Raw genomic sequence first — 57671 nt, forward strand, 5'->3', positions numbered from 1 at the left:
AGAGGTTGTAGGGCGTGGTGCCCAACGTATGCTCTCCCTCCAGGATCGTGGCGCCCGGGGGTTCCGTCGTCAGTCGCAGGATGATCGTATCGTTGACGGCCACCACCGTCGGTTCGGTGACTTCGGGTTCGGCAGGCTCCTCGGCGATCGGAACCACGTGCTCGGCGGGAATCGCGATGAGCTCGGGGGAGGGCTGGGGCGCGTTCTGCTCCTGACCCCGCAACACCATTACGCCCAGCAGAAGAACGAGGATCAGCGCGAGCACGACCGCGGCGATAAGTCCCTTGTTCGCACCGCTCTTCGACGGAGCCTGGGCGGCCGATGCGCCGGGAGGCATCGCTTGGCCTGTGCCGGTAAACTGACCGTTCCCTGTGAAGTTGCCGGTGCCGGTGAACTGGCCGTTCCCTGTGAAGTTGCCGGTGCCACCAAAACCTCCGACTGCTGCGCCGGGCATGGAGGGGGCAAAGTGGTTGCCGGTCGAGGTCGGCGAGGCGATGCCTGCGGCCAGAGCTGCGTGATGTTTGCTCAGCGCGCTCTCAAGCTCTTCGCGCAACTCCTCGGTGGTCTGCGGTCGGGCACCCGGATCTTTGGACATCGTGCGGCGCACGACGTGCTCGAGCGCCAGCGGGATCATATCCAGCGCCTGCTCCGAGAGGCGCTCCGCGAAGGGAGGCGGCGGATCCTGGGCATGGCTGATCATCAGCGCGGTGGTCGTCGGCCCCTGGAAGGGGGGCTCGCCACAGAGCATCTCAAAGATGATGCAGCCCAGGCTGTAGATGTCGCTGCGATGGTCGACGCTCTGCGAGAGGATCTGCTCGGGCGACATATAACGCGGCGTGCCCACAATGCGGCCATCGCCGGTGAGCTGAACGTCATCTTCGCCACCGACGGCTTTGGCGATACCGAAGTCGAGAACTTTGACCACGTCCGGGTCGCCGTCGACTTCGATCAGGAAGATGTTGTCGGGTTTGACATCGCGGTGGACGATGCCGTTTTTATGCGCCTCGGCCAGCGAGCGGCAGATCTGCGAGGCGATATGCACCGCGCGTTTTGGCGAGAAGGGTGCCTCGGTCTTGATGGCCTCGGTCAGTGTGCGCCCGGCGAGCATCTCCATGGTCAGGTAGAGAAACCCGTCGTCGGTCTGGCCGTAGTCGAAGACGGTGACCGTGTTGGGGTGGCGCAGCTGACTGACGGTCAGGGCCTCGCGCTCAAAACGCGCGGCCGTCACCGGGTTGTGGGAGGGAATGTACTTGAGGGCGATGCGCCGGTTCATATTGCGCTGAATCGCCTCATAGACCGCCCCCATGCCCCCGAAGCCCATCAGGCTGACGATCTCGTAGCGATCGGCCACGGTCTGGCCCACGAGCTTTTCGTAGAGCGCTCGGCGTTGGTCGCGAGAAGAGGACATAGGTTCGGTCTTGGGGAGCAGGTGCGCGCCGTCATCTGGCGGCGCGTCCGAGGGTTCAGAAGCCGAGGGTCAGGCCAACGCCCGCGCTGCCTTTGCCCACCCAGGGGGTGAGCACGGAGCGGGAAGCCCGGGGGGAATCTTCGACGCTGTCAGCGCTGACAATCAGGTAGATGCCCAGAGCTGTGACAGCCGCGCCGGAGATGTAGAAGACGTCGGCCACCAGCGCCTGAGTGCGCGCGCTGTCGCGCGCGCCCAGGCGATCGTCGTAGCTGAGCTGCGTGTCGGCGATGCTGTCCGCGTTACCGCTGGCCATCAGCCCCATCACAACTCCTCCGCCGATCAGGGCCACGCCGCCGGCGGTGGTCAGGATGCCCGGGGTGCGGTTGGGCGGCGCCGGCTCAGGAGTCGCAATGGGCGCGCTCTGAGGCTCTTCCGGTGTTGCCGCGCCATCTTCGCGGGCCTGCATCGACTGAATCTCGCGCAGCGACTGCACCCGCTCCATGGCGTGGGAGCGTGCCTCGCTCTCCACATCAGGGGCGACCATAAAGCGCTCGTACTGCGCGATCGCCTCATCCCACTGCTCCATCTGCTCGTAGCAACGGCCGATGTTGTAGAGCAGGTTCGGTACCGGGTCGAGCGCGTAGGCCTGCTCAAAGAGCTCAATGGCTTTGTCGTAGTCGCCGGTGCGGAAACTCTGCGCGCCTTCGGCCGAGAGGCTCTCGACCTGTCGCGCGATGTCGGCCGCATCCGCGTCCGACTGCGCCATCACCTGGGTGGGAACTCCGGTGGACATCAGGGCCACCAACAGCCCGACTCCGATAAACTTTCGCATGGCCATCATCTTTAGGAGGGTCGAAGTAGTTGAGAGTGGCGGTGCTCGCCGGCGATGATAGCCCCACAGCCGAGGTGATGTCTAGCGCCGGGGTAGGACTTCGCCTTTCTGGACAGCGTTGGACTGCGCGCCGACAATCGCGCCAGTGGCGGCCACCGCGTTCGTGGGGGACGTCCGCACGGTAGAATCACGCTGATACGATGGAGACGAGCATGGATGGTGATAACCCCGAAGAGCAGGGCGATCGGACCCGTGCGATCGCCGAGCAGAAGACCGAGCCTCTCGGCGCGCTCGATGACCCATCGACCACGATCGATCCGCCGGTAGAGAGCGCCTCGCCGATCTTCTCGGTGCGCCAGGGGCTGGGGACCTTTGCCGGGGTGTTTCGCCCTACGGTGCTCACGATCTGCGGTGTGATGATGTACCTGCGCGAGGGCTGGTTGGTGGGGCAGGCCGGGCTTCTGGGCGCACTGGGCTTGATCCTTTTGACCTTCGCGATCACCGGGACGGCGGCGATGTCGCTCTCGTCGATCACCACCAACATCCGGGTGGGGGCCGGCGGGGTGTTCTCGATCATCAGTCAGTCGCTGGGGCTGGAGCCAGGCGGGGCTATCGGAATTCCGCTCTATGTGGGACAGGCGCTCTCGGCGGCGCTTTATATCTACGGGTTCACGGAGGCCTGGGGCTACATCTTCCCGGAGCATCCGCCGGTGGCGGTGGCCTACGCCGTTTTCGTGCTGGCCTTTGCTGCGACACTCATCTCGACCAGGCTGGCGTTTCGGCTTCAGGGATTGGTGATGATCGTCATCATCGCCTCCTTGATGTCGATCGCGCTGGGGCTCACCGGGATGGGGCAGGGCGGTCATGCGGAGCTGCGCAATCCGGAGCTCTTTGGCAGCTTTGAGGCCGGCGGGTTCTGGATCCTCTTCGCGATCTTCTTTCCGGCCGGAACCGGGGTCAATGTAGGGGCGAGCATGTCCGGGGCGCTGGCCAACCCTCGGCGAAGTATCCCGCGGGGAACGATGGCAGCAGTGCTCGCCGCGCTGTGCATCTACGTCTTTCTGGCGTTCTGGTACTCGATGGTGGCCAGCCCGCAGGAGCTCCGGGAGAACGCGCTTGTGGTCGTGGACTACGCCGCCTTCGGGGAGCTTGTGTTGGTGGGGATTCTTGCCTCGACCTTTACCGCCACCCTGAGTTCGCTGGTGGCCGCACCCCGGGTGCTTCAGGCGTTGGGGTCGCATAGCATTTTGCCCAGAAGTGCATTTTTCTCGCATGTCACCGGGGGCGGGGAGCCGCGCAACGCCGCGCTCTTTACAGGTGGGTTGGTGGCCATCGCGCTGATGCTCGGGAGCCTCGATCGCATCGCGGTGCTCATAACGATGTTCTTTTTGTTGACCTACCTGACGATCAACCTGGTGGTGCTGGTCGAGCAGAGCCTGGGGATGATCTCGTTTCGCCCCACCTTCCGCGTGCCCCGGGCGGTGCCGGTGGTCGGGGCGGCTCTGGCGTTGCTGGCGGTCTTTGTGATCAGTCCGGCCTTTGCGCTGGTCGCCCTCTCGGTGATCGGCGGAATCTATGTGGTGCTGGTGGGACGACGGCTGGAGACGCCCTGGGAGACGGTACGAAGTTCGATCTTTGTGTCGCTGGCCGACTGGGCCGCCAAACGTATTGCCCGCGGACCCCAGGAGGCCAACGAGCGTAGCTGGAAGCCCGATCTGCTCGTGCCGGTGGAGAGCCGCACCCAACTCGATGGGCAGTTTCGATTCTTAAGGCTGCTCACCGCGCCGAAGGGCTCATTGCAGGTCGTCGGTGTGCTCAGTCGGGAAACCTATCCCGAGAGTCAGGAGACGACGGCATCGGTGGCGCATGAGGCTGGCGAGGCGGTCGAAGAAGATGCGCACGCGCGTTATCGGCCCCGGCGGCGCAGCGGCGAGCATAAGACCATCCCGGGGATGGGCGCGGGACGGCTCCCGACTGCGGCGATGGCCGCGATCCGCCAGCGCGCGCTGGGCGATCTGGGGGCGGTTGCCGCCGACTTTCAGCGTGAGGGGCTCTTTGCGACGGCCGTTACCATTGAGGCCAGCACCTACCCGGCGGGCGTTGATATGGCCTCGGCGGTGATGCAGGGGAGCTACTTCCGGCCGAACATCCTCTTTATCAACGCCGATATGTATGACCAGCCCACGCTGCAGGAACTTCTGGATGTGGCAATCACCCGGAAGATGGGAGCGGCTTTTCTCTTTGAGCACCCGGAGTCGTCGCTGGGCCATGAGCGTCGCATCAACGTCTGGGTTCGTGATCAGAGCCCGAGCTGGCCGGTGGGGCTGCGCCTGGCCAACCTCGATCTTTCGCTCTTGCTCGGCTACCAGGCCCATCGCAACTGGCAGGGCTCGTTGCGTCTGCTGACGGTATGCCCCGACCCCGAAGAGACCGACAACGCGCAGCGCTACCTCCAGCTTCTCATTGATGATGCTCGCCTTCCCCGGAGCACCGAGTCGTGGGTGGAGAGCGGTAGCTTCATGACATGGATCGCCGAATCGCCTCGCGCCGACCTCCAGATCATGGGGCTGGCCGATACCATCGACCGCGGTTTTATGGAGCGGATGGTGCAGCTCACGGGCAGCTCGGTGCTTTTTGTACGCGATTCCGGCAACGAGAGCGCCCTGGCCTGACCCCGCGCCGCCCCTCGCGGGGGAGGGGCGGCGGACGACCAGGAACGCTCCTTCCTCTCAGCGAGGTTATTTGGAGCGGGTCAGCGCGAGCCAGCTCAGCTCGGTCTGGCCGCTCAGGCGGATGCGGCGTAACGCCAGATCCAGCACCATGATCGCCAGGGCAACCAGCAGTGCCCAGGGCCAGAGCTGGCGCCGGTAGCGGACTTCCTCGCCATCGGCGTCGAAGATCGCCTCCGGGCTCGGGTCCATCTCCCCCTTACCCATGGCAACGATCTGGGCGATGAGCGCCTCGTTGGGCTCCAGGTAGGTCATCTCGCGAGGATAGGGGTAGGCCAGGCTGGCCTGGCTCACTGCGAAGGTGTCGCCCGCGCGATCGTGCTGCGCGGCCAGCTGGTACGCGCCGAACTGAGGCAGCGGGAAGCTGGCCTCATACCGCCCCGGTGCGCGTTGGTGCAGCGTGACCTGGGAGTCGTTGCCCTCGGGGTCAGTGACGCGCAGCACGCTGTCGAGATCGTTGATGAAGCGGTCATCTTCACCGATGGCGTCAACCATCACCCGGGCGCGCTCCCCGTCGAGCACGACACGCATCGGAAGGCGATCGCGATCGTCGGTGCGCATCGTATCGCGGATAAGCTGTGCCCAGAGCTGCGCGTAGCCGGGCCAGCGCACCCACTCGGCGCCCCAGCGGTTTTTCAAGTCCGAGGTGAACGCGGCGGTTTTGCCCAGCCCCACCCGCCAGCGTGCAAGGAGCGGGTCGCCGCCCTCAACCGTGAGCAGCACCTCGGACTGGGGTTTGGGCCTGGTCGTCACATAGCCCAGAAGGTAGGGCGCGGCGTTCCAGGCGATGCCCTCAAGAAGTTGCGCTCGCCCGGCGACCTGCGCGCGAATCGGTTCCTCGGCCAGCGCCGAGCGTGCCACGGTGCGTGTCTCCTGGGTAAAGATCTGCGGGACGTTGTAGGGGTTGTTGGTGAAGTGGTAGCGCCCCGAGCCCCGCTCGGCGATGCGACGCAGCATCGAGGTCTCCGCTCCGTCGCCCACCGCGACGGTGGTCACCGTGATGTTCTCGATGCGCATCGCCGGCATAATGCGCGTGAAGATCGTGCCCGGCTCCGACATCCCGTCGGTCAGCAGGATGATGTGCTTGACCCGCGCCGAGGCAAAGGCCAGCTGCTCGTAGGCTTCGTTGAGCGCAAGCTCAATATCGGTGCCCCCGCGGACCTGAAGGCGGTTGATCGCGCTGAGGATGCGGGAGCGGTTGGCGGCAGGCTGCAAGCGCACAATGGGATCGATGTCGTTATCAAAGGCCAATACCCCGACCTGATCGCCGGGCTGCAGTACTTCCACGGCGGCGCGCGCGGCGTCTTTGGCCAGCGCGATGCGGTCACCGGACATCGAGCCCGAGCGGTCGATGACCATCAATAGCGCCAGCGACGGCGTTTCGCGCTGACGTTCGCCCTCAAAGCTTACCGGCATCAGGCGTTCTACCGCGCTGTCTTCCCATTTGCCGGGGCCAAAGGAGTCCTGCCCCCCGGCCATGATCAGGCCGCCGCCCAGGTCGCGCACGTAGCGGGTAAGAAGATCCTGCTGCGCGTCGCTGACGTGACGTGAGTGCACATCGGAGAGGAGCACAAGATCGAAACGATCGAGTTCTTCTTCGGTGCGAGGAAGTCCGGCCGGGCTGCGCGTCTCCACATCGAAGTTCTCATTGCGCAGGGCGCGCTCCAGGTGATGGCGCGAGCGCATCTCGCCCTCCACGTAGAGCACCCGCGCTTTGCCGCGGATATGCGCGCTGTACATAAAGCTGTTGTTGGCCGCGTAACCGTCCGGGCCGTTGACGCTCATCTGGAGGCGAAACTGCCGAAAGCCCGGTTCGTAGACTTCCGTTTGAAAGCGAATCTCGGTGACGCCGCGCTGCAATTCGACCTCTTGCTCACCGTCGCGGTACTCGTTCTGCCAGAGCGTCAGTCGGGCGGTGGTGGCGTAGGTCGAGAAGACGCGCGCTACCAGGTAGAAGGGGGCGCCCAGCTCGATGTTTTCGGGCACGTCGACCGCCTCAATGAGCACCTCCGCAGGCTGTTCGTAGTCGAGGGTTGCGGCGTAGAGACGGATGCCAAAATCGGCGGCGCGGTTGGCCTCGGCCAGCACATCGCCACGGGTCTGGTTGCCATCGCTGATCACGACCAGACGTTTGAGATGATCGTCGGGGAAGAGACCGTACGCCATGCGCAGCGCGGCGCTGATATCGGTCTGCAGGGTGGGGTCGTCGGAGAGCTCCTGCAGGTTGGCCGAATCCTGGTCGCCTTTGTCGGCTTCGCCGCCATCTTCTGCGGGCTCGGCGTTGGCCTGGCGTGCGGGGCGAGGGAGCTCGGCGTAGGTTCCGTCGGCCCCGGGATCGATCTGGTAGGGGCGATCGGCAAACCCGATGACGCGAACCTGATCGTCGTCGGTGGCTGCTTTGACATAGGTGTTGATGCGCTGGCGGGCCTGCTCCAGCGCTTCGTCCGGGAAGGAAGCGGAGGTGTCGACGACGATGATCGTGGCGATCTTGGAGTCGAAACTCGTGACGACCGGTTGCATCAGCGCCAGCGTCAGCCCGGCCAGCACCAGCGCGCGAAGGGCGGCGTTGAGCACGCGCTGGTAGAGGGGAAAGTCCGAGAGGGTGTAGCGCGCCACAATCGCCAAAAGAGGCAGCACGAGGAGCAGCCCGACATAATCGGGCGCCATAATTTCAAAGGTGCGCTCCCCGTAGACCAGGCTCCAGGTCTCGGCGGGCGCCCACACCACGGTGGTGAGGTACGCCCACAGGCCAGCCAGCCAGACCACGCTCAGGGCTGCCCAGAAGAAAATTTTGGAGAGTAAAGATCGTGAGCCGATCATTCTGTCCACCTGCGGTTGTAGGTGAGCCACTCCAAAAGCAGCAGGCTCATGGCCAGCAAGACCAGCCAGATCCAGATCTCGCGCCGTTCAAAGACAAGGCCCTCCGCGTCACGGCCAACCTCGCGCTCACCAAGCTGGAGCTCCGCCGGGGCGATGCGGCTCTCCTCGGGGCTTGCAAGGTTGGCGGCGACGGCCACAGGCTCCTCCCCTCCGGGGGTGAGCACGTAGAAGCCGGGCTGGTCGGTGTAGAAGACCGCCTCGCCACGATGAATCGCCGCGCTGCGAACCTCGCCATCGGGGGCGGTGACCCGCGCCTCCCCGGTGTTGCGGGGCACCGGAATGTGCACCGAGCGGCCGGTCTCAAAGGCGTACATCAGATCGACGTCGTCCTGAGCCAGGTAGTCGATGATGTTGAGAATGAAGATCGGAAAGGCCACACGCAGCGGGAAGTCGCTCTCCCGAAGATCAAACCCCACCGCGATCAGGCGTCGATCGTCGAGCTTACGATCCACGATGACGGCCTGCCCGAACGAGCTGGCAACGGCGGTGTCGCTGGCCTCGCGTCGAAAGGTGGAGGTCCGCGCGATGTTGAGATCCTGGAGGTTGATCCAGCGCATCAAAGGATGACTTGACGCCACATCGGTGAGGATCGGTTTGTCATCCACGCCACGGATTGCGATGGGGGAGCTTTCGGCCGGAGGATGAAAGAAGACCAGATCGCCGGAGGCGGGAAGTGGGGGGGCGACGTTATCGAAGAAGGTCACGTCAAACTCGGCCTGCGGGTCGTAGCGCTCCGGGTTGATGCGGGTTACCTCGATGTGTGTGTTGAGCAGAAGCGGCCCCTCTAAAAAGAGGTTGCCGGTGGAGACGACCTGCACCCGAAGTTTACGAGCCTGCGGCAGCACTGCGTAGGCGCGATCATCAAGCGGGAAGACGTCTTCGGCGTCGGCCGTGGTCACACGCACACGCGCTTCAAGCCGCTCACCGGCAAAGGCCTGTCCCGGGTAGAACTGCCGATGAATCTCACCGGCGGCCAGCTCCAGGGGCAGCGTCTCGATGATGCGCCCCTCGCTCATCAGCTCCAGGCGCGCCTCGACCGGGCGATCAAAGGTGCTGGTGATTTCGACAAAGACCTCGTGATCGAGGCGGTTGGAGGGGTAGCGCCGCGCGTTAAATCCGGTGATCGCCAGGTTCTCGGAGCGCTCGCCAGGGGCGATGTGGCGCACCCGCACCGCCTCGCCAGGGTCAAACTCGGAGAGGTCGAGGTTTTGCAGGCCGGCACCGTCGCTGAGCACGATAAGCTCGGCGTCACCGCGGTCGCGAAGGCTGTCGCGCGCAAAGCTCAGGGCCTGGCCGAAGTCGGTAGCGTTGGCGCTGAGTGTGGCCGCGCGCAGCGCGGCTTCCAGTGGCTGCGTCTCACGTACAAAAGGGCCAAGCGGCTGCACCCGGTTGTTAAAGAGCGCGACCATCACCCGGTCGTCGCCTCCCACACTCCCCAGCAGCTCCAGGGCCTGCGTACGCGCGACTTCAAAGCGGTTAAGCCCACCGGTCACGTCCGTCGCCCCCATGCTCGCCGAAGTATCGAGCATGATCAGAAGATGGCGTCCTTCCACAACCTCGTCGGCCGAGCGGGGGCCCAGGGCGGCCACGCCGATCAGCGCGGCGATGATCATAAAGAGCAGCCAGGAGAGCAGGCGCTTAAAGCGTCGCCACCAGTCGGTCTGGCGCTTCTTCTCGGCCAGCACTCGGCCCCACAGGGCGGAGTAGGGCACTTGCACCCGGCGCTTTCGCAGGCGCAGCAGGTAGAGCAGCGTGATGAACACCGCCACAAACCCTGCCACTCCGAGCACGGTCTCTATGGGCAGACCGGTCCACTGCATCAACAACTCCCCTTCATTTCAGAAAACCTCCAGCCCGGAAGACCCGCAAAATCAGCTCATCGAAAGGTTGCTGAATCGGGGCTCGGAAGTAGAGGATCTGCCGGCTCTTACAGTAGCCCTCAAGTTCGGTGCAGAAGTCTTCAAAGACCTCGCGGTAGGCCTTGAGCATCGCCGGGGTTACCGTGATGTCGCGGGCTTCATCGGTCTCACAGTCCACAATCTGGACTTCTCCATGGAAGTCCAGGTTGAGTTCACGCTCGTCAAAGAGCTGAATGACCATCGGTTCAAAGCGGTGGTAGCGCAGGGCATTGAGCCCTTCTTCGACGCCGTCGGGGTCGTAGAAGTCGGAGATGACCACGGCCAGGCCGCGGCGCTTGTTCTGGCTGACAAAGGTCTTAAAGGCCTGGCGCAGCGAGGTGTGTTCGCCGGCCTCACAGGCATCGAGGAAGTTGAAGATCTTAAAGATCTGCGCTTTGCCCTTGGCCGGTGGAAGGCGCCCCTCAACCTTCGAGGAGAAGGGGATGATGCTGACCCGGTCCAGGTTACTGAGCCCGATGTAGGCCAGGGCTGCGGCCACCTGACGGGCGTAGTTCCACTTGTTGGGCCGGCCCAGGTGCATGGAGCGGCTGGCGTCGACCAGAAAGTAGATATGCAGATCCTCTTCTTCTTCGTAGAGCTTCAGGAAGAGGCGCTCGGTGCGACTGTAGACGCGCCAGTCCAGGCTTTTGACGTCGTCGCCCGGGGAGTAGACGCGGTAGTCGGCGAAATCGAGACCCGATCCCACGATCTTCTTCTGACGTTTGGCACGCTGGCCGCTGGCGGCCATCTTGCGCGAGACGATGTAGAGGTAATCGAGTTTCTTGAGAAATTCGTCGTCGAAGCGCGCGTCGTCGGGATGTTGGCGAGATGGCTTGGCCACGGGGACTCACAGCTGGGGCGAGGGGGGACAACGAAGAGCATGCGGCGGAGCGCGGGCGGGTCAGGTCAACCGATGTGTCAGGTCGACTCCGGGGTCGCCTCGATGATCTTCTGCACGATGGTGTCGGTGGAGACGCCCTCGGCTTCGCCCTCGAAGTTGAGGATGACGCGGTGGCGAAGGGCGTTCTGGGCGCTGCGACGCACGTCTTCGCAGCTGACGTTGAAGCGCCCCTCAATCAGCGCGCGCACCCGGGCGGTGGTCATGATGGCCTGTGCGCCACGGGGGGACGACCCGAAACGCACATACTTGCGGGTGATCTCCGGCGCGCCCGGATGTTCGGGGTGGGTGCCCTGGAGGATGCGAAGGGCATAATCCTGGACGTGGCGCGCCACCGGCACCTCGCGGGCAAAGCGCTTCATCTCCAGCAGGCGCGCCTTGTCGATCACCGGATTGACCTCGGGATGCGAGACCTGGGTGGTGCGCTCCATGATGCTGTGCAGCTCGTCGAGGTCGGGGAACTTCACCACCAGCTTAAAGAGAAAGCGGTCAAGCTGGGCCTCGGGCAGCGGGTAGGTGCCCTCCATCTCCAGCGGGTTTTGCGTGGCCAGGACGAAGAAGGGATCATCGAGCTTGTACGTCTCCTTACCCACGGTGACGCTGCGCTCCTGCATCGCCTCCAGCATAGCGGACTGGGTTTTGGGCGTGGCGCGGTTGACCTCGTCGGCGAGCACGATGTTCGAGAAGATGGGGCCACGCTCAAATTTGAAGTGCTTCTGGCGATCTTCGCCCTCGACGATGATGGTAGCGCCGACGATGTCGGTGGGCATCAGGTCCGGGGTGAACTGAATGCGCGAGAAGTTCAGGCCCAGCGCCTCCGAGAGGGTACGCACGAGCATCGTTTTTCCCAGCCCGGGCACGCCTTCGAGCAGCACGTTGCCTCCGGCCAACATGACCTGGATGACCCCGTTAATAATGTCGCGCTGGCCCACGATCATCTTGCCGATTTCTTCGCGGATGCGGCCGGCGTCTTTCTGAAACGCCTGAACTTTTGCCTGCACCGAGGCGTCGGGGGTGGTGTTTTCACTGGACATAAGTGGAAGTCTCCAGAGACGTGGAAAGGCTCAAAGCGACCGATTAAGGCTGCTGGGGCCGGATCAGTTGAAAGTAGCGTTTGATGAAGAAGCGGTAGCCGTCGGGCACGTTTTCGCGCTCCATGACCTCTTCGGCCACGGACTCATAATCGGCGAAGACTTCCTGGTACTCGGCCGAGGCGAATCCTTCTTCGCTGGCACCGCGGATGATCTCGGCGCGGGACTTGCCGGAGGAGCTCTCCTGGCCCCGGGCCTGCTCCTGGACGCGCTCGCCATCAAGCTCCCCCTCGCCGGAGCCCTGAGCCTGCTCGTCGGGGCCGTCGCCGCCGGGGGCATCGCTTTCACCCGGGCGGTACTCGCCACCGCCGGTTTCCCCCTCGGTGTTGGGCTCGCCGCTCTCACCGCCGGGGGCCGGCTCCGCGCCGGGTTGCCCCGCGTTTTGAGATTGGCCTTCTTCGCCTTGAGCTTGCTCGCCCTCGACACCGGGCTTTTCTTGCCCCTCCTGGCCCGACTCTCCTTGCTGGCGAGCGCGTTCTTCGTCGAGCTGCGCGTCGTCGCGAGCTTCGGACTCCCCGCGGGCGCGATCCATAAAGTCCTCGACCTGATCGCCGCGGCGCTGCTCTTCTTCGCTGGCTTCGCCGGAGCCGCGTGACATGCTCTCGCGCATCTCCTGCATCTGTTGGCGGATCTCCTCGCGTTGCTGCTGTGAGGATTGTTGCTCATCGGCCTCGGAGAGCTGCTCGGCGGCGTCCTCCATCTTACGGCCAACTTCGTTGCGGTAATCGGGACGGTCGCCGGTTTTTTCTTCAGCCTGACCGGCGATGCCTTCGTCGCCATCCTCGCTGCCTTTGGCTTCGTTCAGGTACTCGTTGACGACTTCGTCGAGGTCGCGGGAGAGGCGCTCAAGCTGGTTTTTGGCCTCGGAGTTGTCGAACTCCTCGCGGGCGTTCTCAGCGTTGGAGAGCATCTCTTCAGCCTCATTGAGAAGCGCCTGCTGCTCCTCGCTGAGGTTGCCCTCATCGCCAAACTGTTCGGCGAGCTTCTCGAGCGCGTCGCGGTGTTTTTCAACGAGCTCTTGCAGACGTTCGTCTTCGGCGTTGAGCTTGTCGGAGAACGTCTCAAAGAGCTCCGCCAGACGTTCGGCGCGCTCCGGCGAGATGCCCTCCTCCTTGATGGACTCTGCGAGCTGCTCAAGCGCCTCGCTGGCCGTGGCGAGGTCGTTGTTGGCCAGGGCGTCGACCGCTTCTTTGAGGGCCGGTTCTGCGGCCAATGCCTCGGCGTTTTCGCTGGCGAGCTCCTGCGCGGCGTCGGCCAGGGTGCGGCTTATCGTCTCCAGTTCTTGTGCGATGGTTTCGTCGGCGCCTTCAAACTGCGTCTCGATCTTCTCAAGCTCTTCGAGAAACTCCCGCTGAGAGATGGTGCGGGCTTCGGCGCGATCGAGGAGCTTCTCCATGGCGTCGAGCATCGCCTCGGCCTGCGGATCGGGGCTATCGCCGAGGGCCTGGCGAAGTGCGGCGATGCGGTCGCGCTCCAGGGCGAGCGTGGCGTCGTCGACAAAGGCCTCGTAGCGCACCTCAAAAGGAGGTGGGAGTGTGCCGCGATGGTCGGGCAGGGGCACAAGTCCAACGCCGATGGTCAAAAGGGCGCAGGCGGCCAGAAGAGTGGTATCGGCGGGGCGCTGCCAGGGCGTGGCCTCGCGAAGATCGATACGGTCGAGGTAGGTGAGCGCGTCGGCGGCTTGTGCCCGCGCAAATGCCTGTCCTGCCGCATCACTCGGGGGAGTCATCGAAAGACTCAGCGCCGTGGAGATGCGATCGTGAAGGTCGTAATGACGATCGATGTGCTGGGCGATGGCGATGCGGTCCACAGTGCGGCGCCAACCCCACAGCGCTGCAGCCAGGATAAGCAGTCCGGCCGCCGCCGGGATCGTCCACCAGAGAGCCTGGTCGAGCCATTGCGTGCGCAACGCCGCAATGCCTACAGCGCTGAGCATCAGCGCCAGGCATGCGCCAGCAGCCGACGCCGCGACGGCGCGCTGCAAGCGAACGCGGCGTTCGAGTCGATCGAGAAGCGCCAGGAGCGCGGGAGGCTGGTTTGAGTTGGGCGATAACGTCGGTGCCATGGACTCAGCTTAGCAAAAGGGGGGGAGGCGACAACCGCCAGATGGAGCAAGGCGCTGATTCCGAGGTGCTATTCCGCCGGATCAATCGAAAAGTTGCATAAACCCGCGGTCTTCCGTGGGCCCAGGCGTAGGCTCGGCGCCGAGCTCCTCTGCCCCTTCACCGGTGCCTTCGGGGACCTCCGGCGGAGGCGGAGGGTTCTCACGCTCGTAGTCGGCACGGAAGATCGGTTCACCGTCCTGCGGAATGTGGAAGGCGGGGGGCTCAGCCAGCGCCAGCTCCATCTCTTCGGGGGTGATGCGCTCGCGCGCCTCCATGGCACGAATATAACGTCCCATGCGACGGAACCACGACGACGAGATCTCGCCGCGCTCGTAGTAGGAGTGGTAGCGCTTGGGCCCGGGGATGATGCTCACAAGCCAGGCTACCTCGCCAATGCTCAGCTCATCGGGGCGTTTGCCAAAGTAGTGCACCGCGGCCTCATGGATGCCAAAGACGCCCGGGCCGTATTCGATGATGTTGAGGTAGATCTCCAGCAGTCGCTCTTTGGGGATGTCGGCGACGCTCTCCATCAGCCAGACCAGTGTGGCCTCCTGGAACTTGCGGGCGAGTACTTTTTCGCGGTCCAAAAAGAGGTTTTTGGCCAGCTGCATCGAGATGGTGCTCGCCCCGCGCACAAAACGTCCGGCCCGCAGGTTGGCGGCGACCGATTGTTTGATGGCGTAGAAGTTGAAGCCGGGGTGATCGAAAAAGGAGTTGTCTTCGGTCGTCAGGATCGCCCGCACCATATAGGGCGAGATGTGATGAAGAGGAACGTAGACGTAGTCGCCGTAGCGCTCGGCGTCGATCGTCACTTCGAGCCGGTTGCGGTACGACGCCGAAGGCGCCTCCCAGCGTGGAACGTCGGGAGAAGGCTGCGGAGTCCACTCGCCAAAGAACGACTCGAGCGCACTGACCGGTTTGGCACGGCGTGTCCAGGGCAGCGGGGCGGCCTGCGAGGTGGCGTGTTGGGTAAGCCAGTACTCAGGGGAGCTGATGGCGTGGCGGGGAATGCCCAGCCCCGGGAACCACTGCGGGACTTCAGGCCAGCCGCGATTGCGACGGCGATGGTCGAGTTTTGCGAGCGGGATGCCGGCGTTTTCGACAAGCCAGGGGGCCGGGGTAGGGCGCATCTTCGGGATGATAACGTCGCGTCGGTAGGTCAACGTGCGCCTGCGGCGATACTCCTTCACCTCCCAGGTGTCCTCGATGGTGTGCCTGAAGCGATCGAAGAGTTTGTAGACGTCGACGTCTTCCGGCAGATGTTTGACCTCCAGGTTGAGCAACTCGGGGGTCGCTTCCCACTGCATGCTTCCGGCGTCGTAGAGCGGGACTTCCATGGCAAAGTTCCAGCCGAAGGTGCCCGATAGGCGCATTCCGGCCAGCGGTCCGAGGATAGCGGAGGGGATCGCGTCCACGAGGTTCTGTACCGGCGTGGGCTCCATCTCGATGGTTAGATCGAGGCGGTTGGGACGGCGCTCCAGGCCGTCAAAACCGTAGATCGCCAGCTGGAAGTTTGCGCTTGCTTCGCGGTGGCGGGCCTTGCCCTCCTCAATGACGAAGGCTCCGCGTTCAGGCGGGGCGGCAAGGTCATCTTCTGACGCTGCTTCCCCGTCATCCGGCAGCTCGGGATCGTTCGGTTCAGCAGACGCTTTGAGCAGACGCGCTGCCGGGATGGCGGCCTTCGGATCGTGGTAGCCCTTGAGCGCAAGGCTGGCTTCGCCAAGCTCGATGGGGGCTGCGGCTACGGGGCTTAAAAAGGCACGAAACCCGTCCAGCGCAAACATACCTTCAAAGGAGGTGTGACCGCGGTGATCACCCTCGCCGAGATCGAGGGTGGCGTTAACCCGACCTCCGAAAAGTCGGCTGGCGACGCGTTGACCTCCGAGCTGCGCGAGCTGGGAGAGTTCCAGTTCTTCGACGTCGATTTTAGCCTCCCAGCCTCCCTTCCGGTAAGGAAGGTTGAGCGCAACATCGACGCGCGCGGGAGGATCAGCGCCCTCGATGCGAGCGATGGCCTTGAGCTCAATCTGCCCCTGGATAGGCCGGTGATCGACATCAAGCTGACCTTCTCGTAACGCGAAGCGCTGCAGCGGAGCGTTGAGCCCGGGGTGGGGCCTGGGGTCAACCACCTCGATGGTCACGTCGCTTACGTTGACGCGCTGGGGCAACCTCTCGGTGAGCCATTCACGCATCGAGGGTCCGGTGCGTACTTCGGCACTGCGAGTACGCGCCGAGCCCGCCATCTCTTCTGAATCCATGGGGTCAGCGGGAAGCTCGGCGGTGTCATCGCCCTCGGAGTTTGCCGTGGCGCGCTCGGCAAGTTCCTCGGCCACCTCCCGGGCGGTGCGCACGCTATGCTTCGCGACACCGCGGCGTAAGAGGGCGTCGAGATCGCCCAGGTTTGAAGCCCCATGAGCGGCGTAGTTCAGGCGCAGATGCGGGCGCTCCACGCGAAGCTCCTGCAGCGCGACGTCGCTCGGGCGAGCCGGCCATCCCTCCAGCGCCAGGCTGGCCAGCGCCGCTTCAAACATCGGTTCATCGCCAGGTTCAAGTCGATTGCGCACCGTCACATCGCGCAGCGCCACACCGAAGTCATCGGTGATCGCCACACCGTTAAGGCTCACGTCGATAAAGTCGTAGGGGGCGGGGGCCCGGGCCCGAAGTGCCTCGGAGAAGCTTATGTCTACCGAGCTTCGGGTCAGCGGCAGCGCCAGTGCACCGCTGAGACTGATTGTGTTTGGCAGGTCCAGCGCATGGTCGGCGTTCGGAGTCAGGTGGAACTCAGCCTCAAAGGGGGCTTGCGTCTCACCGCTCTCCAGGGTGGCCAGCTCGGTTTGAAGCCGTGTCAGTGGCCAGCGCGATGGCGTCTTGCGATCGCTGAACCCGATGTGCAGGTCGCGTACTTCGACCTGCGGAAAGCGTCCGCCAAAGTGGCGCAACACGTTGTCCTGAATGCGCGCAGCCAGCGCCTCAAGATCGCGGGGCGTCTCGGCAGCGACGCTCTCTTCGCCGGAGCTATCTTCGCCTCCTAACGCCAGAATGCGTGTCAGTGTATGGCGGTCTTCTTCATCGTAGCTCAGCTCCATGCGGACCCCGCTGAGGGTCATCGCGCTGATGGCGCGATCCCCTTTGAGGGCTGCGAGCAGCCCCAGGGACACGTCCGCCTGGTCGATGGCAACCACCGGCACGTCCTCTCCGGGAATCACCACCTTAAGATCGCGCAAGGTCACGCCGCTCAGGCCGCGCGTCTCCAGGGTGCCGCTGGTGATCGCCAGGCCGCTGCGTGCTTCCACCCGTTCCAGCTGGGAATCGAGCACGCGCCTTGCCATCTTCGGGGCCATCAGCCAGGCGCCCACCCCCAGGAGGAGCAGTGCGATGAGCGCGCCCCCCACGATTTTCGGAAGCCTGCCGGCGCTGCTCCGGCCGCCGGCGCCGCCAGCAGTATCGTTGCTCATAATGTCCGAGATGCTCAGGAGAGTTGCTTTGCAGCGCGGCGATACACCCGCTGCCCGCCCCCGTTGGCTTATCCGAATCAACGCACAAAATCAAAGCGCCAGAGGCCCGATGACCAGCCAGCGCGCCGACTTTTACTGACAGTTGTTGCTCCCGCCGTTGGAGCAGCACGGTCCCGGGGCGCTTGCAATGCAATTATGGCTGCAGGCCGAACAATTGATCCTTACAGGTCGAGTCTCCCCGGTCGCGCTTAATTCGCACTCCGCTTCGCCACAGATCCAGATGTGACGCACCTCCATTCCACATTCGCACAGGCTGTTGTTGTCGCAGCAGGCCTCAAAGCTGGTGGGGTCTTCAATCCATTGCTCCGGGCGCTCGGTACAGTCCTCGCAACTCTCGCAGCCGCAGCTGGTGTCGGTGTTTTCGCAGGTGGTGGCGGAGACGCAGACCCCACCTTCGCAGCTTGCCTCATCGCAGCCCGGGAAGGCCTCAAGGGCGCACTCGTCGCCATCGGTGTCGACGGTACAGGCCTCACTCTCTTGTTCGAACTCCACGTCGCATAGACTGGTGTCGGGGTTGCACACGGCGACCTCGCAGCTGCGCGTACGTGTGCCTTCCGTCGCGCAGATTTGAGCGGTCTGGCATTGAGCAAAATCGCCGCAGGGCGCAGCCGCGCAGGTCTCACAGCCGGTGCGCCGAACCTCGGACTCGAGCACGCTGTAGGCGCAGGAGGTGCCATCGCAGCGGTAGACGCGACGCTCGTGCTCCTGGCACGTGCAGCTCGCCGCGCCATTTGTATCGTCGCAGCAGCGCGAGGACGACCCGATGGGATACCAACCATCGAGCTCCGAGCAATTCTGGCAGCTATCGCATCCGCAGCTGGCCGTTGTGCCATCACAAACCGGTGTGCTGGCGCACGCGCCGGCCTCGCAGCTGCCCACCGAGCAGGCGTCGGCCGGGGTGCAGCTCTCACCCTGGGTGCTGCGATCGCAGACTTGCGTACGTTCAAAGGGCGTGTCGCTCTCCACGCAGGCGCCATCGACACAGGCGTGGCCGACGCAGACCTGGGTTTGTTCCCCGGTCAGGCTGCATTCCGTTTCGTAAGTGCATTCGCCAGGATCGTCACACTGCGCCTCGCAGGCTTCGCATCCGCTTGTGCGTGTCTCGATCCCCAGGGAGACGACCTCGCAAACGCCATCCTGGCAGCGCGATTCAAAACGTTCGACATCCTGACACAGGCAGCTCTCTCCGCTTTCGCAGCAGTGGTACGCCTCCCCGACCTCCTCTTCGAAAGGCGCGCCCGCGCAGCCGCCGCAATCGACGGAGCGGGAGACGCCGCATGCGTCTTCGATGGTCAGCGGGCCGCAGGCCACCCGGGCAAGCTCACAGAGCTCTTCGTCTGATGGCGAGGTGCAGCTGTCAGGCGTGTCGGGAAGTCCGCCGTCGTCCAGCAGGGGGTCGGATACCCAGAAGCCACCCTCACACCGCCTCGCCCCCTCGACCTCTCCTTCCTTCTCGCAACGCACTTCCGCCAGCTGGGAGGACTCGAACGCGCAGCTGGCAAGCCACGTCGTCAGCGCCGCGAGGACCACGGCGCGCCACGCCTGTGTAACGAGGGAGTGCGGCGTCGGAAGAAAGAGTTGCGTTCGCATTGAAACTCCGAGGCGTGGTGAGCGAGCCAACGTCCGTTGGGTCCCGTCAAAGCATCATCAAGGGTATCCTGTGCATTGACTCTAGCGGGCCCTGCCACGCTCGCCAAGCTCGACGCACCATTGCCGACATCAGGCCTGATGCTGACCCGGGCATATATACGGTGAGTTCGCGCCCCGCCTCCTTGACTTTTAGGGGGCTCAGGGCAATGTTCAGCGCCGAATACGCTGCCCCGCGCGGCAGACTTTCGGGTACCCGACGACCTCCCAGGAGCGAGACCATGGCCAGCTGGAAAGACGATCTCGTCAACAACGCGCTTAAGGCATTGCAGAGCCCCACAGCGCAAAAGATCATGAATAACGAGAAGGTGCAAAAGGGCGTGAGCAAGGCCTTTCGCGCCTCCTTCGAGATTAAAAACGGCCTCGATGAGAAGCGTGACGAGTTCGCCAAACGCTTCAACCTGGCCACCCGCGACGATCTGCGTACGATGAAGCGCGAGCTCGACCGCCTCAACCGTCAGGTCGACTCGCTTAAGCGCGCGCAAAAAAAGAACACCGATAACGAGGGCTGAACCAGCCCCGGGTTGATGTGATGGGATACCTCTCCACGATGATGCGTCTGGTTGCTGGCACTGTGCTCGGCGGCGCGTTGCTGCTGGCCGAGCCTCCACCGGCGCAGGCCCACCTGGCGACCTTCGGAAGCTGGGAGATCACCCGGGGATACCTCCAGGAGATCTTTCCCGACGCCACCGACTTTTTGCGCCGACGCGACAGCTACACCGACGCGGAGGTCGCACAGATTGAGGCAGAGCTCGGCTTTGAACTCTACCCCGAAGATCGCAACCCGGAGTTCTACATCGCCGTCGATGAGTCTTCCGGAAAGCGTCGCTTTCTCGGTGTAGCGATCTTTATCGACCCCCGCGTCGAGTCGCGCCTGCTGGAGGGCAATGTCGTGCGCATTGAGGTGGGTATCGGTGTCGATGCGCGCGGGCGAGTCAAGCGTGTGCGTCTCTTCGACTACCGAGGCTCCCGCGCGCTCACTCGCCCGGCCTTTCTGGATCAGCTGGTCGGTCTGAGCCTGGGCGACTCGTTTGAGGTCGGATCCGACAAGGCCATCAAGCCCGTCGACGACGAGCCGGTGGAGAGTCAGCTTGTGGCCAATGCCGCACGCGAGGCGCTCTATCTTATGAAAGTTTCCCTGGGGCAGGGCGGCTGAGTCGCCTGCGCTCCCCGCAGGTGCCAGGGCATGACCCGAGACTCCCCCATTTCGTAAGGACGCCTGTGACGCGCCCCCTGATTCTCGTCTCCAACGACGACGGCATTGATGCCCCCGGCATCGCCATACTCGCCGATGCGATGCGCGCGCTCGGGGAGGTCTGGGTAGTGGCCCCGGCCACCGAGCAGAGCGCGGTGAGTGGGGCGATTAGCCTGCGCCAGCCACTGCGCATCGACGAGCGTGCGCCTCAGCAACTGGCCGTCAGCGGTACGCCTACCGACTGTGTCTATATCGCGCTCAACCATGCGTTGCCACGCAGGCCTGCATTATGTGTCAGCGGCATCAATCACGGGGCCAACCTGGGTGATGACGTCCTCTACAGCGGAACCGTGGCTGCCGCCATCGAGGCGACGCTCTCCGATGTGCCTTCCATTGCGTTTAGCCAGGCCGGTCGCGGCGGAATGAAGGCCGAGTTGCTCGCACGCTGGGTACAACGCATCGCCGCCGCTGCCCTGCGAGAAGGCATGCCCCGCGCATCCTTTCTCAACGTGAACTTTCCCCCCGAGCTGAACGCCGCCTCCAGCGTACGTGTGAGCAAGCTGGGCCGACGCAACTACGGGCGTCAGGTCGTTGCCAAAGAAGATCCGCGTCACCTCCCCTATTTCTGGCTGGGTGGCTCCGAGCTGGGGTTTGATGATATGCCCGGCAGCGATTGCAATGCGGTGGCCGAGGGACATATCAGCTTAAGCCCTGTCGACCTCGATCTGACCCATTACCGATTCCTCAACGAGCTGCGTCAGTGGGACGAGCTCCAACCTCACGCCGAGCCCCGGCCCGAAGACTCCCCTGGAGATAGTGATGTCTGATCTCGCCAGCAAAGTTAGCAGCACACTGCGCGATGTGCCCGACTTCCCCAAAGAGGGAATCATCTTTAAAGACATCACCCCGGTCCTGGCCGACGGCATGCTCTTTCGAGAAATCATCGAGGCCTGGCGGCAGCGTTACGCGTCCCAGAACATCAGTGCCATTGTCGGCATTGAGAGCCGCGGCTTTATCTTCGGAGCAGCCCTGGCTCATGCCCTTGGCGTGGGGCTGACCCTGGTGCGTAAGCCCGGGAAACTTCCCTACAGCCGCATCGGCGTCGACTACACCCTGGAGTACGGCACGGACCGGGTGGAGATGCACACCGATGCGCTGGCACCGGGTGAGCGCGTGGTGGTGGTCGATGATTTGTTGGCCACCGGAGGCACCTGTGGTGCCACCGTCGCCCTGGTGCAGCAGCTGGGCGGGGTGGTCGTCGAGTGCGCCTTCCTGGTGGAGCTGGGCTTTCTGGAAGGCGCGAAGCGCCTTCATGGTGTGCCTCATCACGCGCTGACCGTCTTCTGATCGATGCGTCCGGAAGGGCTCGACGCAGAGCCGCCCGCAGGAGCTTCATGGCCCGCCTTGCAATCGCAGGGCGGGCTTTTTCAGGAACTCCGTTCGTTCCTATTGTAAAGGGTTGTATCAAGGGGCAAAAGTGCCCGTACGTTCTCGATAACAGAGAAGATGGTTGCCCGGTGGTCGGGCGGTGAAAGTCGATCTGTGGTCGGGAGGAGCAATGCGATCCGATGTGAAGTGGGGTGTAGGGGCAGGCGTGATGGCGGTGACACAACTTCTGGTGAGCCTGGCATGGGCGCAGCCCCTGATCTGGGAGCCCGCCCCCGATGGGCCGGCACGGGTCGCGGTGCTTCCGATCGATTCGTACGATGAAGATGTCGCGGCGGCAGCGACGGCAGCCGAATTGCTGAGTGACTGGTCTTCTGTCCAGGTTGTTGAGGTAAGAGGGGGGCTGGCGCCGATGTCACCGCAGCGCCAGGAGGAGCTCGTCACGTGGGCCCGAGAGGCCGAGCAGGCCTACTTTTATGAAGGAGCACCGGCCGCAGCAGCGCTTCTGGATGGCGCGGTGCAGCGGCTGCTCGACACGCCGGAAGAGTGGGGCGGAGACCCGCCGGCGGCCAGCGCGGTACATGACGCGGGGCTCTATATGGTGCGGGCGCTGCTGGACATGGGGGAGGATGAGCGTGCCTCCGCGCTTGTGGATCGCCTGGCTTCTCTCTTCGTCGCGCGTTCGGTGTTGGGACGGCGCTGGCCCCCGGAAGTCGCCGAACAATGGCAACAGGCACGCCAGAACCTCGCTCACTATGAGACGACGCTTACGGTGCGCGCGCAGGATGGGTGGGACTGCCCGATCGTCATCTACGGGCAGGAAGTGCATGTGGACCGCCTGCGCGTCAAACCGGGCCAGCGCTACATACTGGCATCGTTGTGCGAGGGGGAATCGCGCATCGATGAGGCCGCGTGGAGTGTCGGAGGGCTTACCCCGGGGGAGAACCTCGTGGGCTACTGGCCCTCCATCGTTCCGGGACGCAGGGTGGACGGAGACGAGCTGCATGCGATGGCCATGACGCTCGGCGTCGATGACATTGTGATGATCGGGTCGGGGGACTACTGCGACGCCACACAATCCATCAAAGAAGGGCAGGCCTGTATCTCGAGCAGTCGGGTTGGAGACGAGGAGCATGCGGAGCTCATCGACCTCAGTGATCCGTTAGCCGCGCATCGCTCCCTGGGGGCGGTGCTTCCCCGGCTCTACGAGCGAGCAGGCGCGCCGGGCAGGCCGAAGACGCTTGCGGCGGCGCCCACGCCTCCCTCCCGAAGTCCGGTGGTCTGGGCAGCTCCCACCACCCTGATGGTGGCAGGCGGCGCGTGGCTGGGATACGCCCTGGCGTCGCAACATCGCTACGATTGCTCGGCGCAGACCGGGGGAGAGTCCTGGCTAAGCTGTGAGTCGACCCAGGCGATGACATTCACGAGCGACGAGGCGCGCCAGTCACAGGCCCGTTCGATACATCTGCACCGTCTGGGCGCGAGCATCACATTGGGGCTGGGAGCAGCGATTCTGGGAGCTTTGATCCTCGACCGGGTCGGGGCTGACGAGCCCGCAAGGATACCGTCGACCGCGCCGGGCTTCGATGTCAGCCTCTCCTCGACGGGAGCGACCCTGAGCTGGGAAGGACAGTTCTAGCGCGAGGCGTGTTGAGGAGGGTTAAACGCGGGTCACGCGTCGGAGTGATCCGTTCAGGACCTGGTTTCAATCCGGCCGTCTTCGCGTGGTGCCATCGGACTCGCCCTGAGCAGTCCAAACCCTGCGGCAAGGTAAATCGCGATCAGGGCGACCGCCAGGCTGTACCAGGTAAGCGCGTAACCAAAGTGTTTCTCTGCGCTGAGGTAGGGTTCAGTGATGTGCGCGTAGCTGGCGAACGGGTATGGGGCGCCGGAGTGCTCCTCAGCCAGAGTAACAATGACCGCGCGCGTGGGAGTCGGCGCGTCAATAGCGCGGCGCATACCTTCCGTGTCGTAGGAGTCCCACAGGATGATCGAGCCCTCACGTTCACCGCTCTCAACCGCCTGCCGCGTCGCATCATCGGCCACCACACGGTCGAGGAAGTGGACCAGCCCGTGAAGGGTTTCTTCTTCGCTGCTGGCGATGATCGAAGATGCAATGGTTTCGCCCTCTTCATACGGAACCCACCCGCGGTTCACCAGCACGGCGTCTCCGCTCTGCAGTATCAGCGGGCTGACAAGCCAGTAGCCGGGTTTACCCTCGAACACCCGGTGCTTGATCAGAAACGCCGGCTCCGGTGCAAACACACCCTGGAGCGTCACCGGGTGAAAATCCAACTCGCCGCTGTTGAGGCCGTCCAGAGATGTGATGTGATGCGGCTCGGCGTCGGCCAACGCGTCGCGTTGAGTCTCGGCCGCTGACTTCTCCTGGTAACGGATGCTCTGCCAGGTTCCGAGCCATAGCAGGAGTGCCAGCCCCAAAAGGGCGAAGAGCGTGGCGACGACCCCCGGAGCTTTAAATCGACGGGATGACATCAGGGTCCAAAGAGCTGATGGCGAGTGCCCACAAGAATCATGGTCAGAACTAGCATCGTGATGATGATCGCGGTGAGTCGGTTGCGACGACGCGTTGCCTCATCGACCTGAAATGCGCCGGGGCGAGGAAGGGGAGAGTCCGAAGAATCTACGGGGTGCTCATCGCTCATCAATACTCTCGACTCGCGCGGGTCATCGAGCTGTCTGCGCTGAAGAAGGTATACGCCAGCGTCACCTCGGTGACGTGCTCGGGCAACTCCGGGTCAAACCAGAAGAGGAGCGGCATGTCGTATTTCGACTCGCCATCGATGGTCTGCTCGACGAAGCAGAAGCACTCGATCTTCTTGAAGTAGGGTGCCGCCTCGGGGGGATTGATGTCGTAGACGGCCTTTCCTTTGATCGGGAAGGGGGCCTCATTGAAGGCAGTAAAGCTGACAAGGCGCTTTTCGCCGGGATGCACCGTGACGTGCTTCTCGCCAACGTCAAAGGACCAGGGCAGTTGGCGTTCGACGTTGGTGGCAAAGCGAACCCGGACCTGACGGCTCTCATCGACAACGACGCCCTCGTAGGAATCTGCCTCACCGTTGAAGTAGGCCGACCCACCCGGGTCAGTCTGCGCACAGACCCAGCGATAGAGCGGGATCGAGGCAAAGCCGAGAAGAAACATTCCGACGATGACGCCGATAAACCATTTGCCGAGTCTGGCGTTTCGTTCGGCCATCTCCGCGGTAGCAACGTTATGCGGTGAACTCGCCATACGAGGCGCTCCGGGCTCAGGGGGTCGAGGTCAGTACGGGGGCTGACGCCGCGTTATGCAGGCGTCGAATCTCATCGATATCCTGCTCCGCGCGGATACGATCGGCATCGCGCTCGATCGCCGCCAGGTAATGACGCTCGGTGAAGTAGTGGGTCTGCAGGCTGTCGAAGGACATCGCCGCGAAAAGCAGTCCCAGGTAGATGATGGAGAACGCGAAGGTGCGTTTGGCCCAGTAATCCGAGGTATCAAACGCAGCGCGAATGCAGCAGTAGGTGAACCCGGCGCCAAGCACCACGGCGGCAACCAGGTAAATCAGCCCGAGATCTCCGGTCAGGCTCAAAGCCAGCGAAGTACCCAGGAGAAGCAGCATGTAGACGAGCATCTGCAACTTGGTGGTGTGATGGCCCCGCACATTGGGCATCATCGGCACATTGGCTTTGCCGTATTCGACGTCTTTGTAGAGCGCCAGCGCCCAGAAGTGGGGCGGGGTCCAGAAGAAGACAATCGCGAAGATAAGCCAGGCCGTTACGCTCAATTCACCGGTAACCGCTGCCCAGCCGATCAGCGCGGGGAAGGCGCCTGCGGCTCCACCGATGACGATGTTCTGCGGCGTGCTACGCTTGAGCCACATCGTGTAGATGACTGCATAATAAGCGTGGCCGGCGATCCCCATGAGCGCAGCGAGCGGGTTGACCAGGAAGGTCAGAATCAAGACCGCGCTCAACCCTAAGGCACCCGAGAAGATCAGCGCATGCACCGGTTTGATGCTTCCCACCACCAGGGGGCGGTGGGCGGTGCGTCCCATCAGGCCATCGATGTCCTGGTCCCAGACCATGTTGATGGTGTTGGCGCTACCGCAAATCATAACGGTACCCACCGTGGCCCAGATCGCAGTCCACACATCGGGGACGCCGCCTGCGGCGACAAGCATCGTGCAGAACTGGGTGATCACCAGCAGGCGAAGAATGCCCGGCTTGGTCAGCTGCGCAAACTCGCGCGCCAGAAATAGAAAACGTTGAACGCCTTGCATCGCCAGACTCATCGAAGGGGGTGGTGCGGGAGGGGCCAGGGCTCATATGCCAGAGCCCGGAGCGCCGCAAACTAATCATGAGCGGCACACACTTTCAAGCCAAGAGGGCAAATTGTCGCGACTTCCATCCCGAAAACAAATACCCCGTCACCCTGTTAAGGGTGGCGGGGTACGGAATGTTCGGGGCTCGCTAAGCGAGGACGTCGTCCTCTTCGCTCAGCCTCCGTTCCACGGGAAGATGCCAATGGTCAGGAAGAGCGAGAACATAAAGGGCGCGCAGGCGATCAGAATGATCGAGGGGCGCTCGGCGATCAGGTGCATGTAGTACCAGGCGACCATCCAAGTTTTTACCAGCGCCAGGCCGATAAGGGAGATCACTACAAAGGGACGCGAGAACTGAAAGCTCAGGCCGATGATCTCCGGCTCAGGGATCACCACCTCAACCAGCGTCAGGATGAGCAGCGCCAGCCAAACCCACATGTACTGGCTGTAGAGGAAGTCAAATCCCCAGCCCCAGCCCTCGTTCGGATCACTCGTTGCGTCGTGAGAAGCCATGTCAAAGTCCTGTGAAAGCGTTGATTCGTATCACAAGGCGCCGGGGCACCTTTAAATCAGGTAGACGAAGGTGAAGACCAGAATCCACACCAGGTCAACGAAGTGCCAGTAGAGCCCGGCGATCTCAACAACAGAGGTGTCGTCTTTGGTGATCTTTCCGCTGCGAAGACCCAGGTAGATGATCACGTTGTAGATCACACCGACCGAGACGTGCAGGCCGTGGAAGCCGGTCAGGATGAAGAAGGTCGCCGCGAAGTTCACGCTGTAGGCGGCCTCGTAGCCCTCATCGAAGAGGTAGGGCCACATATCCATGATCAGGTGGGTCCACTCAAAGCCCTGGATGCCCAGGAAGATAAGCCCGCCGACGATCGTGAAGAGCATCCACTTCCGGGCACGCTCCATGTTGCCACGCATCTGCTCGGCGAGGACGTGGACCATCGAGACGCTGGAGCAAATCAGGATGAAGGTGTTGAGCGCGGTGAGCTGGATGCCTGTGAATCCGAACGCTTCGATAGGAAGCGGCCAGTCACTGCCCGGAGTCCAGCGCAGGCGGGCGTAGCCGGCCAGCAGGCCGGCAAAGGTCATGGCGTCCATGACCAGAAATGCCCACATGCCCAGCTTGCCGTTGGTTACACCCAACGACTCTTCACCGACCATGGAGTCTGCCGCAAGGGAGGCGTTTTGTGATGCCATTTCAAGGACCTCTTAAGTCAATAGCTTAAATCAGGTGAGACCGAGGTGAGAGGCGCCGCGCGGTTGAGCGGCGCCACCCCCTGCGAAGATCAGTCGTCGTAGCGATGCCACAGGCCGCCGGGCTGGTCGGGGCCGACGTGCTGGCGGACAAGCGGCTTCCAGTAGGGCTCGTGATGGAAGTTGTGATGGTCGGGCGGCGAGGTGATCTGCCACTCCAGGGTGAAGCCGTCCTTCCAGGCGTTGTCTTCGGCCACCTTACCCTTGCGCCAGCTCCAGAGCATGTTGGCGATGAAGATGAACTGAGCCAGGAAGAGCACCACCGAACCGACCGAGGAGATCAGGTTGGCGAGCTCAAACGCCGGGTCGTAGTCGTAGTAGCGGCGCGGCATCCCCTTCATGCCCAGCCAGTGCTGGATGAAGAAGGTCACGTTGATGAAGATCGCGGTGAGCCAGAAGTGCACCTTGCCGAGGAGCTCGTTGTAGAAGCGGCCCGTCATCTTGGGGAACCAGAAATAGACGCCGGCGAAGGCGGTCATCAGCGAACCGGCCACGAGTACGTAGTGAATGTGGGCGACAACGTAGTAGGTGTCGTGGAGCTGGATATCAACGGGAACTGCGGCAACAACGACGCCGGAGAGACCGCCGATGGTGAACATCGCCAGGAAAGCCGCGGCGAAGAGCATCGGAGTGTCAAACTTGATCGAGCCGCCCCACATTGTGGCCAGCCAGCTGAAGATCTTGATACCCGTGGGCACGGCGATCAGCATCGTCAGGAACATAAAGCCGACACGAATCTCAAGCGCGATGCCCGTGGCGAACATGTGGTGGGCCCAGACCAGGAAGCCGAGCACGGCGATGGCGATCATCGACCAGACCATCAGGACGTAACCGAAGATGTGCTTGCGGCTGAAGACCTGGATGACCTCACTGACCATGCCGAAGCCGGGCAGAATCATGATGTAGACGGCCGGGTGGGAGTAGAACCAGAAGAGGTGCTGGTAGAGGATCGGGTCACCGCCACCGGCCGGGTTGAAGAAGTAGAACACGCCCGGGAACATGCGCTCAAAGGTCAGCATCAGCAGCGCGCTGGTAAGCACCGGAGTAGCCGCCAGAATCAGGAAGCTGGTGACCGTCATCGCCCAGGTGAAGAGCGGCAGTTGGAACATCTTCATGCCCTTGCAGCGCATGTTGAAGACGGTCGCAAGGAAGTTCACCGCACCCAGGGTCGAGCTCACCCCGACCAGAATCAGGCCTACAACCCAGAAGTCCGCACCCCAGATCGGCGAGTACACCGAGTTGGAGAGGGGCGGGTAGGCCGTCCAGCCGAACTCCGGGAGGCTGTTCATGAAAAAGCCGGCGAAGGTCAGAATCGCAGCCGGAGGCAGGATCCAGAACGCGGCCAGGTTGAGCTTGGGGAAGGCCATGTCAGGCGCACCGATCTGAATCGGTACAATGAAGTTGGCCACGCCGGTAAACGCCGGGATGATAAAGAAGAAGATCATCGCCGTGGCGTGCATCCCCGGCAGCGCATTGTAGAACGCCGCGTCGGTGATGATGTCCGGGCCGGCCTGGGCGAGCTCCAAACGGATGATGACTGAGAGGATGCCGCCCCAGATCGCCATAAAGGTGGCGAAGATAAGATAGAGCACCCCGATACGCTTGGCGTCCGTCGTGCACATCCATTCCTTGAGGTAGACCCACAGGGAGGTCTTGGCCTCTTCGGAGAGAGGAGACAGGTAACCTTTGGCCTTGATTTCCATGATGCGATGCCTCGCCGCTTATTTAGCCTGCATGGGGAGCTGAAAGCTGCCCCAAGTGTAAGTCTTGTCGGTAGAGCACCCCGTGTGGGGTGCCGTGCTCAAACGTCTCAGTTCATGTCGCGTCGGATGCGCTCGATGTCGCCAGGCTGCACCGGTTCGCCTTCGTTGCCGAAGGAGCCTCGCAGGTAGGTCAGCAAGGAGGCCAGCTGGAAGTCGGTCATGGAGCGAGCGACCGGGGTCTTCTCACCGGGCCACTGGTCGCTGTCGGCACCCTTGATGAGAAGTTCAGCCAGGGCTGCGACATCACCGTTGACTTTGCTGCTCCCGGCAAGCGACGGGATGTAGTCCGGGCCCTGTCCTTGACGACCGTGGCAGCTGACGCAGCTCTCGTAGACGCGCTCACCGGCGGCCATCAGGTCGGGCGTAGGAGTCGGTTCAACGCCACCGGCGGGGAAGGGCGGAAGGCCCAGCGATTCGCGAACGCGCGCGACGTCTTCATCGGTGACTTCGCCGCCGCTGTTGCCCCAGCTGAGACGCTCGTGGTTGACGACTGCGGTGACTTCCGCGTCGTTAAGAATCTGGCCGAAGGCCGGCATCACGCCTTTGCCCTGCAGCACGAGCTGGATGTGCGAGTCTTTCTGGCCTTCTTCGACCACGCGTGCAGCGCCAACGAGGGTGGGGAACTGCTCGCCCTGACCCTGACCGCTGTCGCCGTGGCAGGTGGCGCAGCGCGCGGCGAAGACGTCGGGGCCGTTGGCCTCGGTCACGGCGTTCTGCATATCGAAGACCCACTGGCGGAAGCTCGACGGGGTCATGACCACCGCGCGGAAGTACATGTCCCAGTGACCCAGGCCGCAGAGTTCAGTACAGGTGCCCTGGTACTCAATCGCGTTGTATCCGGCATAGGGCGAGACTTCTTCGACGGTACGGGAGCGGCCCAGGTAAGAGACGCGCTGCTCCAGGCCGGAGATGGTCCTGGCGGTGGCGTCATCGCGGGTCTGCATGAAGTCAGGGCGCGTGGTCACGTACTCACGCTCCTGGCGTTCCACCGTGGCGAAGCCATCGACGCGAACCTGGTTGACCGGGCCGTCGGCGCGGAACCACCAGTAGTTGAATCGACCGGGGACGGCATCCATCTTGATGCCCAGGTCGGGCACGAAGATCGAGTGGATGACGTCGCGAGAGGTCACCTCAAGTTTGACGTTGGTGTTGGCCGGAACCACCAGGTCTCCATGCACCAGTCCGCCATGATCCGGGTACACAAACTGCCAGTCCCACTGATAGGCCACGGCTTCCACGGTCATGTCGATGTCATCGGGGATGACCTCGGTGGCGAACATCACGTTGATGGTGGCCACACCGATCCAGATCTGAAAGACCACCGCCGCGGAGGTCCAACCTGCTTCGAGCATCAGGTTGCCGTGGTTCTGCACGGGACGCTCATCATCGCTGCGACGGCGGAACTTGATGATCGCCGACACAAGCACCACCTCAACGATGATCAACACCCCGAGACAAATCTTGGCGATCATGTTGTAGAGCCCGGTCATCTGACGACCGTTCTCACTGTAGTGGGCGATGAAGTCCCCGGAGCCGGGTACCGCGAAGGCGGTCGCCGGAATCAGCAGCGCCAGAGTGATCGCGAGGAGCAGCGCGGCGCGCTTGAGGTGACGAGGGTTGAAAGAGCCGCTCATGGTTTTTTTACTCATAAGGTTGCCGTTCGTCGGAGGCGCGAGGCCCAGCATCTGCGACGTTTGACTGGAGGTTGAATCGTTCATAACGCAGAGCGTGGAGTCAATGAGCTCGCCGCCTCAGAGGCGACGAACGTATCAGTATCAGGGCTGCGTGGCCGGAGCTTCCTCAGCGGGAGCGCCTTCAGCAGGAGCCACGGTTGCATCGCCATCGGCCGGAACAGTGACGTCTTCGATGGCCTGCTGCGTACGTACGCGGTCACTACCTTCGCCTTCAAAGCCTGCGATATACGCCTGGAGATCCTTCCAGTTCTGCTCGGAGAGCGAAGCTGCCGGGCTCATGTTCGGAAGCGTGGAGTGCACACCACCGATGGTTCGCGCCGCGACATCCTGGTAGGTACCACCGACGGAGGCCGGTACGAGACGCCCCACGTTGATGTAGAGGAAGGGCGGGAACGCGCCATAGGGGCCAACGTTGCGGGCGCCCGCGCCCTGGCTGCCGTGGCAGCTGGCGCAGGTCTGACCGTAAATCTGCTGACCGGCCGCGGCGTCGGCGTCGGTGGCGAGCACCGGATCGCCGTACTGCCCGAGACGAATCAGGCGGCTTTCGGAAGCGTCGGCGGCCAGGAAGCGCATCGCGTCGTTGACCGGGATGGCGTCGGGACGCGGCGGAGCACTGAGCGAACGGCAGACTTCATCAACCTGTTCGTCGGTGGCCGGTTCCTGGTTCTGTGCCGGGATGAAGGACTCACGCACATAGTGAGTGAGTGCCCAGAGCTCCTCTTCCGGGAGGTGGCCGTAGGCCGGCATCGAGGTTCCGGAGATGCCCGCGAAAAGGGTGTTGTAAACGGCCAGCGCGCTGGTGCCGTTGGTCCAGTCGGCGGGAGGGGCCTCGAAGTTACGCGGCGGCGGGTTGAGCGCACCGCCGGCAGGGCCATCGCCCTTGCCCTGGGCGCCGTGGCAGGAGGCACATTGCTGGGCGAAGACTTCTTCTCCCTTGGCCAGCTGCTCGTCACCCGAGGGCTCGACCAGGTCGGCGATACCCACGCGAATCTCCGGATCGCATACGCCGAATTCGGCTTCGCGACGGATGCGCTCAGCGAGCTCGGCCGGAACCGGGTTCGGGGTGTCAATCAGGCTGTGAACGTAGTGCGACACGGCCCATTGATCCTGGAAGAACAGGTTATTGAAGGGCGTATGCTCGAAGTTCTCAGTGGCGTAGCCGTGGGCGACGACGCTGTAGATCGACTCCAGACCTGAGCGTTCCACCGCAGTGCCGACAAAACCCTGGGCACCGTTGCGCTCGGCAAGCTCGGCACCACCGCGGCCTTGGTCACCGTGGCAGGTAGCACACTGTTCGGCGAAGACCTTCTCCCCGCGTTCGATCTTCTGGGGGGTCGGCACCAGCATGCGGTCGAGGGTCTGCAACCCGATGCCCTGTCCGTAGACAGTCGGGATCAGGGCGACCATGCCGCCGGTGACCAGCGCGATTTTAAGACCATTTTTAAGCGTAGCGTTTTTCATGACGTCACTGCGAAGAGCGTGGATGCCAGAACCTCAAGAGCGTTCGGATAAAGTAGCACTTACTCCGGCTTGCCATTGGGGTAGATGAGGTGGTCGTGGGAGTGCGGGATGCTCTCAGCCAGGAAGGGATCTTTGAGAGGCACCAGGTTGTGCTTGGCCAGGGCGCGACCGACAACCACGATGAAGAGGCCGACAAAGCCCAGGGCGATCGGAAGTTCAAAGACCGGCCACAGCGGCGAGTAGCTACCCTTGATCGAGGGGTAGGGGGCCACCCAGAGCCACACTTCGTAGAGCTGGGTAAGAATCAGCCAACCGCACACGTACTGCAGGATGTTGTTCTTGTTCTTCTTATGCTCCTGAGGAAGCAGAAGAAGGAAGGGGATGATGAACTTGATGAAGGGCAGAATGAGCAGGAAGAAGCCCCATCCGTTGGTCGTACGGTGGACGTACCACTCGGCGGCCTCAGGGATGTTTGCGTACCAGATCAGCAGGAACTGGCTAAACGCGATGTAGGCGTAGAAGACGGTGAAGGCGAAGACCAGCTTGCCCATGTCGTGGATGTGCTGGGTTCCCACGGTATCACCGAAGAAGCCGCGGCGCTTGAGGTAGAGGATGATCAGAACCATCACGCTCAGGCCCGACTGGAAGAGGCCGGCGAACGCGTAGACCGAGAACATCGTCGAGTACCAGTGCGCGTTGAACGACATGATCCAGTACCAGGTCATAAAGGAGAACCCGATAACAAAGACCAGCAGGAAGCCCGCGCTTACCCAGATGTTGGTGTGGGTAAGTTTGTAGCCGCCGACTTCATCCTGCTTAAGGCTGTTGCGACGCATCCAGGTGTAGAAGCCAAACCAGGCCAGGGTCGAAGCGATGGTCGTGAGCGCGATGCCGGTGAAGTTGAGGAAACCACTCTTCGCGGCGACGACAGCGTCGATGTAGCTGTTTTCAGCCGGATCGGCCGGGAGCCACTTAAAGAGGGATTCAGCACCGAGAAGTGCGATGGCACCGAAGACGATGACCGGCAGCAGGAACGCGCCGAAGGCTTCGGGTACACGGCGAATCGCGACGCTCCAACCGGCCTTGGCCAGGTACTGCGTGGCGATAAAGAAGGGGCCGGAGAGTCCCAGGCTCAAGGTAAACCAGAACCCGATGATGTAGCCGCGCCAGGCGCGCACCGCGTTGTACTCTCCCATAAGGAGACCGACCACAAAGACCACAAGGCCCAGCACAAAGAGCGCGAGTCCGGCTGTCTGGAAGCCCCCGGGGAGCTCGAAGCGCTTAGGCGGCGCGATGTCGTGGTGGTGAGATGAGTGAGCCATTGGAGTTTGCCTCTATGCTAATTCAACGGTCGTTCAAAGAGCGCTGTGCGCGTCCGTGAGTCAAATGGGGTTACTGGTCGCGCATCCGATCCAGGTCGATGGGCTCGGGGAAGTCGGCTCGTTGCAGGGCTCGCACGTAGTTAACAACCGCCCAGCGTTCCATATCGGTGAGGTTGTTCTTGTAGGCCCACATCGCGCCCTGGCCGTAGGAGACCACGTGGTAGATGCGTCCGTCTTCGTAGCCGCGCAGCTTGTCGGTCAGAAGGCTCGGCGGTGCGCCGTAGGCTCCCGAGACGACAATTGTGCCATCGGCGGCACCTTCGCTGCCGTGACACACCGAGCAGTTGGTGCGGTAGAGGAAACGGCCGTAGTCCAGGCTCTGTGCGTTGACCGGCACCGGGTTGACCAGCTGCGCGCTGGCGTCGGGGCTGGGTTGGTCGGGGCGAAGCAGGCCGTTGACCGCAACGGTGGCCGGAGGCGGTGTACGCATCCCGGCGATTTGATCATCGCGGAAGACCGGCTGGGCCTCCTGATCTTTGTAGCTCGTCTGGTTATGCATGCCTTCGATGGGGTTCATCTCACCAAAGGGTTTGCTGCCGTCGGCCGGGATCCCTACCTCATAGATGCAGCCCACGAACGAGGCGCCCAGGAGGGCCAGCGCGGTCACAGCGACGCGAGTTTTTAGCGTGCTTGGAATGCTCATGAGATTAAGCGCCTTTCGTGATGGTTCGAATTTCAACCGGATTGAGCGTCTCGAGAAAGCCTCGGACTTCATCGGCATCAAAAGCGTCGTCGTCGGCGGAGATCCACAGCACGAAGCGGTCCTTGGAGATCTCCGGGTCGATGATGAAGGGCTTGCGGAAGCAACCGGCCGCGATGAGCATCACCAGCGCGGTGGTGACACCGGCAAAGAGCACGGTGAGCTCAAACATGATCGGCACAAAGGAAGGCCAGGGCGCGTAGGGCTTGCCGCCGACGATCATCGGCCAGTCAAGGGTCATCATGAAGAACTGGAGCGCGTTGGCGGTCAGGAAACCCGCCGAGCCGGCACCGAAGGTCACCCAGGGAATCCAGGAGCGGCCCAGACCCATCGCGTCGTCCATCCCGTGAATGGGGAAGGGCGAGTAGGCCTCAAAGGCATCGTACTTGGAGTCACGCGTGTGCGCGGCGGCAAGCATCAGGTCGTCGGGCAGATCGAAGTAGGCAGCAATACCCTTCATGCCTTCTTCGTCGGTGACATCACCCGCGCTCGGCGGGACGTCTCCGTCACCGGCGCCGTTGAGGCTTTCATCCGAAGGCTCATCGGCCTCGTCGCCCTCGTCGGCACCGGACGCCTCCACAGCCGCTTCGCTTTCGTCAGAAGCCGAGGCTTCGTCAGAGCTGGCGCTTTCTTCGGCCACGTCTTCTTCTTTTTTGTCGTCTGCGTCGTTCACAGTCGTGCTCTCGTCGGCCTTCGCTTCGGCTGCGGGGGCCTCAGCGGCGGTCTCTTCGCTGGTTTCTTCCAGCGTCTCTTTGGTCTCTTTGTCCTTAGCCACCGACGACCTCCTTACGGTTCTTGCGCGAAGCTTCTTCAGGCGACATGACAGCCTTAACTTCGAACATGGTGATGGTGGGCAGCACGCGGGCGAAGAGCAGGAAGAGGGTAAAGAACATCCCGAACGACCCGATGGTCAGCAGCCAGTCCATCGCCTTGAAGTTGTACATGCCCCAGGAGCTGGGAACGAAGTCGCGGTGGAGCGCGGTCACGACGATGACGAAGCGCTCAAACCACATACCCAGGTTCACAAAGAGCGAGAGGATGAAGAGCACCGGGATGGAGCGACGCAGCTTCTTGAACCACAGCAGCTGCGGGAGCACCATGTTGCAGCCGTACATGATGAAGGCCGACCAGGCATAGGGGCCAAACATACGGTTGGCGAAGTGGAAGCGCTCCGCGGGCACAGCCGAGTAGTAGGCGATGATGAACTCGGTGAGGTACGCGATGCCGACCACGCCACTGGTAAGCAGCACGACCTTGGCCATGGCTTCCAGGTGGTTGATGGTGATGTAGCTCTTCAGGTCGAAGACGTGACGCAGGATGATCGTGAGCGTGATGACCATCGCGAAGCCACTGAAGATCGCGCCCGCAACGAAGTAGGGCGGGAAGATCGTCGTGTGCCAACCCGGAATCACGGAAACCGCGAAGTCGAAGGACACGATGGTGTGCACGGAGAGGACCAGAGGCGTGGCCAGACCGGCCAGCATCAGGTAGGCGGCCTCATAGTGGCGCCAGGAGCGGTTTCCACCGGTCCAGCCCAGGCTCAAGATGCCGTAGATCTTCTTGCGCAGCGGGTGCTTCGCACGGTCGCGAATGGTGGCCAGGTCAGGCACCAGACCGACGTACCAGAAGACCACCGAGATCGTCGCGTAGGTCGAGACGGCGAAGACGTCCCACAGAAGCGGCGAGTTGAAGTTGACCCACAGCGGTCCGCGTCCGTTGGGAAGCGGGAAGAGCCAGTAGGCAAACCAGGGGCGGCCGGTGTGCAAAAGCGGGAAGAGACCGGCGACCATAACGGCGAAGATCGTCATCGCCTCGGCCGAGCGGTTAATGGCCGTACGCCAGTTCTGCCGGAAGAGGAAAAGGATGGCCGAGATCAGCGTCCCGGCGTGTCCAATACCAATCCAGAAGACGAAGTTGATGATGAACACACCCCAGCCGACCGGGTGGCTGATGCCGCTGGTACCGATACCGGTACCGATGGCAACACCCAGCGAGCTGAGGAAGACAAGCATCAGCAACACCGAGGGTACAAACACCGCCCACCATCGGGCCGTGGGCATCACCTCGGTATGGCGAGCGATGTCATCATCGACCTGCGCCCAGGTCTTATTATCGGCGACGAGGGGCTCTCGCCGGGCCAACGGGCCGCCAAAAGGCCCTTCGGCTTCGGCAGCCCGGGGGCGTCCCTGTAGTTCACTCTGTTTCATGCCGGAACTCTTTGGAGCGTCAGTGGATCAAAACATCGGGGAACCGGGGCACCCTAAGAGGGGGCCCCGACAACAATAGGTGCTTAGACGAGCTCGTCGTCGGTGTTCCAGATGCTGGTCATATAGGCGATCGCCGGGCGGGTGTTGATATCGCTCAGCGCGAAGGTCGCCCGCGGTGACTTGTGCATCTTCGAGACGGTCTGGGTGTCGTCGAGGACGTTGCCAAAGTCGATGGCACCGGCCGGACAGGCCTGCTGACAGGCGGTAACGACTTCACCCTCGCGGAAGGAGCGGCGACCTTCTTTCATGATCTCCCACTTACCGCGGCGGATGCGCTGGACGCAGAAGGTACACTTCTCCATGACCCCGCGGGTACGCACGGTGACGTCGGGGTTAAGCCCCAGCTGAAGCGGCTCGGTCTGGTTGAGACGACCGTGCTCTTTGAGCTCGGGGTAGAGGCGCGCAAAGAAGGTGTCTCCGCGGTTCTCCGAGTAGTTGAACCAGTTGTAGCGGCGCACTTTGTAGGGGCAGTTGTTGGAGCAATAGCGGGTACCGACACAGCGCTGGTAGCTCATCTGGTTGAGGCCGTCGCTGCTCTGCATGGTTGCAAGCACCGGGCAGACCGTCTCGCAGGGAGCACGGTCACAGTGCTGACAGAGCATCGGGTGCATCAGAACGCGGGGGTTCGCAAGGTACTCACCGAAGGCGACCTCGGGCTCGGAGCTGTACATCGGATCGTCAATGACCGAGGAGCGGATCTTCACCGCTTCTTCAGGAAGCTGGTAGTAGCGATCGATGCGAAGCCAGTGCATCTCGCGACCTTCCAGGACCCCCTGGCGGCCGACGACCGGGATGTTGTTCTCTTCCTGGCAGGCGATCACACAGGCCGAGCATCCGGTGCACTTGGACATGTCGATGGACATGCCCCACTTGAGGTTGCCGAAGTCGTGATCTTCCCAGAGGTTCTTGGTGGCAACCGGGTGGTGGATGCCGGCGTCGGGCTTCTCGCGGTACTCCTTGAGCTCGGCGGTTGCCATGATGCGGTGGTAGTCCACATCAATGACGTTGCCTTGCTGCACGGTGGAGAGGACTTCGACGTTATCGGTCTTCTTGATCGTGGCTTTGATGCCCGAGTAGAGCACGCCGTTTTCGCCGCTCAGGGAGAGCTTGAAGGCATTGGCGCCCACGCCATTGGCGACATCGCCGGCTGCGGTACGACCGTAGCCGAGGGGGATGCCGATGACGTCATCGTGCATGCCCGGAACCATGATCACCTGGAAGCTCAACTCGGGGCCACCTTCGACCTGAACGGTGATGTACTGACCGTTCTTGAGCTTGGCACCTTTGAGGGTCTTGTAGCTGACCATCGCGTAGGAGCCCCAGACGTGCTTGGAGATCGGGTCGGGGAGTTCCTGGAGGTGACCGTTGTTCGCCTGGCGACCGTCGTAGAGCGGGATCGAGGCGAAGAGCTGCAGGACCTTGCTGCCCAGATCGTCGGCGGCCGCAATCTCGGTGAGAGCGGAGGGCAGGTTGGCGACCGTCTGGCTCACGCGCAGCGAGGGTGTCGTCTGTGCGTCGTTGCTCAGGTAGACGCCTTCGCGCATCGTCGCGAGCCAGAACTGATCGAAGCTCGCCAGCGAGTCGGCCTTCGGATAAACCTCGCGCTGCCAGTAATCACGCAGGAAGCGGTAGAAGGGGCCGGTATCGTAGGTCTGACCCGCGCCGGGATGGTTGCCTGCAGGCTGCGGCGGGGCAGGGATGAAGGCGGCCAGCGTGCGGCTGAGCTCGGCGGTGCCGAACCAGGTCATCAGGCTGTCTTCGAAGGAACGCGTGTTGTAGAGGGGCAGGATCGCCGGCTGGCGAATCGCATGCACACCGACGCGGGGGTTGGAGTCACCCCAGGCTTCGAGTGAGTGACAGCCGGTGGCGACGTAGTGCGCCTGGCGAGCGGTTTCATCGAAGTGCGTCGACGTGCTGATCACGAGGGGCACTTTTGCCAGCGCTTCAGCGACGTTCAGCGAAGCCGGGGCCGAGTAGACCGGGTTCGTCCCGCTGATGATGAGCATGTCGACATCGCCGCTTTCGATCTCAGCGATGAGGGCCTTCAGCTGGGCCAAACCGGCGGCGCCGTAGCTGGGGCGGTCGCGCTCAATGGTCTGCCCGTCGTTGCCAAGCGCGGCGTTGATCAGGTTGACCGCGCTCTCCAGGGCAACGCCGTTGCTCGTCGCGCTGGCGTTACCGCCGGCGACAACAATGGACTTACCGGCGGTTTGCGAGAGCTTCTGCGCCACACTTTCAATGATCGCCACGTTCAGATCGCCACCGAGGCGTTCTACGACGGCGGCCGGGGTGAACGCGCTCAACGCCTGGCGCACCGCGCCGGCGGGAACACCCTTCGGGCTGTGTGCGGTGAAAAGCTGATGCGCCACCGCCATCGCCACATCGACCATCGCGTCGGGACGAACGCGAACACGCTGGTCGGCGTTGATACCGGTCAGGGTGAGCGTCGACTCAAACGCGATCAGCTGTGACATGTCCGCGTCGGGATTACGACGGCTGGCAAACTGGCGGGTGAACTCCGAGGGGGAGAGCCAGGTGCCCAGGAAGTCGCTGCCGAACGAGACGATCAGGCTGGCCTTATCAAAGCGGTAGTGCGGAACGTGGGCGCTGCCGAACGAAGCTTCGTTTGCGGCGAGCATCGCGTCGTCACCGAGCGCTTCATAGGTGTAGTGACGCGCGTTGGGCACGCTGGAGGTCACTTCCGCGATCAACGCGTCGGTGGCCGGACCGTGCACCGCACCGGTGAGGATACGAAGTCCCCCGCCGCCGCGAATTTCACTGAGCTTGGCCGCAACCTGCGAGTCGATGTCTTCCCAGCTGACCGCCGAAACGCTCTCGCCGCTGACGCGCTGCGCGTCACGCAGGCGATCCGGGTCATAGAGGTCGATGTACGAGGCCTGGCCGCGAGCGCAGAGAGCACCCTGGCTAACAGGGTGCTGCGGGTTGCCTTCGAGTTTGATCGGGCGACCGGCGCGCGACTTCACCAGCATGCCGCACTGCGAGGGGCAGGCCGTGCAAACGCTGGCGTAGTGGTTGGACATGCCAATGCGCACCTCTTCGGGGCGATCGACATAGGGAACGATCTCGCGCACGGGGCGACGGCACGCCGCGCTGCTCATCGCCGCGGTGGCCGCAGCGACGCTGCTCACCCGCAGGAAGTCACGGCGGTTCATCTTCAAAGGCTCAGAGCCGTCGGAGAAGCTCAGCGTGACATCGCCCTGGGCGTCGGCGCGCAAAAGCGCCGAGGCGCCCGGTTGCGGTTCCGAGTGCTTGGGAAGATCGGGATCTTTGAGGTGCTTACTCATAGCGGCCATTCGTGGGGCAGACGGGTCGGTGGTCTATGCGACGCAGTCCGACCTGACGTTGAGTGAAAACTTCCTCGGCGCCGTCTCAGGTTTCGGGGCGCCTTCAACTGAGATCGCACACCTGCGCCTGGCGCCCTGGAAGACGCCGCGCAGTGTGAGGATCAGTAGTGACAGGTCACGCAGTCGATCGGGGCGTTGTGCTGGGGCTGTCGGTGACAGTCCACACACCAACCCATGTTGAAGGGGTTGGTCACTTCGACGACGTCCATGCGGTTAACCGCACCGTGGCACTCCGAGCAGTCGATGCCTCGGGTAATGTGCGGGGTGTGGCTGAACTGCACGTGGTCAGGCATGTCGTGCACCTTGACCCACTTAATCGGGGTGCCCTCGCGCCAGCTCTTATGGATCTTCTGGATCTCGGGGCTCTCGGTTTTGACCTGCGAGTGACAGTTCATGCAGGTGTTGACCGAAGGGACGCCCGAGACGGGGCCTTCGCCGGGGTTAACGTGACAGTAGCCACAGGGGATCTCATTGATCCCTGCATGAAGCTGGTGGCTAAAGGCGATAGGCTGTTCGGGAGCGTAGCCCTGCCGGGGATTAAAGCAGGCCGAGAACCCGATCGCGGCGGCGAGCACCAGGATGCCAGCGATGGTCAGATAACGAGCATTCATACGTCCAACGACTCCGTGAACCGATGGGATAACTTCGTCGAGCAGGCGCGGGGCGCCAGATTCAATAAGAGCAAAATGCCCTTCGAAAACGAGGCCCTTATTCACATGCGCTGCGCGAGCTTGTCAATACGTTTATGTCCTCGCCTAAGATCGCGTTTCGCCTTGATTTTTCGCGGCGAGAGTGAGTTTGGACGAGTCCGGGTAAGTTGTGTGTGAAATATTCCAGCAATAACGCAAGGTTACCCCCGGTTGGGGGCAAGGTGTTGAAAAGACCCGTATTTTGCGTTGCCGAACTTCACGAGGCAGAAGGTAGCAGCGCCCCTGCTCAAGAGCCAGTTGGGAGAGGAGCGAATCGCTGTGGCAATTTGACGCATAAGTTCCGGCTACGGGCCGGGCGCTATCATGCGGGCTGGTGTTTCGGGCGCAGGCGCGGCCAGATGACCCACCACAGGGCAGCGGTGATCCCGAGCAGAACGCCCGAGAGTACAAAGGGAGCGGAGGGGCTGAGTGCGGCGAAGAGAACGCCGCCGGCGGCCGGTCCGGCAATGCGTCCCAGGCTTGAAGCAGACTGCAGGATGCCCATGATCTGACCGGTATGTCCGGGATCGTCGGCCTGCTGGGAGGTCATTGAGAGGATGCCCGGATGCACCAGCGCTCGCCCGATCGTGGCGAGTCCGAGCATCACGAAGAGGTAGAGAAGTGAGGGGTTAAGCGGCGCGAGCGCCAGGCCGATGGCCAGAGCCGCCAGGCCCACACCGGTCATGCGTCGGTCCCCGAGTCGGCGAGAGATCGGACCGACACCTCCCTGGAAGATCGCCATGGCTACGCCCATCGCTGCGAAGATGAACCCGACCTCGACGATGTCGTAACCGTAGGTCTTTGACATGTAGAGAAAGAAGGTTCCTTCGAGGACGGCAAGCGCCACGGTGTACATGAAGAAGAGGGCGCAGAGTGCGAAGATGGGACCGTTTCTGAGATGTTCGCTGACACGCGCCGGACGGTAACGCACGCGGTTGGCACGTCGGGTCTCCCTGGAGGCCGGGGGCTCAATGAGCACGAAGGCCGCCAGGACGAAGGTGAGCAGGCTCAGTACAGCGCTGGCTGCGAAGGGCAGGCCCGCTCCCATCAGTCCGGCACCCGGCCGGGCAAACGTTCCGACGATCGCGCCGATGGCCGGTCCCAGGGTAAAGCCCAGTCCGAAGCTGATGCCGATCACCGCCATGCCGCGGCTGCGACCCCTGGCGTCGGTGCTGTCAGCGATTAAGGCGCTGGCGGTGGCGACGTTGCCGGCACAGAGCCCGGCGGTAAAGCGAGCCGCATAGAGAAGTGGCAGGCTCATCGTCAGGGCGGTGAGTAATTCAAGGAGTGCTGCCGCCAGAAAGGTCGCCATGAGCACCGGTTTTCTACCGATGCGATCGGAGAGGCGGCCCCAGATCGGCGCCATGATGAATTGCCCCAGCGACTGCGTGGCGTAGAGCAGTCCCACATCCACCGCAGTGCCACCGAGTGCCTCGGCCATGGCAGGCAACACCGGGATGGCTATGGCAAATCCGGTGATGTTGAGCAGGAGGATGGGAAAGAGGCGGCGTATCGGACTTCGGGCAGTCATGGGGGCCGGACGCAGGTGCAAGCGGGAGAAGGGATGCGCCCTGGGGCGCACCGTGACGAATGTTGGCCCATCCGGGCCCGGGCCTCTTGTGGCACGGAGGCGTCCGAATCGCAACACTCGCCCAACGCGGGCCTCTCGCAGGCTCATTCCTTGCCGTGCTGTGGCAGCTTGTCGCAGGGAGGGGGGGGGGCGCGAGGGGGCGCCTGACTCCGGGCGACGTCCGGGCCCTTGAGCCGGGAGTAGGCCGACGTCGGGGGAGGTCGGATCGCGCGGGCGACGGGCTGGCCAGGATGCCTCGTTGGTGAGATGTCAGGGAGTGGGGAAGGACTGCCGGCTTAAATAAACAGAGGCGCCCTGATTCCGGCGAAAGACCTCGGGTTTGTGAGGTTACGCATACGTTTCAGGGGCTCGTGAGGATCGACATCGGCGCGACGCTCTGAAATAATTGGGGCTGAGGAGCGTTACCGTGGTATCGCTCCTCATTCTGGATCGTCGTTTTGGCCGGGCATTGTGCTCGCGCCGCAGATTCAGGAAGCAGGGCTCTGCCTTAAAAGGGCCGCCCCGCGGTGGATCAACTTTAGCCCAGGTCGACGGCGTTGGACGTTGTCATAGCGGAAGTCATCGGCATCATTGCCTGCTTGTTAGGCTCTGCGTACTTCTCAGGCTCGGAAACCGCGCTCACCTCGTTGAGCGAAGGTCAGACGGAGCGATTGATCGAGGAAAAAGGGGTGGGTTCGTTGCGGCTCTGGCGGGATAAACCGCTGGTGGTGCTAACCTCGATCTTGATCGGCAATAACATCTTCAACATCACGGCCTCCGCGCTGGCCACCGACCTTGCCGCGCGCCTTCTGGGTTCGACGGCGGCCTCGCAATGGGCGATCCCGGTGGCGGTTGGCGCGATGACCTTCCTGCTTTTGACCTTCGGCGAGATCACTCCGAAGACGATCGCGCGGGTGCGAAACCAGCAGTTGGCCTCGGTGGTGATGTGGCCGATGCGGATTCCAGTGGCGCTTTTTGCTCCGGCGACCTTTTTCTTCAACACGCTCGCCGCCGGGGTGATGCGACTTGTCGGCGGTAGTGTCGATGAGCGTCAGCCCTACGCTACCAGCGAGGAGTTGCAGTACATGATCGACGTGGGCTCCAGGGAGGGGCAGATCCCCGAGGATCGCGAGCGCTTGCTGCGCTCGGTCTTCGAGTTCCCCGATACCGTGGTCCGTGAGATCATGGTCCCGCGTACCGATATGGTGGCCATCCCCGAGGAGACGAACCTCGAAGAGGTGCTGGAGGTGCTCATGGAGTGCGGGCACAGCCGGATCCCGGTCTATCGGGAGACGATCGACGACATCGTGGGGCTTTTCTACGCCAAGGATGTCATTCAGTTGATGGCGTCGCGTCAGGATTTTGAGCTGAGCAAACTTCTGCGTCGGACGTACTTTGTGCCGGCGACCAAGCGGATCGCGGATCTGCTGGCGGAGTTTCAGATCAACCGCATTCATATGGCGGTGGTCGTCGACGAGTTTGGCGGTACGGCGGGCCTGATCACCCTGGAAGACATCATCGAAGAGTTCTTCGGCGATATTCAGGATGAGTACGACACAGAACCGGCCCAGATCATCGCCATCGATGAGGCCAGAGTGATGGCCGACGCACGGGTGCCGATCTACGATCTGGAAGAGTACTACGATATGGAACTTCCCGAGCACCCCGATTACGAGTCGCTCGGCGGGTTTATCCTCTCGCAGTCGGGCAGTGTGCCGGAGGCCGGCGACGAGATCGTGTGGAACGATCTGGTGTTCCGCGTTATTGAAGCCGACGCCAAGCGCATTATCAGCGTGGAGATTGAGCGGCGTAGCGCGGAGCAGGATGCTTCCGAGGAGCTCGTTTCCTGAGTGCCGCATCGGCCTCGGCTGGTTGAAGGCGGTTGAGTGACGATGCGTATGCGAATAATTCGACGGGGCCGGCGTCTTACACCCGAGCCCTGAAGGCGCTCTTCTGAGAGGAGGGCGCACCTGAACTTAATGAGAGGTTAGCGTGAAGGATCGTGCGATGATGACACCCTGGATGAAGATCGCAGCGGCGGCCGCGGCGGGTTCTCTCGCGGCGCTCACCGCGCTCAGCCAACCGCTGGCCCAGGAGAGCGGTGAGGGCAGCCAGGCGGCCGAAGCTCCGGCGGCAATGAGTGCCGATGATGTCGCCCGTCGGGTCCAGCGTTTCTACCAGGAGACGAGCGATTTTCAGGCGGCCTTCGCCCAGACCTACACCGACATCGCTGCCGGTGAGAGCAAACGCTCGCGTGGGCGCGTCTACTTCAAGAAGCCTGGCAAGATGCGCTGGGACTATTACAGCCCCACCGACGCCACCCAGCGAGAACGCGTGCTGGTGAGTGACGGTTCGGCGTTCTGGATCTATGAGTTCGAGTTTCAGCAGGTGTTTAAGCAATGCCTCGCAGACAGCCAGCTGCCGACGAGCCTGCGTTTTTTGATGGGGCAGGGGGATCTTCTTGAGGAGTTCGATGCTGAGCTCAGCGAGCGCTCCACGGCTCAGGCCCCCGAGCTCAAGCTCACCCCGAAAGAGCCCACACCGCACTACCGGGAGCTGCGCTTTCGTGTCGATCCGCAGACCTTCCAGGTGACCCGAACGACGGTCTACGATCCCTACGGAAACACCAATGAGATCGTCTTTCAAAACACTCGGGTTAACCGCAACCTGCCTGATAGCGGGTTTGAGTTTGAGGCGCCTCAGGGCGCGCGTCTGCTCAACGCCCAGCAGGAGTGTGACTGAGGGTGGATGCTGGCGTTTCAGAGAGCAGCGCCAGGCGCGCGCTGTGTCACCCCGACGGCAAGAAGAGCTGCGGTGCCTGCTGCGGGATGTACAACCATCGCAAGAGCGATGAGTCCGCGTTGATGGCGCGCCTGGTCGAGCGTACCCGGGCGTTTCGCAGGGATGCCTCAGTTGAGGATGAAGCCTCCCTGAGGGCCTTTCGTGTGCGGTGGGAAGATCCGCCCGAGGTGAAGTTGCTCGGGGAGCTGGCGAGTTGTCCTTTTCTGGGGCTTCTCGACGGGCTCGACCCCACCGGGCGCGTCGGGTGTCTGGTGCATCCGCTCCAGAATCAGGGGGTCGACGGTCGTGATTGTGGCGTCTACGACCGCTTCATCTGTGAGGATTACCTCTGCGCGGCGCATGCGGTTCTCAAACGCCAGGAGGTTGAGCTTGTGATCGCGGCGGTGCCCGACTCCTACCTCTACGGGTTGGTGATCACCAATCCGAGGCTCATTCGTACCTTTTTTGATCTGGCGGCCACCGAGCGGGGCGCCTATCCGACGGTGCGAGAGCTGGCCCGGGACGAGGCGATTGCGGCCGCGCGGGGCTTTTTTGAGCTTGTGCGCGACTGGCCCTACCGCGACACCGACGGGATCTTCGGTGCAGTGGTGCCCGGAGAAGGGTTAGAAACCTCGCGTCGCCCGCACCCGGCTGGCGAGCAGGAGGTCAAGCCGGTCGATACGCTTTTGCTCGGTCTGGGGACACGGAAGCTCAGCGTGGAGGAGCTTGAAGACGCGCGGGGGCGCGTGTACCAGGCAGTGCTCTCCTTTGCGGCTGTGCTCGGTTAGGGAGAGCCAGGCGCCTGGCCGGCGTGGCCGGGCCAGGGGCCCCGGCGGTGTTCACGTGGGGTCGACGTCGTTCTCCAGGGTGTCGCTCTCTCCATCGAGGATCGCGGCGATGGCATCGTCGTCGTAGACCGGGCCGCGTCCGATGCCCTCACACCAGGCCGCTTCAGCCTGCCAGGCGCCGGGCTCCTCCAGGAGCTCGGGCCAGAAGGGGTAGGTGCGACACTGAGAGGGCTTGACCGGGTGAATCTCACAGCCTGTTTTCCCCAGAAAGGGGCAGGGAGAGACGTCGTCGACGGCGATGACCCAGTGCGCGCCCCGGGGTTGCATGTAGGCTTCGGTCAATTCGTCAGGCGGCACGCCCAGAAATGACGCGGCCAAAAAGACTTCCGGTACGCTAAACTCGACCTGGCCGGGACGCGCGCAGCATTGCTGGCAACGGGTGCATTCAAAACGTCGTGATGTCATCGCAAGTGCTCGTTGAGGGCCGGGGGAGATGGCGGCGTTGAAGATCGCGCCTGGCATGCGCTAGCGTCAAGACTGGTGAGAACAACGGAGCGCGTCGTGCAGAATGTTCAGACCCCTGATGGCGAGGTCATAGAGGCCCCAAAGCGCTACCCGATGGTACTCGGGGCGTGGTTGGTGGCGATGCTTGCTGGCATCTGGGCTCTGGAATCGCCTGAAAGCACCGATCGCGTCCAGCTCGCATCCCCCCCCGCCGGGGCCTTTATGCCAGCGCCTCTCGCGCCGGACTGGCAGAGCACGCCGGTTGCCGGCGAACCTTTCACCTTGCGTTATTCGAGTCATCCTCCTGTGCACTACCAGTTGCGCGCGCGCTGGGAGCACGCTGGCGCGGGGGGCGGGGTGGCAAGCGGGCTGGATCTTGTGGCGAGGTCGCGATGGACGAACGAACTGAGTGCGGGGGGCGAGGAGCTGCGTCAACGCGTTGACGTGGAGTCGGCCATGCTGGAAGTCCGGGGGCCGGGGGGGCCGGTGCTCGGGTTTCGCGCCGCCCAGGAGGAGCGGGCGCTCAAGGGGGCGGTCTATCAGCGTGTCTACGACCGGATGGGCGGTGGAGGTCGCTCGGAGCGGGGACGATCGGCGCAGGCAGCCGGGGCGTGGGGATTGGCGTTGGTTGAGGAGCTACACCGGCTGCTCACGCCACGTTTTCCCCTGGATGCGCAGCTTGCCGGTGAGCGCTGGCGTTACCGCCTGGATGACGCCGGGGTGCTCGCAGTCACCGGGGATTCGTCGCTTACGACACACCTGATCGGGAGGGTGGACGTTGAAGATCGCCTCCGGGAGTACATGATGTACGGTGGCAGACCTGTCTTCTGGATCGAGCGTCACCTGACGATCGAGCTTCGAGAGGTTCGGGATCGCTCATCACGCGGCGCGCTTCACGTGAAGGGGGCAGGTCAGGGCACCCTGATCTGGGATGTGCAGCGGGGGCAGGTGCTCGACAGCGACCTCGTGATTAAGATGGAGCTGCCGGAATGGGGGCGCCACAGGACTCTGCGTGCGCGGATCGCGCAGATCGACGCCCCGGGGCAAAACGCTTTGCCATCCCTTCCCTCTGCGTATTAGATTGGCAGAGTCGAGCTCGCTACAGAAGTTCACTTAATGCCAGAATACAGGGGCCATTGCCCATGGAACGCCAACTTGTTGACCATCTGGTCGCGCAGCAGGTGGTCAGTCGACAGGATATTCAGCGTTGTGTGCTGCGCGCCTCCATGGCGAAAGGCTCCGTGATCGAAGAGTTGATCACGCGCGTCGGCGTGGACGAGCGTCTGCTCGCCCGCGCCATCGCCGAGCACCTTGGGCTGCGCGTTCACGAAAAGCCCTCGATTCAGGCCCAGCCCGAAGCGCTGGCGCTGGTCAGTGCGGAGCGCGCCGAGGAGTTTGGCGTGCTGGCGATCACCTACAACGAAGCCAGTGGTGAGTTGGAGGTGGCGGTTTTTGATACCGATCGCGCCCGCCCCGTCCTCCAGGAGGTCCGCGAGGCCACCGGAATCTCGCCGGCTCTGGTCATCGCTCCACGAACCACGTTGGAGCGCGAGATCTTTCGGCACTACAATCACGATCATGCCGCCGATAAGACCGTAGCCGCGCCTGTGCAACCGCCGACGATGGCTCGGGCGCGTCCGCCACGTCATATGCCCGGCGACGCCCACGAGCCGGCTACGCGTGTGGTGCACCTCGATGATAGCGGCCCGACCCGTCAGGTCGATCTGCACGCGGCCGAAGACAATCCTTTCTTCGACCTGCTGAAAAGCGCCCGTAGCGGAAGTGCCAAACCCAGCCTCGCCGAAAGGACCAGTCCGGGGCCGCAGCCTGGCGCGGATTTCTTTGATGGCTTTGAAGACGCGTTCACCGACGCGCTGGAGGAGCATCAATTCGGCAAAGAGAGCGCGTCGCGGCAAACGCCGGCACCGGCAGCGACTCCCTCTCGGAGCGTCCCGGACACCGAAAGCTCCGCCCGATCCGGGGCGTTGCGAGGTGCATCGATGCCCTCGCCACGCCGCAGCTCCAGCGCGCCCAGCGTTCCGGAGCGCGATTTCGGCGATATGGCCGGCGCGCTCAATGACTTTGATGCTCAGCTCGACGCCTCGTCCGACGCGTACGAGCAGTCGAATTCCAGCCGTCTCAACGCCTCGGGCTTTGAGCGGCGCGGGCGTACCGGAAATCCGAGTCAATACAGGCGTACCGGCTCCGGCTTGATCCCGCTCGATCCCAATCAGAGCGCCGCGCCTGGATTTGATAGTGGAGAATCGGGGCTTTTTCCGATCGAGCGTCAATCCTTCGGCTTTCTGGATAACGAGGAGACGGACGGCGCTGAGAACGAGCCGACGCTGGCCCAGGTGGTCGCACGACAGCGACAACACATCACGCGCCTGGAGCGGGAAGTGGAGTATCAGAAGGCGATTTTGCAATCGCTGGCCGAAATGCTGGTCGAAGCTCGGGTGCTCAGTCGTCGAAAGCTCAAAGCTCGCCTGAAAGAGCTCCGCGAGAAAGAGTCGAAACGACCCGGTTGAGCGCGTCGGTTTCACGTGGGGGCGAAGCTAAAAGCCCATGCCGACCATCACGTCGAGACCGAGCATCCTGCCGGATGCGTCGACCAGTTCGTGGTATGAGGCGCGCCCGATCAGGTGAAAGTCCCCAAAACTCCAGCGCGCTGCGGCGATACCGCCCAGGGCATGAAAGTCGCGGTGAAGCCCGGTGTTCTGAACAAGCCCGGTGCCGGCCAGCCCGACGTGCATGTAGTCGAGGCCGAGCTGCGCCTCGATCGGGCCGATGGGGTAATAGCCGCGCGGTCCGAGCCCCAATGCAAAAGTCTGAGCGTGCGCCTCAAAGGGAGGGCTGTCATGTCTCGTGGCGTGGTTGCCGCTTAGAAAGTGCAGGCTCATGCCGGCAAAACGCCAGCGAAACTCCTGGTTGAGGGCTATCCCCCAGCCGGGGCTTGCGCCGGTCGCGAACTCCCCAAGGAGCAGGCGGCCTCCCCCGCCGATGCTCAACGATGCCCCCGGAGCTGCCTGCGCCTCGCCAGGGGCAGTCGCTAGTAGGGCGAGTGCCAGGGCGGCCCCGGGAAGCACACGTGCTCCTGCGCGCCGTTGGCGGCGTTTGAACACGAAGAATCCCATCGCTGTGAGTAGCATGAGAGGGGTTGTCGGGCTGCTGCCGGAGGCGGAGCGGCAGCCGGATTGCGCTTCGGGAAAGCAGCGACCGTTCTGCTGTGAGCAGCTCTGGGTGGGGGCGCAATCGGAGTCGCTCAGGCAGTTTGCGCAGCGCCCGTACACCGGTTCACAGCGCTCACGTCGGGCGCAGTCATTGTCGTCGATGCATTCCAGCGGCTCCGAGATCAGCAGGTAGTTAAGCTCGACGATGCCGCCTGCGCTCTGGCTCTGAAGCTCCAACACCAGCTCGGGGGCAACCGTTAACTCGGCGGGCTCAATGCGTTCGATGACGCGCTCGCCAGCTCCCAGGGTGTAGTCCCGGCTCGCCAGCAACCAGCGATCCTCGATGCGTGGCGTGTCGGAAGGAAGGCCGATTTCAGACGGGGTTGAGACGATCAGTGAGAGGTCGGCGCTGCTGCTGAGGTTGGTGGCGACCTCCACCTCCAGGGCGTTTCGGCCGACACCACTGCGAGAGAGGCTCACTGCGTCGGGGCATCCCGGGCGTTGAGGCAGGCAGAGGGTGCCGAGTGCCGCCGGGTCGGTCGGGCTATCGCACCCGGAGACGCTCAGCGCGATGAGCGCCAACGCCAGCGTGTGGAGGTGACGGCGCCCGCAGCTCATGCCTCAAACCTGCGCCATACCGCGCCGAGCTGCTCGAGGAGTACACCGGGCGTGGTGGCGCGGGTGCCCACCGCGTCGCGGGCGGCGTCGCCTGCGAGCCCGTGCACGCAGACAGCGATGGCGGCGGCCATCCACGGGTCGTCGGGATGGTCGTTGAGGGAGGCGGCGATAAGACCACTGAGGACATCGCCCATTCCGCCGGTGGCCATGCCCGGGTTGCCGGTGCGGTTGATCCCGGGCGGGCTATGAGGGGCGGCGACTACGGTCGCCGCGCTCTTATGGACGATGATCGCCGGGATGCGCGCGAGAAGTGCACGGGCTGCGCCCACGGTATCACTCAGAACCTCGTCGATGCTCTGGTCGAGCAAGCGCGCGAGCTCCCCGGGGTGGGGCGTGAGCACAACCGGAGCGTATGAGGCCAGATCGCAGGCAGCCTGGAAAAGATCCGGGTTTTGGGCCAGCAGGGTGAGCGCGTCGGCATCGATCACAGTTGGGCGGGGAGGCGCTGCCAGGCAGTGTCGAAGCGCCTGACGCGCGGCCGCGTCGGTTCCAAGTCCCGGGCCGATGACCAGCGTGTCGCTTGCGTCCAGAAGTTGGGACAGGGCGTCGGCTTGAAGCTCCCCGGAGTCGCCGAAGATCGGGCGCGCGATGACCTCCGGGATGGCGCGAGCGCTGAGAACCCCCTGAGGATCGGTGCCGGGATAGACCAGCCCGGCGCCACCCAGCAAGGCTCCACGAGCAGCCATGGTCAAGGCACCGGTTGTTGGCGCGCGACCGCCGATAAGAGCGATCTTGCCTACCGAGCCCTTGTGGGCGTGTGTAGGACGAGGGGGGATCTTTCCCTGAAGCCAGTCAGCGTCCAGCGCATAGGCCTCGACGCCGACCGCGTCGCGCGCCCGAGTTGGAATGCCGATATCGACCGGGCAGAGCGTACCGATGAAGCCACGGGCGGGATCGAGGAGTTGTCCGATCTTCGGAAAGCCGAAGGTCGCGGTCACCTCGGCCTGAGTGCATACGCCAAGCACCTGGCCTGTGCGACCATCGAGACCGCTGGGCGTATCCAGCGCGAAGACCGGCGCGGGCTGATCGTTGAGAAACTTCACCGCCGAGGCAAATCGCCCCTCCACCGGGCGATCAAGACCGGTGCCCAGAAGGGCGTCGCACCACAGCTCGCAGGGAGGCAGCGAATTCAAAACGTGGCGCACCCCGGCGGCGTCCAGCCCGTTGAGCTGGTGACGATCTCCGATTAAGGCTTCGGCAACTTTATGGAAACGCTGCGCCTCGGGACCGAAACGCTCCGGGGTGCCCATCAGTACCAGCACCGGATGAAAGCCCAGGTGGTCGAGCATCGTGGCCAGCGCCACCCCGTCGCCGCCGTTATTGCCCATGCCACAGAGCAGGCCGATGCGGGCACCGGGCTGCGGAGAAAAATGCTCCAGAAGTACGCCCAGCGCGCCGCGGGCGGCGCGCTCCATCAACACTTCGGCCGGAATGCCGATGGTCTCTATGGTGCGGCGGTCCATCTCACGCATCGACGCGGGGGTCACAAGGTGCATAGGTCACTTCGGCGCTAAGTCAGGGCAGGGAGGACAGCACAGCGGGAATCGCGCTACTCGGCCAGGGAGCGGCCTTCGGCAAGCGCCTCGATCATCTCAGCGACCGCACGCTCAAAGCCCACGTAGATGGCGCGCGCGACGATGCTGTGGCCGATATTGAACTCTTCAAACTCGGAGATCGCGGCCACGGCTAGCACGTTTTTGTAGTCCAGGCCGTGGCCGGCGGCCACGGTCAGTCCGGCGCTGGCAGCCCGGGAGGCGGCGTCGCGGAGACGGCGCCACTCGTGGTCGCGCTCAAACTCGGACGGGGCCAGCGTATTGGTGAATTCGGCAGCCGACTCGCAATAGTCGCCGGTATGAAGTTCGACGATATCGACGCCGAGATCCGCGCTGGCTTCGATCTGAACCGGGTCCGGGTCGATAAAGAGGCTTAGATGCGCCCCGCTCCGGCGAAGACGCTCAAGATAGGGGCCCAAGACCTTCTCTTGACCAGCCACGGCCAGGCCGCCTTCGGTGGTCTGCTCCTCGCGGCGCTCGGGCACCAGCGTGATCATGTCGGGGCGGAGCTCCATGGCGATCTTGAACATCTCGTCGGTAGCGGCCATCTCCAGATTGAGGCGGGTCTGCACCGTTTCACGCAATACCCGAAGGTCGCGATCCTGAATGTGGCGGCGATCCTCGCGCAGGTGAATGGTGATCTGGTCGGCACCCGCAAGCTCGGCGATGGCCGCGGCGCTGACCGGATCGGGGTAGCGCGTGTTTCGGGCCTGGCGGATGGTGGCAACATGATCGACGTTCACGCCCAGCCTCGGGCGCATACGGGTGGGATTCATCGAAGACTCCTCTATCAATCCGATAAATATCTACAAAGTCAGGCGCCGATGAGTTCGCGAAGTTGGGCGAGAAGCGCCTCGGCGTAGGCACGTACCTTAAGCTGATCGGGGCCTTCGACCATGATTCGGGCTTTGGCCTCGGTTCCGGAATAACGCGCCAGTACGCGGCCCTCTCCGGCGAGCTCGCTCTCGACCTGGCGGACCATCTTCTGAAAGGCCTCAAGTTCTTCAAGCGGCGGCTTCTCGCGCACCTTCAGGTTAAGCAAGACCTGGGGGAAAGGCTTCATGACGCGCGCAAGTTTGCTAAGCGGACACTTCTGGCGCTGCATGATGGCCAGCACTTGAAGTGCGGCGAGCAAGCCGTCGCCGGTGGTCGAGTGCTCCAGAAAGACCATGTGGCCGCTCTGCTCGCCGCCGAGGGTGTAGCCGCCGTTGCGCATTTCTTCGACCACGTAGCGGTCGCCCACCGAGGTGCGTACAAGGTTGATGCCCCGTTTCTGAAGCGCGACCTCCAGGCCCACGTTGCTCATCACCGTGGTGACCAGGGTGTTGTCGGCAAGTTTGCCCTGCTCGTGGAGGTGGATGGCACAGAGGGCCAGGATGCCGTCTCCGTCAACGATGTCGCCATTTTCATCGATGAGGATGAGGCGGTCGGCGTCGCCGTCGAGCGTAATGCCTACATCGGCACGGGTCTCGCGTACGCGGCGCGCTGTGTTGTGCGGGTGGAGGCTGCCGCAGTCCTGGTTGATGTTGTAGCCGTCAGGATCCACGCCGAGGGTGAAGACTTCCGCGCCGAGCTCGCGGAGCACTGCCGGGGCGACTTTGTAAGCGGCACCGTTGGCGCAGTCGACGACCACCCGCAGGCCGTCAAGGGTCAGGTCGCGGGGGAAGGTGTTCTTGAGAAAGACGATGTAGCGGCCGGTCGCGTCATCGATACGCGCGGCTTTGCCGATGCGGTCGGTGTTGGGCTGAAGTTTGCCATCGCTCAATACGAGATCTTCGATGGCCAGCTCCACCTCATCGGGGAGTTTGAAGCCGTCGGAGGCAAAGATTTTGATGCCATTATCCTGATAGGCGTTATGGCTGGCGCTGATGACGATGCCGGCGTCGGCACGCATCCCGGTCGTCAGAAAAGAGATCCCCGGCGTGGGCAGTGGGCCGACAAGCTGCACGTCGGCGCCCATCGAGGTGATGCCCGCGGCCAGGCCCGATTCGAACATATAGCCGGAGATGCGGGTGTCTTTGCCGATGACAATACGCGTGCGGTGGCCGAAGGGCCGCTCATCGGGGCGGCATTTAAAATGCTGTGCGATCGCCTGGCCCAGGCGTACGGCCAGGTCGGCGGTCATGGGGTACTGGTTGGCGACGCCGCGGATGCCGTCGGTTCCAAAAAGCTGTCGGGTGGTCATGGCGTGGTCCCTGGGTGAGATGCCGTCGTCTGGCAGGGCGCCTGGCGGCGCGCGTCACGTGCATAGCACGATCGGATGGGCCGCTAAAGCCGGGCCGGGACTTCACCGAGCGTGGCCACGAAGCTCTACACGACCGAGGCTGCGGGCAAGTCGCCTCAACGCTCGGTTGTGATCACGCGGAAACGGTCCGGGTAGACCCGCGTCATCTCGACGCCAGGCGGGAGGTTCTGAATCTCCACGGTCTTGGAGAAGGTACCTGGAGGGCGGCGATCTTCGTCGCTCAAATCGATCTCGGCGCGTACCACGTCGGGGTTGAGGGCCTCGACCAGCCCGCGGGGGCCACGCACGGACACCGAGGTGGTGGCCGGCGAGATGTTGACGTCCAGCGACGTGTTGACGCCCGTGATCGGGACATCTTCCAGGGTGCGGGTGATGAGTTCCGAGCCGATGCGCACACGCACGCTTATGCGGCTGTCATACTCCACGCGCACCAGGCCATCTTCCACGCGCAGTTGCACGTTGCGCTCAAAGGACTCGCTCCGGCTCCCCACATCGACCGGCTCAGTCTGCACCGAGTTGATGCGCTCCAGGCGCGAGCGCGGGCCACGAATGGTCACGCGGGCGGGGCTCACGTCGACGCCCTCCACCACATAGGAGCTCTGCGGCTCGCCGGTGGTCTGAGGAATGATCGGTACGACCCGCTGCGCCTCCGGCTCAAGCTCTACGTACATGGAACTCGGCTCGATCGAGACGACCCGTAGCCCGGGCGGCACCCGCACCATGTTGCCGCTGATCGTCACGATGGAGTCGCTGTCGGCGGGCGTCAGGTCCAGGCGTATAGGTTCGAGGTTGCTGGGATCAAAGCGATTGATGTCCGACCAGCGACCGCGAATGGTGACCTTGACCCGGTCGAGCGGGTCGGACACCAGTACCTGATTTTCGGGCACCACGATGCGAACCGGTGCGAAGCTCGCGACGACCGTTTCGCGGTCTTCGCTGACCCAGATGTAGAGCGCAAGGGTGAGCACCGCCGCGATGAACTTTAGCGAGAAGTTATGCACGAAGATGCGGCGCAGCACCGTTTGCAAACTCAGAGAACTCATGAGGAGACCTCGTCTTTCTCGGCCTCGTCATTGGAGGGGGCTGCCGGGGTGCCGCGATCCTGAAGGCTGACCTTCAGCCGTTCGAACAATGAGCCAGCCGGCGCCGAGCTGGTCCCCGCGCGGTAGATCTTCTGCAGCAGAGAACGCATCTCGTTGGCGTCGAGATCCCGGTGAAGCTCGCCCTCATAGGCGATGGAGATCGTGCCGGTTTCCTCGCTGACGATCGCTACGGCCGCGTCGGTATCTTCGGTCACACCGATGCCAGCGCGGTGCCGGGTGCCCAGGGTCTTCTCCACGCGCGGGTTGATCGTCAGCGGTAAAAAACAGCCCGCCGCCGAGACACGTCCCTTCTGAATGATGACCGCGCCGTCGTGCAGCGGGTTCTGATGCTCGGGGAGAAAGAGGGTGAAGAGCACATCTTTGGTCACGACTGCGTCGAGTTTGATGCCCTCTTCGGTGAAGTGGCTTAAGTCCGCTTCACGCTCAATGGCGATGAGCGCGCCGAGCTTACGGCTGGAGAGCATGACGCAGGCCTTGACGACCTCTTCAAGTACCGAGGTTTCTTCGTACGAGCGCGCGCCGCCCAGGATGGGGGCACGACCGACCTGCGCGAGCGCGCGGCGGATATCATGCTGGAAGATGATGACCACGATGATGATCAGGTTGGCGATAAACATATCGATCAACCAGTGGGTCGTGGCCAGGTTGAGGTAGTCTTCCTGAGAGATGTAGAAAAAGATCAGGATAAAGATCAGCCCGAATAACATCTGCAGCGCACGCGTGCCCTTGATGAGCAAGAGCACCCGATAGATGACGATGAACACGATCGTCATGTCCAGGATGGTGAAGAAGGCTTGCCAGCCTGAGTCCACCCGGAAGATGTCGAAGAGAAGATCCATGCGTTGCCAGTAGACGTCGCCCGGCGCGACGTGAGGTAGGCCAACTCAGCAGATAAGGCGCCCCGAGACGCGAGTGAGGCCCATGGTGAACCAGAGCACCCGGGGGAGCAAAAAAATTGCGTATCTAAGTCAGAATGACCCCATCTGGCAGAGGGCCTCGCTGACCCGCACCACATCGACAAGCTCGGCGACGTCGTGCACCCGCACGATGTCGGCGCCGGCGAAGATGCCGCAGGCTACCGTCGCGGCGGTGCCCATCAGGCGTTCTGCGGCGGGGCGGCCGGTGACGGCACCGATGAGGCTTTTACGGCTTGTGCCCAGCACAATCGCACACCCCAGCTCACGAAGTCGGCTCAGTTCACGGATGAGGCGGTAGTTCTGAGCCACATTCTTGCCAAAACCAATGCCCGGATCGAGGAGTACGCGCTCGCAGGTGATGCCCGCATCACGCGCTGCATGTAGGCGTTCTTCGAGGTGCTCGACGACTTCTGCAACGATATCACCCTCGCTCAAATCGTCCTGCATGGTTTGTGGGCGGTCCCTGGTGTGCATGAGGACCACGCCAACGTCATGCGCGGCGATGACTTCGACCATGGCCGAATCAAAGGTCATCGCGCTGATATCGTTGATGATATGAGCGCCGGCAATAATCGCCTGCCGGGCGAGCTCCGCCTTGTAGGTATCGACGGAGAGCCAGGCGTCGCAACGCTGTGCGAGCCCCTCGACGACCGGGATCACTCGCCGTAACTCTTCCTCCAGAGTCACGGGCTCGGCACCGGGGCGGGTGGACTCCCCGCCGATGTCCAGGATATCGGCTCCGGCGGCTGCCAACTCCAGGCCGTGAGCGATGGCTCGCTCCGCGTCGAAAAACTCGCCGCCGTCGGAGAAGGAGTCGGGAGTGACGTTGACCACGCCCATGATGTGGACGCGATCTTCGAAGGGCAGAGCGCGCGTGCCGACCTCAAGGGTCGGCACGTGTGCTCTGGGCCGGGGGGCTGCCAGAAAAGCCATCACTTACTCAGGGGGCATCAGGTGTTGGAGGGCGCCAGGTTGGGCCCGACCGGCGGGACCTGCTCTTTGATCTTAGAGGCGAAACCGGTCTTGGGAGTCTTCTCGGCCTCCTCGGCTTCTTCGGCCATCTTCTTCTGGCGCTCCTCCCGGATCCAGTCGAGCTTGCCCTCCTCGGCCAGGTAGCGGATCTCATCGGCATCCAGCGCTTCGAACTCCAGGAGCGCTTCGGTCATCAGCTCAAGCAGCTCGCGGTTCTCCATCAGCAGGTCGTAGGCGCGCTTGTAGGCGTCCTTGACGATGCGTCGCACCTCGGCGTCGATCTCGCGGGCGAGGTCTTCGCTGTAGGGGCGGGTGGTGCTGAGGCTGGCTTCCTGCGACTCGCCATAGAAGAGCGGCCCGATAGCCTCGCTCATGCCCCACTCACAGACCATCTGGCGCGCCAGGTTGGTGGCGACCTTGATATCCTGGCCGGCGCCGGTGGTGAACTGGTTGTAGATCAGCTCTTCGGCGGCGCGACCGCCCATCATCACCGCGATGCGCTCGAGCACGTAGTCGCGGTTGAGGTTGTAGCGATCCTTGGTGGGCAGCTGCTGCGTCACACCGAGAGCCCGACCACGCGGGATGATCGTGACCTTATGCACCGGGTCGGTGTTGGTCTGGCGCAGCGCGACAATCGCGTGGCCTGACTCGTGGTAGGCGGTGACGGCCTTCTCCTCATCGGTGAGCACGATGCTCTTGCGCTCAGCGCCCATCAGGACCTTGTCTTTGGCCTCTTCGAAGTCGATGGACTCGACGCGATCTTTGTTCGCGCGCGCGGCGAGCAGGGCGGCCTCGTTGACCAGGTTCTCAAGATCGGCGCCGGAGAAGCCCGGGGTGCCGCGGGCGATGTCTTTGAGGTCGACGGTCTTGCCGATGGGGGTGCGGCGGGTGTGGATCTTA

At 63.2% G+C, this 57671-nt stretch carries 45 protein-coding genes (2 of these 45 running past the window's edge); 11 read left to right on the forward strand and 34 right to left on the reverse strand.

Translation table 11 applies throughout. The annotated features are described in order from the left end of the window. Positions 1 to 1408: the 5' portion of a serine/threonine-protein kinase gene (locus EA187_RS10865; protein WP_127780281.1), read on the reverse strand. It extends 299 nt beyond the left edge of the window; 1408 of the gene's 1707 nt are visible here — the first part of the coding sequence; its start codon is at positions 1406 to 1408; its stop codon lies off the left edge, out of view. 55 nt (positions 1409 to 1463) lie between these two features. Then, entirely contained in the window at positions 1464 to 2240 is a 777-nt protein-coding gene (locus EA187_RS10870) for a tetratricopeptide repeat protein (RefSeq protein WP_164856193.1), read from the reverse strand. Positions 2241 to 2452: 212 nt separating this feature from the next. Here EA187_RS10870 and EA187_RS10875 point away from each other — a divergent pair, with 212 nt between their 5' ends. Then, on the forward strand, positions 2453 to 4912 hold the full coding sequence (locus EA187_RS10875; protein WP_164856194.1) for an amino acid permease: 2460 nt from the start codon (positions 2453 to 2455) through the stop codon (positions 4910 to 4912). A 66-nt stretch (positions 4913 to 4978) separates the two neighbouring features. Here EA187_RS10875 and EA187_RS10880 read toward each other — a convergent pair whose 3' ends face one another. The 7 genes from EA187_RS10880 to EA187_RS10910 form a co-directional block, all read right to left on the reverse strand. Continuing rightward, positions 4979 to 7789, reverse strand: a complete 2811-nt coding sequence (locus EA187_RS10880) for a VWA domain-containing protein (RefSeq protein ID WP_127780284.1) — start codon at positions 7787 to 7789, stop codon at positions 4979 to 4981. Further along, entirely contained in the window at positions 7786 to 9669 is a 1884-nt protein-coding gene (locus EA187_RS10885; protein WP_115604205.1) for a vWA domain-containing protein, read from the reverse strand. Before EA187_RS10885 ends, EA187_RS10880 begins: the two co-directional genes overlap by 4 nt. Positions 9670 to 9682: 13 nt before the next feature. Then, on the reverse strand, positions 9683 to 10588 hold the full coding sequence (locus EA187_RS10890; protein WP_206524259.1) for a DUF58 domain-containing protein: 906 nt from the start codon (positions 10586 to 10588) through the stop codon (positions 9683 to 9685). 77 nt (positions 10589 to 10665) lie between these two features. Then, a complete protein-coding gene (locus EA187_RS10895) occupies positions 10666 to 11679 on the reverse strand; it encodes an AAA family ATPase (protein WP_127780285.1) in 1014 nt (337 codons plus the stop codon). 43 nt (positions 11680 to 11722) lie between these two features. Continuing rightward, positions 11723 to 13801 (reverse strand): hypothetical protein, encoded by a 2079-nt coding sequence (locus EA187_RS10900; RefSeq protein WP_127780286.1) that lies wholly within the window; start codon positions 13799 to 13801, stop codon positions 11723 to 11725. 81 nt (positions 13802 to 13882) lie between these two features. Continuing rightward, positions 13883 to 17296 (reverse strand): biosynthetic peptidoglycan transglycosylase, encoded by a 3414-nt coding sequence (locus EA187_RS10905; RefSeq protein WP_127780287.1) that lies wholly within the window; start codon positions 17294 to 17296, stop codon positions 13883 to 13885. Between the two features lie 132 nt (positions 17297 to 17428). Then, entirely contained in the window at positions 17429 to 18946 is a 1518-nt protein-coding gene (locus EA187_RS10910; protein ID WP_115604213.1) for a hypothetical protein, read from the reverse strand. 278 nt (positions 18947 to 19224) lie between these two features. Between EA187_RS10910 and EA187_RS10915 the strand changes: the two genes are divergently transcribed. The 5 genes from EA187_RS10915 to EA187_RS10935 all read left to right on the forward strand — a co-directional run bounded on the left by EA187_RS10915 (position 19225) and on the right by EA187_RS10935 (position 23223). Further along, positions 19225 to 19515 (forward strand): hypothetical protein, encoded by a 291-nt coding sequence (locus EA187_RS10915; RefSeq protein ID WP_115604214.1) that lies wholly within the window; start codon positions 19225 to 19227, stop codon positions 19513 to 19515. Between the two features lie 20 nt (positions 19516 to 19535). Beyond that, positions 19536 to 20159, forward strand: a complete 624-nt coding sequence (locus EA187_RS10920; RefSeq protein WP_115604216.1) for a hypothetical protein — start codon at positions 19536 to 19538, stop codon at positions 20157 to 20159. A gap of 65 nt (positions 20160 to 20224) precedes the next feature. Further along, a complete protein-coding gene (gene surE, locus EA187_RS10925; RefSeq protein ID WP_115604217.1) occupies positions 20225 to 21025 on the forward strand; it encodes a 5'/3'-nucleotidase SurE in 801 nt (266 codons plus the stop codon). Further along, positions 21018 to 21545, forward strand: a complete 528-nt coding sequence (locus EA187_RS10930; protein WP_115604219.1) for an adenine phosphoribosyltransferase — start codon at positions 21018 to 21020, stop codon at positions 21543 to 21545. The genes surE and EA187_RS10930 overlap by 8 nt, the downstream gene beginning before the upstream one ends. A 211-nt stretch (positions 21546 to 21756) precedes the next feature. Continuing rightward, positions 21757 to 23223 carry a hypothetical protein gene (locus EA187_RS10935; RefSeq protein WP_127780288.1) on the forward strand — a complete coding sequence of 489 codons (1467 nt, stop codon included), beginning with the start codon at positions 21757 to 21759 and terminating at the stop codon, positions 23221 to 23223. Positions 23224 to 23276: 53 nt separating this feature from the next. Here the strand turns inward: EA187_RS10935 and EA187_RS10940 are convergent, their stop codons facing one another. From EA187_RS10940 to EA187_RS11010, 16 genes are all read right to left on the reverse strand, one after another. Next, positions 23277 to 24077 (reverse strand): SURF1 family protein, encoded by an 801-nt coding sequence (locus tag EA187_RS10940; protein WP_127780289.1) that lies wholly within the window; start codon positions 24075 to 24077, stop codon positions 23277 to 23279. Then, positions 24077 to 24247, reverse strand: a complete 171-nt coding sequence (locus tag EA187_RS20410; RefSeq protein WP_164856195.1) for a hypothetical protein — start codon at positions 24245 to 24247, stop codon at positions 24077 to 24079. The genes EA187_RS10940 and EA187_RS20410 overlap by 1 nt, the downstream gene beginning before the upstream one ends. Continuing rightward, complete coding sequence (locus tag EA187_RS10945; protein ID WP_115604225.1) at positions 24247 to 24834, reverse strand: cytochrome c oxidase assembly protein; 588 nt, start codon at positions 24832 to 24834, stop codon at positions 24247 to 24249. The genes EA187_RS20410 and EA187_RS10945 overlap by 1 nt, the downstream gene beginning before the upstream one ends. 16 nt (positions 24835 to 24850) lie before the next feature. After that, positions 24851 to 25864, reverse strand: coding sequence for a heme o synthase (locus tag EA187_RS10950; RefSeq protein WP_206524261.1), 1014 nt, complete (start codon positions 25862 to 25864; stop codon positions 24851 to 24853). Positions 25865 to 26080: 216 nt separating this feature from the next. Continuing rightward, positions 26081 to 26419, reverse strand: coding sequence for a cytochrome C oxidase subunit IV family protein (locus EA187_RS10955; protein ID WP_115604229.1), 339 nt, complete (start codon positions 26417 to 26419; stop codon positions 26081 to 26083). Positions 26420 to 26470: 51 nt separating this feature from the next. Next, complete coding sequence (locus EA187_RS10960) at positions 26471 to 27112, reverse strand: cytochrome c oxidase subunit 3 (protein ID WP_115604231.1); 642 nt, start codon at positions 27110 to 27112, stop codon at positions 26471 to 26473. An 89-nt stretch (positions 27113 to 27201) separates the two neighbouring features. Next, positions 27202 to 28872, reverse strand: coding sequence for a cytochrome c oxidase subunit I (gene ctaD / locus EA187_RS10965; RefSeq protein ID WP_115604233.1), 1671 nt, complete (start codon positions 28870 to 28872; stop codon positions 27202 to 27204). Positions 28873 to 28979: 107 nt separating this feature from the next. Further along, positions 28980 to 30581, reverse strand: coding sequence for a cytochrome c oxidase subunit II (locus EA187_RS10970; protein WP_164856196.1), 1602 nt, complete (start codon positions 30579 to 30581; stop codon positions 28980 to 28982). A 126-nt stretch (positions 30582 to 30707) separates the two neighbouring features. Beyond that, complete coding sequence (locus tag EA187_RS10975; RefSeq protein WP_127780290.1) at positions 30708 to 32087, reverse strand: c-type cytochrome; 1380 nt, start codon at positions 32085 to 32087, stop codon at positions 30708 to 30710. Positions 32088 to 32146: 59 nt separating this feature from the next. Then, entirely contained in the window at positions 32147 to 33409 is a 1263-nt protein-coding gene (locus EA187_RS10980; RefSeq protein WP_115604238.1) for a phospholipid-translocating P-type ATPase, read from the reverse strand. Between the two features lie 70 nt (positions 33410 to 33479). Continuing rightward, positions 33480 to 34112 carry a c-type cytochrome gene (locus EA187_RS10985; protein WP_164856197.1) on the reverse strand — a complete coding sequence of 211 codons (633 nt, stop codon included), beginning with the start codon at positions 34110 to 34112 and terminating at the stop codon, positions 33480 to 33482. 4 nt (positions 34113 to 34116) lie between these two features. Beyond that, positions 34117 to 34944, reverse strand: a complete 828-nt coding sequence (locus EA187_RS10990) for a DUF3341 domain-containing protein (protein ID WP_127780291.1) — start codon at positions 34942 to 34944, stop codon at positions 34117 to 34119. Beyond that, positions 34937 to 36376, reverse strand: coding sequence for an NrfD/PsrC family molybdoenzyme membrane anchor subunit (gene nrfD, locus EA187_RS10995; RefSeq protein WP_127780292.1), 1440 nt, complete (start codon positions 36374 to 36376; stop codon positions 34937 to 34939). The genes EA187_RS10990 and nrfD overlap by 8 nt, the downstream gene beginning before the upstream one ends. 83 nt (positions 36377 to 36459) lie before the next feature. Continuing rightward, positions 36460 to 39741: a 4Fe-4S dicluster domain-containing protein gene (locus EA187_RS11000; RefSeq protein WP_164856198.1), complete on the reverse strand. Its 3282-nt coding sequence runs from the start codon at positions 39739 to 39741 to the stop codon at positions 36460 to 36462. A 161-nt stretch (positions 39742 to 39902) separates the two neighbouring features. After that, on the reverse strand, positions 39903 to 40412 hold the full coding sequence (locus EA187_RS11005) for a cytochrome c3 family protein (RefSeq protein WP_115604248.1): 510 nt from the start codon (positions 40410 to 40412) through the stop codon (positions 39903 to 39905). A gap of 400 nt (positions 40413 to 40812) precedes the next feature. Next, a complete protein-coding gene (locus EA187_RS11010; RefSeq protein WP_164856199.1) occupies positions 40813 to 42021 on the reverse strand; it encodes an MFS transporter in 1209 nt (402 codons plus the stop codon). Positions 42022 to 42617: 596 nt separating this feature from the next. Between EA187_RS11010 and EA187_RS11015 the strand changes: the two genes are divergently transcribed. The 3 genes from EA187_RS11015 (at position 42618) to EA187_RS11025 (ending at position 45629) form a co-directional block, all read left to right on the forward strand. Continuing rightward, entirely contained in the window at positions 42618 to 43910 is a 1293-nt protein-coding gene (locus EA187_RS11015; protein WP_115604252.1) for a hemolysin family protein, read from the forward strand. 157 nt (positions 43911 to 44067) lie between these two features. Further along, a complete protein-coding gene (gene lolA / locus EA187_RS11020) occupies positions 44068 to 44802 on the forward strand; it encodes an outer membrane lipoprotein periplasmic chaperone LolA (RefSeq protein WP_115604254.1) in 735 nt (244 codons plus the stop codon). Between the two features lie 2 nt (positions 44803 to 44804). After that, positions 44805 to 45629 (forward strand): hypothetical protein, encoded by an 825-nt coding sequence (locus EA187_RS11025; RefSeq protein ID WP_127780294.1) that lies wholly within the window; start codon positions 44805 to 44807, stop codon positions 45627 to 45629. A 51-nt stretch (positions 45630 to 45680) separates the two neighbouring features. On the opposite strand, the gene EA187_RS11030 is transcribed toward EA187_RS11025, so the two are convergent. Continuing rightward, a complete protein-coding gene (locus tag EA187_RS11030) occupies positions 45681 to 46094 on the reverse strand; it encodes a YkgJ family cysteine cluster protein (RefSeq protein WP_164856200.1) in 414 nt (137 codons plus the stop codon). Positions 46095 to 46190: 96 nt separating this feature from the next. Between EA187_RS11030 and EA187_RS11035 the strand changes: the two genes are divergently transcribed. After that, entirely contained in the window at positions 46191 to 47213 is a 1023-nt protein-coding gene (locus EA187_RS11035) for a hypothetical protein (protein WP_127780296.1), read from the forward strand. A gap of 62 nt (positions 47214 to 47275) precedes the next feature. Next, on the forward strand, positions 47276 to 48661 hold the full coding sequence (locus EA187_RS11040; RefSeq protein ID WP_164856201.1) for a GspE/PulE/PilB domain-containing protein: 1386 nt from the start codon (positions 47276 to 47278) through the stop codon (positions 48659 to 48661). A gap of 27 nt (positions 48662 to 48688) precedes the next feature. Here EA187_RS11040 and EA187_RS11045 read toward each other — a convergent pair whose 3' ends face one another. From EA187_RS11045 to ftsH, 8 genes are all read right to left on the reverse strand, one after another. Beyond that, a complete protein-coding gene (locus tag EA187_RS11045; protein WP_127780298.1) occupies positions 48689 to 49921 on the reverse strand; it encodes a dickkopf-related protein in 1233 nt (410 codons plus the stop codon). Beyond that, positions 49918 to 51477, reverse strand: a complete 1560-nt coding sequence (locus tag EA187_RS11050; protein ID WP_127780299.1) for an NAD(P)H-hydrate dehydratase — start codon at positions 51475 to 51477, stop codon at positions 49918 to 49920. Before EA187_RS11050 ends, EA187_RS11045 begins: the two co-directional genes overlap by 4 nt. 53 nt (positions 51478 to 51530) lie before the next feature. After that, entirely contained in the window at positions 51531 to 52295 is a 765-nt protein-coding gene (locus EA187_RS11055; RefSeq protein ID WP_115604527.1) for a pyridoxine 5'-phosphate synthase, read from the reverse strand. Positions 52296 to 52348: 53 nt separating this feature from the next. Further along, positions 52349 to 53719: a phosphoglucosamine mutase gene (glmM, locus tag EA187_RS11060; protein WP_115604268.1), complete on the reverse strand. Its 1371-nt coding sequence runs from the start codon at positions 53717 to 53719 to the stop codon at positions 52349 to 52351. A 155-nt stretch (positions 53720 to 53874) separates the two neighbouring features. Next, on the reverse strand, positions 53875 to 54822 hold the full coding sequence (locus tag EA187_RS11065; protein ID WP_115604270.1) for a CdaR family protein: 948 nt from the start codon (positions 54820 to 54822) through the stop codon (positions 53875 to 53877). Beyond that, positions 54819 to 55721: a diadenylate cyclase CdaA gene (gene cdaA, locus EA187_RS11070; RefSeq protein WP_115604272.1), complete on the reverse strand. Its 903-nt coding sequence runs from the start codon at positions 55719 to 55721 to the stop codon at positions 54819 to 54821. Before cdaA ends, EA187_RS11065 begins: the two co-directional genes overlap by 4 nt. Positions 55722 to 55850: 129 nt before the next feature. After that, entirely contained in the window at positions 55851 to 56732 is an 882-nt protein-coding gene (gene folP / locus EA187_RS11075) for a dihydropteroate synthase (protein ID WP_206524265.1), read from the reverse strand. Positions 56733 to 56749: 17 nt separating this feature from the next. Beyond that, positions 56750 to 57671, reverse strand: the final stretch of a protein-coding gene (gene ftsH, locus EA187_RS11080; RefSeq protein ID WP_241250193.1) for an ATP-dependent zinc metalloprotease FtsH. Its footprint extends 1031 nt past the window's final position; 922 of the gene's 1953 nt are visible here — the last part of the coding sequence; the start codon falls outside the window, past its right edge; the stop codon is at positions 56750 to 56752.

The organism is Lujinxingia sediminis, from assembly GCF_004005565.1.
Lineage (GTDB): Bacteria > Myxococcota_A > Bradymonadia > Bradymonadales > Bradymonadaceae > Lujinxingia > Lujinxingia sediminis.

Bases quoted from the DNA above. Each gene is read 5' to 3' on its own strand.
- EA187_RS10870 (WP_164856193.1), bottom strand. From the start codon at position 2,240: ATGCGAAAGTTTATCGGAGTCGGGCTGTTGGTGGCCCTGATGTCCACC.
- EA187_RS10875 (WP_164856194.1), top strand. From the start codon at position 2,453: ATGGATGGTGATAACCCCGAAGAGCAGGGCGATCGGACCCGTGCGATC.
- EA187_RS10880 (WP_127780284.1), bottom strand. From the start codon at position 7,789: ATGATCGGCTCACGATCTTTACTCTCCAAAATTTTCTTCTGGGCAGCC.
- EA187_RS10885 (WP_115604205.1), bottom strand. From the start codon at position 9,669: ATGCAGTGGACCGGTCTGCCCATAGAGACCGTGCTCGGAGTGGCAGGG.
- EA187_RS10895 (WP_127780285.1), bottom strand. From the start codon at position 11,679: ATGTCCAGTGAAAACACCACCCCCGACGCCTCGGTGCAGGCAAAAGTT.
- EA187_RS10900 (WP_127780286.1), bottom strand. From the start codon at position 13,801: ATGGCACCGACGTTATCGCCCAACTCAAACCAGCCTCCCGCGCTCCTG.
- EA187_RS10905 (WP_127780287.1), bottom strand. From the start codon at position 17,296: ATGAGCAACGATACTGCTGGCGGCGCCGGCGGCCGGAGCAGCGCCGGC.
- EA187_RS10910 (WP_115604213.1), bottom strand. From the start codon at position 18,946: ATGCGAACGCAACTCTTTCTTCCGACGCCGCACTCCCTCGTTACACAG.
- EA187_RS10915 (WP_115604214.1), top strand. From the start codon at position 19,225: ATGGCCAGCTGGAAAGACGATCTCGTCAACAACGCGCTTAAGGCATTG.
- EA187_RS10920 (WP_115604216.1), top strand. From the start codon at position 19,536: ATGGGATACCTCTCCACGATGATGCGTCTGGTTGCTGGCACTGTGCTC.
- EA187_RS10930 (WP_115604219.1), top strand. From the start codon at position 21,018: ATGTCTGATCTCGCCAGCAAAGTTAGCAGCACACTGCGCGATGTGCCC.
- EA187_RS10935 (WP_127780288.1), top strand. From the start codon at position 21,757: ATGCGATCCGATGTGAAGTGGGGTGTAGGGGCAGGCGTGATGGCGGTG.
- EA187_RS10940 (WP_127780289.1), bottom strand. From the start codon at position 24,077: ATGTCATCCCGTCGATTTAAAGCTCCGGGGGTCGTCGCCACGCTCTTC.
- EA187_RS20410 (WP_164856195.1), bottom strand. From the start codon at position 24,247: ATGAGCGATGAGCACCCCGTAGATTCTTCGGACTCTCCCCTTCCTCGC.
- EA187_RS10945 (WP_115604225.1), bottom strand. From the start codon at position 24,834: ATGGCGAGTTCACCGCATAACGTTGCTACCGCGGAGATGGCCGAACGA.
- EA187_RS10950 (WP_206524261.1), bottom strand. From the start codon at position 25,864: ATGCAAGGCGTTCAACGTTTTCTATTTCTGGCGCGCGAGTTTGCGCAG.
- EA187_RS10955 (WP_115604229.1), bottom strand. From the start codon at position 26,419: ATGGCTTCTCACGACGCAACGAGTGATCCGAACGAGGGCTGGGGCTGG.
- EA187_RS10960 (WP_115604231.1), bottom strand. From the start codon at position 27,112: ATGGCATCACAAAACGCCTCCCTTGCGGCAGACTCCATGGTCGGTGAA.
- ctaD (WP_115604233.1), bottom strand. From the start codon at position 28,872: ATGGAAATCAAGGCCAAAGGTTACCTGTCTCCTCTCTCCGAAGAGGCC.
- EA187_RS10970 (WP_164856196.1), bottom strand. From the start codon at position 30,581: ATGAGTAAAAAAACCATGAGCGGCTCTTTCAACCCTCGTCACCTCAAG.
- EA187_RS10975 (WP_127780290.1), bottom strand. From the start codon at position 32,087: ATGAAAAACGCTACGCTTAAAAATGGTCTTAAAATCGCGCTGGTCACC.
- EA187_RS10980 (WP_115604238.1), bottom strand. From the start codon at position 33,409: ATGGCTCACTCATCTCACCACCACGACATCGCGCCGCCTAAGCGCTTC.
- EA187_RS10985 (WP_164856197.1), bottom strand. From the start codon at position 34,112: ATGAGCATTCCAAGCACGCTAAAAACTCGCGTCGCTGTGACCGCGCTG.
- nrfD (WP_127780292.1), bottom strand. From the start codon at position 36,376: ATGAAACAGAGTGAACTACAGGGACGCCCCCGGGCTGCCGAAGCCGAA.
- EA187_RS11000 (WP_164856198.1), bottom strand. From the start codon at position 39,741: ATGAGTAAGCACCTCAAAGATCCCGATCTTCCCAAGCACTCGGAACCG.
- EA187_RS11005 (WP_115604248.1), bottom strand. From the start codon at position 40,412: ATGAATGCTCGTTATCTGACCATCGCTGGCATCCTGGTGCTCGCCGCC.
- EA187_RS11010 (WP_164856199.1), bottom strand. From the start codon at position 42,021: ATGACTGCCCGAAGTCCGATACGCCGCCTCTTTCCCATCCTCCTGCTC.
- lolA (WP_115604254.1), top strand. From the start codon at position 44,068: ATGATGACACCCTGGATGAAGATCGCAGCGGCGGCCGCGGCGGGTTCT.
- EA187_RS11030 (WP_164856200.1), bottom strand. From the start codon at position 46,094: ATGACATCACGACGTTTTGAATGCACCCGTTGCCAGCAATGCTGCGCG.
- EA187_RS11040 (WP_164856201.1), top strand. From the start codon at position 47,276: ATGGAACGCCAACTTGTTGACCATCTGGTCGCGCAGCAGGTGGTCAGT.
- EA187_RS11045 (WP_127780298.1), bottom strand. From the start codon at position 49,921: ATGAGCTGCGGGCGCCGTCACCTCCACACGCTGGCGTTGGCGCTCATC.
- EA187_RS11050 (WP_127780299.1), bottom strand. From the start codon at position 51,477: ATGCACCTTGTGACCCCCGCGTCGATGCGTGAGATGGACCGCCGCACC.
- EA187_RS11055 (WP_115604527.1), bottom strand. From the start codon at position 52,295: ATGCGCCCGAGGCTGGGCGTGAACGTCGATCATGTTGCCACCATCCGC.
- glmM (WP_115604268.1), bottom strand. From the start codon at position 53,719: ATGACCACCCGACAGCTTTTTGGAACCGACGGCATCCGCGGCGTCGCC.
- EA187_RS11065 (WP_115604270.1), bottom strand. From the start codon at position 54,822: ATGAGTTCTCTGAGTTTGCAAACGGTGCTGCGCCGCATCTTCGTGCAT.
- cdaA (WP_115604272.1), bottom strand. From the start codon at position 55,721: ATGGATCTTCTCTTCGACATCTTCCGGGTGGACTCAGGCTGGCAAGCC.
- folP (WP_206524265.1), bottom strand. From the start codon at position 56,732: ATGGCTTTTCTGGCAGCCCCCCGGCCCAGAGCACACGTGCCGACCCTT.